Raw genomic sequence first — 57,671 nt, 5'->3', positions numbered from 1 at the left:
CGGACGGAGTCTCGTTTGCTCGCTCGCACCCGTCAGGCGAACATCGAGGCGACGTTCAAGGCAGCGGATCCGGATGTCGCGTTGAAGGCGTTCCGCGACGGTGTATGGCAGGATCCGTCGGCGACCATGCTAGGCTCTGCGCAGGAGAGCTGGCTGGCGCACTCCTTCAAGGTCAACGCTCGCGAGACCAACTGGCAGCTTGTCGGCATGGGAACAATCCTGGGACGGACGATCATGCCGCCTGACGCAGTCAGCTGGCTGCGACCGGATCTCACCGATAAGAAGGTCGCTAGTTTTCGCAACGACGTTCGGGCGGCGGCGCTCGGCGTGCCGATGTGGATGGACCGGTGGGACGGCTATCCCGCAGCTCGCAGTCGACTGCTCGGGGCGGCGCAGCGCGCGGAGGCGGACTTGGTGATGCTCTCCGGCGATAGCCATAACGCCTGGGCGTACGCCTTGAGCGAGGATGGTCGCCCTGCGGGCGTCGAGTTCGCCGGCCACAGCGTCACCTCCGGGGGCATGGAGGGCAGCTGCGCGGCGGATCCGAAGGTTGTCGCTCGCGGGTTTGTCGCGGCCAACGAGGAGCTGCAATGGGCCGACACCAGCCAGCGCGGCTATATGATGGTCGAAGTCAGGCCGGAACAGGTGTCTGGCGAGTGGCGGTTCATGCGCGAGGTGAGAACTCGGTCGACGGCGCTTGCGGGGACGCATCGCATGACCGTGCGTCGAGGCCGGCATCGCTTCGACGCATGACCGTGTCACAAGATATCGACCGGAGCCGAGGTGGGATGATCAGGCGCTTCACCCTGCTGGTCCTGCTCTCCCTTACGAGCTCTGCCTCTGCGCAGCCAACCAGACTCGCCCACAGCGTTCCGCCACCCCTGCATCAGAACGGAGGCACATGGGACTCCGGCCACGTGCAGGGCATCGCGATCGACCTACGGGGAGGCTACATCTACTATTCGTTCACGAACCTGCTCGCGAGATATGACTTTAAGGGCAATCTCGTCGGGACGTTGGTGGGCTGGCACGGTCATCTTGGCGACCTCGACTTCGATCCAGCCGACGGCAAGGTCTATGGATCGCTTGAGTATAAGAAGGAGGCAAGCTTCTACGTCGCCATCATCGACGTCGGCAGGATCGATCGCGTCGGAATGGAGGCCGGCGACACCGACCTCTTCCGCACCGTCTACCTGCCCGAGGTCGCGGCCGACTATGGCGCTGATCTCGACGGCGACGGCGAGGTTCGAGATGACTCGACGTCGCTCGATCACCGCTACGGCTGCTCGGGGATCGACGGCGTCGCGTTCGGTCCGGCCTTCGGCCGCACCGGCAGCAAGCGCTACCTCACCGTCGCCTATGGGATCTACGGCAACACCGCGCGTTCGGACAACGATCACCAGGTGCTGCTGCAGTACGACATCAGCGACTGGCAACGATATGCCAGACCGCTCATCGAAGGAGCGCCTCACCATCGAGGGCCTGCAACAATAGCAGGCAAGTACTTCGTTCGCACCGGCAACACTCGGTACGGTGTTCAAAACCTTGCGTACGATGACACCTCGCGTCGTTGGTTCATGGGCGTCTATCAAGGATCAAAGCCCGAGTTCCCCAATTATCTCCTCTTCGCGATTGACGGGCGCGCTCGGCCGAAGCTTGGCGATCTGGTTGGAGTGCCACATCCACGAGCTTCGGGCTGGGCGCAAGGCAAGCTGATCGCGCTCGCCGACGAAGGCATGAGGGATATGAAGACCGGTATCAGGGGGTGGATGCAGAAGGCCGATGTTGGTTTACAGCCCATCGGAGCCGGCCAGTTCTATCTCGCGACGAACTCCGGTACGAGGCACAGGCAAACCGCCGACGTCGAGCTCGTGCGGTGGACCGCGAACGTCGAAGCAGCATTCGAGGCAGTACGCCGGTAGGCGGCTCCTGGTCGAACCAGGCGCCTGTCAGGCCATCGGCGCAGCAATCGAGACCCAGAGCCGAACATCCGACGCGGCATCTGCTCTCCTCGAAAGCGGTCGTCCGTTCAGCCGCAGTCTGAGCCACTCCCGCCGCTGCCGGTATCTACTTCGCGCTCAGTAAAATCACTTGCCGGCGTTCAATCGCGACGCATTTGGCTTCAACAATGGGTGCAGAGTTCGACAAGCCCAGCACTTCGACGCGCATAGCGGGAGTAAGTGATGGAGAAGCTACAATGCTTGAGGCACGCCGCTACGCTTCTAAGCCCAGCGTAAGTCGCGCCCACAACGGATCACCGCCCTGAGCATAGTCGAGTTCGAAGATACTGCTCGCGAAGGCAGCCTTCTCGTCCGCGATATCGCCGTCCCCTTTGATGATGCGGTTCGCTGTTTTCGTCTTCAGCCGCGTGAAGAGCTTGTCGTAAGGCATCGCCCAGCCGTCCGGATTACTACTCGTCTTCTGCTCGCGGGCGACCGCTTCGACCACCGGGATCATGGCGACGAGATCCATGCTGGTCATCAACTCCAGCCCCTGGTCCCGCACCGTCGCATTGTGGCTGCCGTGATGACCAACCTTATAGAACACCACGCGCGACAGGATGTCGGTCGCGCTGACCGCGTTCTCTCCGGGCGTGCTCGGGCCAACACGACCGTCTGCGTCAGGTTTGCCGGTCGCCGAGGGATACTTTTGATCGTGCCACGAGAGCCAGTTGCCGACTTGCGCATCCGCCGGAAACAGCAGCACGCGGCGATCTGGCACCTCGATCGCGAGCGCGAGCGAGGTGTTGTTGACGTCGCCGTCGATCTTGAGTGCGAGCATCTCGGCCGATCCCAGCCATTCGCCGTCGATGCGCCGCGCTTCCGACGCGGGATCGTGCTCGTAGTAGCGCTGCGCGAGGAGATCGAGTGGTTCGGAGATCGGGGGCTGCCAGCGCTCGACTTCATCCTGCATCGGCTGCTCGCCGCCCGGGCCGCCGCTGGTCGGCGGCTCCTGCCAGCGATCGAACAGATCGCCGAAAGGCAGGTTGAGCTCGGGTCGCCGCCCCTCGGGTCCTCGCTCCAGCGGCTGGCACGCGCCGGTGCCAGCGGTGGCGGACTTCGAGAGACCGCCGTCCGCTGCGAGCAGCGAGGAGACGTCGGCGGCAAGCGGCAGGTACTTGTCCACGTCTGCGGGGGCGAGATAGACTTCGCTCGCGTTGGCGTCGGGATCGAGCTGGAGCAGCCGGGTTCGCGTTTTCGGCGGCCCGAGAGTGATCGCGCGCAGGCGGCCCTTGATGCCGAAGTCGATCTGCTGACCCGGTTCGAGATATCTCACCTGCGCGTCGCCCGCCTTCTTCTTAAGCCAGTAGAACACGTCGGCGCAGCTGCGGGGTGGGAGCTTGGGCGCGCGCGGCTTGACCGTTTCTCGGCTGGTCGCGAACGGGCTGGCGGGCGGAGGCAGGGCGTCGATCTCGCCGTAGAACTGCAGCAAGTCACTGATGCGGGTGATGCGGTCCTGCGCCGCCTTGCTTTCGAGCCGCAGGCCGAAGCGGCTCTTGGCCGCACCCGCCGCGGCTTCGGCGACGAGCGCATTGAGCGCGGTGAGTCCTTTCGAACGCTTGTTACGGATGGCAGTAGCGAGGTCGTCCTTGTCGTTCTCGGTCCACGCGAGCCACACCGCCTTGATCGTGAACGTGTCGAAAACGTCGTGGTGGAGGATGAACCCGCTCAGGTGGTCGTAATGCTCGTGTGTGGCGATCACCAGGTCGAGCGTGCGCCCGGTGGCCCCGGCGAGGTCGTTCACGACAGCTTCCATGTGGCCGACCGCGGCCTTGGTCGCGACCTTGGTGCTGCCTATGCACTGCAGCACGCCACAGTCGATAAGAGCGCGGTACACCTCACTGCCTATGACGTGAGTGAGCAGGAAACAGTCGCCGAGCAGGCCACGGTACATCCGCACCGATATCGTCTCCCGCTGATCTGCGGCGGCGGCGGGCGAAGATTGAACGGGTGCCTGCGCCATGTCTCCCTCCCCTCAATAGCGGTGCAGCAGTGCGAACGGCTCGGCCTGCTGGCCGTGCTGGTCGTAGACCATGCCCATCCCTGCGGGCCGGAGCAGGAAGTCCCGTTGTGAGGCCAGCCGGGCATCGTCGCTGATGCTTTTGCTGATCACGTAGCGCAGCGCACGGGTGCGCAGGTCGATAATCAAGGTCGCGCCGCCGCGCAGATGGAAGTCGTACGGCCGCTCCTCCTCGCCTGCCACGGGCTCACGGGCGTCTTCCGCATGCTGCTCGTCGGCGTCGAGATATCCCCGGCGCCGCTGGGTGATCTCAACGATCAGCTGCCGCGCGTCCTGGCCGTCCGGCCCGGCGCGCCGGGTGGAGCGAACGCTCGAGACCTCCACCGAGGGATTTCCGCGCGTGGTTCCTAACGTGTAGAGCTTCGGGTCGTCGGGGTGCTCGAAATAGATTCCCAGCGACCTCTCCCAGGCCCTGTCGACATCACGCCGGCGACGAACTCTCAAGGCCCTTCCGCTCGCGATCAGATCGATGATCGCGAGCCAGCGCTGGAAATGCGTGTCCTTGTACGCGAGATCAGCTTCGAGCTTAGACAGGTCATCGGCGGTGAGCCCGATCCACAGCAGGTCGGCCCTGATCCCATTGATCAGGCTCTCCGCCGCGCCATTGGCAAGGTCCTCGCGCAACCTGGCAAGCAGCTTAGCGAGACGATCCTTGTCAGATTCGCTAGCGACGCCGTGTTCGGGCACGTACTCGAGCTCAGGCTGGACTAGCCAGTACCAGATCCGGCGCCGGTTGGCCTCCGCGTTCTCGAGCACCTCACCGCGCTTGAAGCGGGGCATCAGATCGAGCCCGCCGCTTTCGACGTCGTCGACGCTCAGCGGCTGGCCATCGGGGCCGATCGGCGCCGCGCTCCACAAGAGGTTGTCGGGCGAGAGCGAGAGGCAGTTGTCGGGAAAGATGCCGCGCCGCCGGAACGCCTCGATGAACGCAAGGCGATAGTTGAGCGTATCGTCGGGAATCAGGTCCGCGTCGGCGGTGACGATCGCGCGCAGGAACTCCCCGAAGCGGACGTCGACCGGCGGAAGGTAATCCAGCGCGCGGATGCACATCCGCAGCACGTGATCGGCGCTTTTGCGGGCTTCGGACGCGAGCCGCGCGACGAGATCGGGATGCAGTCGCTGCGGCTGACCGGGCTGGACACCGCCGATGCGCATTAGGTCCGTGCTGCGCGCGGCGTAGATCGTGAGGAACGCGTCGAACACCGCGGCGACGAGGATCGCGCCGCGCTCGTGCGGCTCGGCGGTGCCGGCGAGCGCGTCCGGGTCGGGCGCCTTGTCGATGTAGTCGCGCAGCGCCTTGCGGTCCGAGGTGCCCGAGGCGAACTGCTGCGCCAAGCCCGAGAGCAGATTGCTTTGCTGGTCGAGCTTCCCGCCCTGCCGCGCGATGTGCTCGCTGACCGCCTCGGTCAGCTGGAAATGCGAGAACAGCGCCGATATGTCAGCGAAGGCCTCGTGGAAGGCAAGACTGTCGATGCTGGTCGCGTCCGAATAGCGGGGGTGCAGCCCGTCCAGAATCGCGTGGGTGGTTTCGTGGACGATGATGTCGTGCGATAGCGCGGTGAAGATCCAGCTCGCCCCGGCCTTGCGCTGCGAGGCCTTGAAGTAGCCAAACAGCAGCGCGCGCTTCTCGCGGCTGTAGTAGGCATTGGCCTCGCGCAGCGCGTGCGGGTAGACGCGCAGCCGATCGGTTGGCCGATAGGTCTCGTGGTTCTTGTCCCACGCAGGACGCCAGGTGACCTTGCGACCTAGCGCGCGCTCGAACTGCTTGATCGTCTTCATCGCCACCGCGAACACCATCTGCTGGTGGAACCGCGGATCGCCTTCGGAGGGCGGCAGGCCGTCCTGCGCGAGAACGTCGGGGTGATTGAGATCGATCGGCTCGTAGAACTGCTGGCTGACCGGATCGATGTCGACGACTTCGAGATAGTCGTTGATAGGGCCGGGCTGAAGCGGATCCTCGGTCGGGTCGTTCCAGGCCAATGTTATGATCGCCTGGCTGAACGTCGCCGATCCGCGCTCGATCGCCGCGCTGGGATCGAATGCGTAGACCCGCAGTCGGCGCCCCGTCGGCTGCGGCAGCGGCGCTGAGCGGTGCGCGGCGGGTCGCGGCTGGTCGGTCATGGTGCTGCCTGTGTGGCCTTCCCGAGTGCGGCCTTAGCGGGATCGAGCGGCTTACCGCTGACCGCATCGGTCGGACCAAAGATCTTCGCCGGCTCGCAACCAAGGCGCCCCGCCCACTCGACCACCGGGGCGGGGCGATACGTCGGATCGGCACGCCAGCGGTCAAACACGCTGCCGTCGATCGTCTCATTGACGGTTTCGCTCCAGCCCGGCTTCTTGTCGGCGTGAGTCGTCGTGGCGACGCGTCTGCTGCCGATCGTGCGGACGAAGGGCCTTGAGACGAACCTATAGAGCCCGAATGCGAAGGCGCCGTAGCTGTCCGTGATGGGACCGGAGATCGCGTTCGGCGCCGGCTCGGGAAACCTGGTCAGCCGCAGACCCAGCTCGTGCGCGTGCATGGCGAGCCAGCGCATCGGCAGCTCGGGCAGCGGGGTCGGGTTGCCCCCGCCGACGTCGGCGTGCGCACCGACGAACCAGCGCTGCTCGACCTTAGGCTCGCGCTCACCGCCGGGCGGCCGCGCATCGGGGACTCGCGGCACAAACCGGGTCCAGAGCGCCGGGCGGAACGCCTCGCGGTGTTCGTCAATCGCCAACGCATGGAAAGCGTTCTCGTAGATCGTGCTGAGCCGGGTGTGGTGGAACAGGAACCGCCGGCGGCTGAGCCCCGGAATGTTGCCGAACGGAATACCGAGCGCACCCACCGTGTCCCACACACCGATCATCTTGATCGGCACGCGCTTCGACGCGGTGAGCAGCGCCTTCTCGTCATCGCTCAGCGGGCCTCCTTGGCTCGCGACGTAATCGAGTTTCCAGCGCGGGCGGACCTCGGCATCGAGCTGATAGCGCTCGTAAAGCGCAACAGCGCTGAGTGCTGAGCCGCGGTGTAGAAGGCCGCATTTGGCGATAAGCCCGGCGAGGCTGCGCGCGGTAAACGCGCCGCGGCTGAACCCGAAGATGTAGATCTCGTCGCCGTCGTCGTACTTGCTCACCAGCCATTCGTAGGCGGCTAAGACGTTCTCGCTGAGACCATAGCCTAGTGCCCCGCCTCGCAGCCATTCGAACTGCTTGGTGCCGACTCCGGGCTCGTAATAGGCGCATTGCGCGTTGACGCCGTCGACTTGCGCGACGAGGCTGAAAAGCCGCTCGACGTTGGTATGCGTCTCGACCTTGTTCCAGGTACCGTCGAGAAACAGCGCGATCCGCTTCATGTCTGCACCTCCCCCCGGAGTCGCATCGATCATCGGTACTTACGGCTCAAAAGAGCGCTGCGTCAAATCGGACGGCGCGTGGTGCGACCTCACGACGCCTAATGAGGCGCTATATCGAAGGGCTGCGCGTAACCACCGTCACCCGTACGGGTCGATCGCGACTGTTCGACGGCGCGGATCCATATCAGCGAGCTGCACAGGAAGGACGCGCAGCCGGCGCTGGTTGATTGGCATCAGACTCCGAGCAGCATGCCCACCGACCTTCGGGCGGAAGCCTTTAGCCCGTGCCAGTTCGCACCACCCCTCGATGAGAGACGGGCTCATGCACAGGTTCAATACGAATGGCCAAAGCTGGAAGCGGCGGCATCATGGGTGGTGCGACGATTAACGTGTTCCGATGCAGGCCTTTGTGCCCGCAGCAGGAATCGACTTGCCGCGGGAGGAAACATTGAAAGCCTCGGGGTGGGCGCCGGGAAACTGGATCCAGGCTCCCCGGTGTAGGCCGCTCACGCGTTCCGCTTCCACTCCACGACCCGGAATTTGAAAAAGCTCTCGGCTTCAATCTGTTGGAATTTGACGACGTTTTCATAGAAGCGCTCGAATACGTCGCCAGGCGACTTCAACTCGCTCGCCGCGCGTCCGGCCTCCAGCGAGGCGATCCCATGGTTGTAATCTTGACGCAAGCGACCCAAGGTCATCTCGGCAGATCGGAAATGGCGCCATTCCTCGCCCCAGCGGAATTGGGTGTCAAGACCGGCGAGAACCGCGACAGCTATCGCGAAAACGGTTGACCAGGATCGTTCGGCAAAAGCGGTCAGTGCGGGCAGCGACGCGCTCCCGACGACCAGGCCTAGGCGCAAGAGAACGAAGAGCACCATCGACCGGTCGGCGAGAGTTTTCATCTTCTGCTGATCTCGTTCGACAGCCGCCAGGAAATCGCGATCGAACTCCGTTTCCGCCATGTCAGACCTTCCACCTCGGGCATGAGCCTCCGCAACAATAGATGCACAATCTTATACGGCACTTGCGCATCGGGCAGTAGTCCTTCGCAGAGATCGACGCGCGGGTTATGACATCGGGATGCGCCCCCCAAGCCGCCAAGCGGGCCGCCTCCGGAACGCCTTTGCAAACTTTGCGGCCAACCCCATCGGTATGATCTGCGAAGGAGTGGGCAGGGCGCAAGCGGGAGTATCGGCGATCCTTCGCCGGTTTCCGGGTTTAGGCCGCCTCATGGGCCGGGACGCGGGCACAATGGCTAATGGCCATGCCTATATCTCGCTGTCAGCAGCCGAGCATCAGCATCTCGGCGCTACAGCTAGAGGAACGGATCGCCTACACCCAGTTACTTCGCTGGCACCGCCCCGCCTGCTTGTTCTGATAGCGCGCGGTGGCTATTCGAACTTGACGCTGCCGCCGGCAGAATAATCATAACGAGTGCACGAACTTGAGGAAACTGGTCAAGCGAGATCTCTTCCTCAGGGCGCCCGCGTGCCGACCGGTCCCGGCGGACCACGCCCCTCGCAGATGCAGCGCCTAATCCCGTCCGTCTTCACAGGCAGATCAGCACAAGATGCGACAAACGCTCCGCTTCGTCACCTTGGAGCAGTCATTGTCCATCTCGGACGCCGGCTCCCCAAACACGATCGCTCGCCCATATCGTTCCGTCGCGGTATTCCACCGGCTCTGCCCGATCAGTCTGCAACGACACCGGCCCGTCCAGGTCCACAATGTCACAAAGTTGTCCGACGACGAAGGCGGGCGCCATCGCCCAGCTCGAGCCCACCATGTTTCCGACCATCACACCCAACCCACTCGCACGGGCGGCAGCGACCATGGCCAGTGCTTCGGTGAGCCCCCCGCACTTGTCCAGCTTGATGTTCACGACATCGAACCTGCCGACGAGGCCGGGGATGTCGGCCGCGCTCAACACGCTTTCGTCAGCCGCCAGCGGGATGGGCGATTGCAGGCTCTCCAGCTGTTCCTCAGCCCCGCGGGGCAGCGGCTGCTCGACAAGCTTGACGTTCAGGTCGACGAAGGTCGGCAGAACCGCCGCCAGGCCGGCAGCGTCATAGCCCTGGTTGGCATCCACCCCCATCCATGCCTCGGGCCGAGCGGCACGGACCGCTCTTACCCGCGAGACGTCCGCAACCGGATCGCCGGTCAGCTTGATCTTGATCGCCAGGGCGCCCGTGAACGCGACAGCGTCCCTCGCCATTTCCTCGGGCGTGCCGGCCCCGACGGTCAACGTCGTTATCAGCGGCTTCACCTGCTCCTGCCCGGCAAGCTGCCAGACCCGACGGCCGGTGCGAGCCGCTTCCAGATCCCAAAGCGCGCAATCGAGGGCGTTGCGCGCGCCCCCCGGCGGCAACATCTGCTGCAGTGCCGCCCGGGTAATGCCGCTCTCGACCACGGGGCGCACTCTTTCGATGGCGGCGACGATCGCCTGAGAATCGTCACCGAGATAATATACGCCGCAAGCCTCCCCTCGCCCGCGATAAGGCCCGTCCTCAAGCGTGGCAACCACGACCCTGGAGGAGGTGAATACGTGGCCGGTGATCGCAAAGGGACGCTTGAACGGCAGATCTTCTACGACAAGTTCTAGCTTCATAGAGGTTGGCATCCCTCTTCCAGTCGGTGGACGGGCGCGACACGGCAGGGTCGATGGTGCAGTCAGGCCGTCCGTTTGCGGGGTGCAGCATGCCCAGCCGACGTCCCCGCATCGGCTACCGCGCCACCTGAGTCCGCGTCGCCATGAGAGAGCAACCGCAAGGCAGTGGGATGCCCTTCATCGCGCGACAGGTCGGAGCGGAAATGCTCGGGGTGCGAATACACGCACAGCATCCGGGCCGGAGTGCCGTCCGCCGTCAGGTAGCGATGCTTCAGCGACGCATCGAAGTAGACGCTATCCCCCGGCGAGAGGACGACGGGCGCATAACCCTCGCAGAACAGCTCGACGCGGCCGTCGAGAACATAAGCGAACTCCTCGCCGCTATGCGCCTCCGCCGCTCCGGCATCGTCCACGGCGCTCACCTCCACCAGGCATGGAAAGTAGTGCTTGCTGGCGATCTCGGTCGCCAGGAAATGATGCAGGTTGTCGCGGTAGTCGACGGTCGGCGCGGTTCCCTTGCGGTCGATCACCCGGCGCCCGCCTTTGTGCACGGCCGGGGCCGGCGGGGAGAACAGTTCCTCGATCGGCACTTCCAGACCGGCGGCAAGCTGAGTGAGCTTGCCGTGGGTCAACGTGGTCTGTCCGTTCTCGACCTTCCACAACATGGAGGTTGATAGCCCGGCCCGACGTGCCGTCTCGGCAACGGACCAGCCCCGACGCGTGCGGAGCGCCCGCAGGCAAGCCGCCAACGGAGAATCCTTGGCTTCCCGATCAGCCATTACGGGGGCTCAGCGTGACCATGCCCTGAGGTGTAACGCGGCGCATCAGATTGTGCAATATCGGCTATTGCGATTGAATAAATTCAAAGATAGCGTCCATCCTGCAATTGAGGGACAATCAGGTCGAGCCATGGAGGTCGGATTGCCATCGCGATCTTCGGACACCCTTTTCGGTCACCCCCGTGGCCTGACCGTGCTGTTCCTGACCCAAATGTGGGCCGAGTTCTCGTTCTTCGGCCTGCAGGCGATGCTGGTCTACTACATGACCCAGCAGCTCGGCCTTTCTCAGGCCAAGTCGTCGCTCGCATACGGCGCCTATGGCGCCGCTGCCTTCTTCAGCCCCTTCTTCGGCGGCATGATCGCTGACCGCTGGCTTGGCCGCACCCGCAGCGTGGTCCTGGGTGGGATCCTGATGATGCTGGGCCACTTCGCAATGGCGTTCGCCCCACTGCTCTTCCCTGCCCTGGTCCTCGTCGCGGCAGGCAACGGCCTGTTCCTGCCGCCGCTCGCGGTCCAGGTGAGCCACCTCTACGCAGACGACGACCCGCGCAAGGCAACCGCGTTCAGCGCGTATTACATGGGCAGCAATCTCGGCGGCTTTCTGGCGCCTCTGATCTGCGGTTCGCTGGGCGAACTACTGGGTTGGCATTGGGGCTTCGCCGCCGCCGGGATCGGCATGCTCATAGGACTGATCATCTATCGGGCAGGACGACGCCTCCTGCCGCCCGAGCCGGCGCGTCCCGCCGGTTCGCACATGGCCACGGACGCGAAACTCACGCGGATGGATCGGCAGAACCTGCGGACGCTTTTCGTCGTAGTGGCGGCGGTGATCCTCTTCCGGATCGGATATGAGCAGAGCGGCAACGTCGTCGCTCTGTGGATCGAGAATCAGACCGACCGGTCCGTGTCCTTGTTCGGCCACCGGACCGAAGTGCCCGCGACCTGGTTTCAAGCCGTCAACTCGCTATTGATCATCGGCCTAACCCCTCTGCTGATGAAGTTCTGGAGGCGGCCCGCCGCGCATCCGGACAACCGCACCCTGCTACGTCGCATGAGTCTGGGCTGCGTCGTCGCAAGTCTGGGCATGATCGTGATGGTCGCCGCTGCCGCCGTGCAATCGGCCACTGCCGGACAGGTCGGCATGGGCTGGGTGATGGCCTACCTGATCCTTCTCACGCTTGGGGAGCTGCTGGTCATCCCGTTCGGGCTGACGCTGGTAGGGACATTGTCACCTGTCCAGATGGCCGGGATGGCCATGGGCGCCTGGTACATCGCCAAGTTCATAGGCAGCCTGCTTGCCGGCATTCTCGGCGCATTCTGGGAGTCCATTCCCGCCACCAGCTTCTTCGCGATCGGCGCGGCGGCCGTGCTGGCCGGTGCCGGCGTGCTCTACCTCCTCAGCGTTTGGGCAGGCGAACCGTCCGAGGCCGATGCGGGCAACATGCTGGCGCCATCGACCTGACCCGTGGTGACACGTCACGCGGCTGAGACGGGTGCGCAGAAGGAAATGGTCGAAGGGGATCACACGATGCGAATTGGGAGCAAGCTTGCCTACGTATCCTTGATTGGCGTCGCCAGCGTCATCGCCATCGCGCCTGCTACGGCACAGACCAGCCGGAAGAACGGGGCCGCACCCATGGCCGTCAACGACCGGAGCGACACCGCTCAGATCGATCCGGCCCTGGCCTCGACGACCAAGACCGGCACTGCCCAGCCCGGTCGAGCGCAGGATGATCCGACGCTGAACGGCGCCACCGCCACGGGCGGCGACATCGTGGTCACCGCCCAGAAGAGATCGGAGATCCTGCGCGACGTGCCAATCTCGATCAGCGTCGTGACGGGAGAAGCGCTGCAGCGTCAGGGGGCAAGCTCACTGGCCGATTACAGCGCCTATGTGCCAGGATTTCAGGTCACAAGCGGCGGATCGCCCGGGCAGGCGACAGTGACGCTGCGCGGCGTCGCGACCCTGACCGGGACGCAGACGGTGGGCATCTATGTGGACGATGCGCCGGTCGGGTCGAGCGGCATCTGGGCGCGATCCGGGCTCTTCTCGCTCGACCTCCTGCCTTACGATGTTCAGCAGATCGAGGTGCTCCGCGGTCCCCAGGGCACGCTCTACGGCGCGAGCTCGATCGGCGGCCTGCTGAAGTACACCACGACGACCCCCGACACGCACCGGTTCGGCGTTCGAGGCGGAGGGGAAGTCTTCGGAATAGATCGCGCCGGCCGGGCGGGGTGGGCCGGTCAGGCGATGGTCAACATCCCCCTGATCAGCGACCAGCTCGCGGCCACAGGCAGCTTCGCCTACCGCAGGACGCCAGGTTACATCGACGTCCCCGCCCTCGGACAGCGCGATCAGAACTCGTTCGACCAGTATGGCGGTCGCGTCAGTCTGGAATGGAAGCCGAACGACAGGTTCTCCGCACGCCTGAGCGGCATCTGGCAGGATGTTAACAGCGACGGCAACGCGATCATCGCGGCCAACCTCAACGGGCGAAGGATCGGCAACGGCTGGTCCAACAACAACTTCTACCCGGAGCCCTTCCGCAAAAGTTTCGACTTCTATTCGGCTTCACTGAATTACGATCTGGGCTTCGCGACGCTCACCTCGGTCACCTCGTACAGCAAGTCGCGCACCCGTCAGGTGCAGGATGCGACCAATGCGCTGGGCCTCATCATTCCGCAATACGGGTTGCCCCCCGCGGTCACCCCGTTCCGATTGGGTCTCGACCTCAAGAAGGTCACGCAGGAGGTTCGGCTGACCTCCTCCTCCAGCGATCGCTTCGAATGGGTGCTGGGCGGTTTCTACACTCACGAGAATAGCCGCAACACGCAGCTGGTAAACGCATACGACTTCGCCACGGGCAATTCCATTCCCGACGTCGATCCGCTGGCCGACATCTCGTTGCCGACCCGCTACCGGGAGTACGCGGCCTTCGCGAACGCAACGTTCCATTTCAACAGCATGTTCGCGCTGACAGGCGGGCTTCGCTGGGCCAAGAACACGCAGCGGTTCAACCCGACCGTGTCCGGGCCTCTGGCTGACGCAGAGGCCAACCCGGGCAACGTGAAGGAGGATGTAGTAACCTACAGCATCAGCCCGCAGATCCATCTGACCGATCAGGCGATGCTGTATGGACGAATCGCCACTGGATATCGACCCGGAGGACCGAACATCGTCTTTCCGCTGGTACCTCCATTCGTGAGATCGGACCGGTTGACCAATTACGAGATCGGCCTGAAGGCCGATCTGCTCGATCGATTGCTGTCGATCGACGTGGCCGGATTCTACATGGACTGGAAGGACATCCAGGTTAGCGGCAGCACCGGGACGTCCAGCTATGCCACTAATGCGGGCACCGCCGTCAGCAAGGGCGTCGAGGGATCGCTGTACGTGAGGCCGATAACCGGGCTGACCCTGGCCGCGACCGGCTCCTATACCGATGCGCGGCTCACCGCCGATACGCCGGCGCTTGTGGGCGGTCTCGATGGCGACCGCTTGCCGAACACGCCCAAGTTCAGCGGGTCGCTCGGGGTCGACTATCAGGCGCCAATCAGCGAAAGCGCGACCGGCAGCGCAGCGCTGGAGCTGCGCCGGACCGGCAAGCGCTATTCGCTAGTGGAAAGCGCGCCGGACGCTTTGCCGGTCAGCGGATACACCGCCCTGGATGCCAACGCGTCGGTCACCGTCGACGACCGCTGGACGGTCCGGCTCTACGCGCGCAATCTCACCAACCGGTACGGCGAGAACAACCGGCAGTACGTGCGCGACGACACCAACACGCGCGCCTTTATCGCGATCATTCCGATACAGCCCCGCACGATCGGTCTGGCCTTGGAAGCGCGCTACTGAGGGAAACGGCGGACGACCGGATGGGAGAGATGAACTTGGCTGACGATACGATCCGGGTCTCCGGGCCGCGCGGGGGCACGTCGACGCGCTTGCCGTCGCCCTATCTGCTGTTCCTCGGCGACACGACCGAACCGGCATACGCGAAGACCGCCTTCGGGCTGCGGGATTGGGCGCGTGATCGCTGCGTCGGACAGTTCAGTCTGCCTGGCGCGACGGTGACGACCGGACTGCCGGAACTGCGGCCCGAGCAGGCGGTGGCGGCAGGTGCGCTCGGCCTGCTGATCGGCGTCGCCAATATCGGCGGCGTGATCCCGCCCAGCTGGTTGCCCGCGCTGCTGAATGCACTCGGAGCGGGGCTGGACTTGGTAGCGGGCATGCACTCGCGGCTGACGGATGTACCCGAGCTTCAGAAGGCGGCGGAGCGATACGGGCGCCGGTTGTTCGACGTACGCGTGCCTCCCGCCGACATTCCTATCGCCTCGGGCCGACGCCGTTCGGGCAGGCGGATCCTGACTGTCGGCACTGATTGCGCGCTAGGCAAGAAGTACACGGCGCTGGCGGTGGCGCGAGGACTGCGGGCCCGCGGCATCGCCGCGGACTTCCGGGCGACGGGTCAGACAGGGATCATGATCGCGGGCGAGGGCATCCCGATCGACGCGGTCGTGTCCGACTTCGTCGCCGGAGCCGCCGAGTCGCTCAGCCCCGCCGCCGATCCCTCGCATGTTGATGTCATCGAGGGACAAGGATCGCTGTTCCATCCTTCGTATGCCGGCGTCAGCTTGGGCCTGCTTCATGGCAGCCAGCCCGATCTGTTCATCGCGTGCCACCAGCCGGGCCGACAGGACATCCTAGGCCACCCAGGCCTGCCCACCCCTTCGCTCGAGCTGCTGATCGAGCAGACCGTTGCGCTCGGCAGCCTCACCAGCCCGGCGATCCGTTGTGCCGGAGTCAGCCTCAACACCATGCACCTTGATCCCGCTGCCGCCGACGCAGCGATCGAGGAAGTCACACGCCGCCTGTCGGTCCCCGCGGCCGACCCGATCCGCGGCGGCCCCCGCCTCGAAGCCCTGCTCGATGCTTGCATGGCATGACGGCAACGACCGGTACGCTGGAGGACGCCAGCCTGTTCAAGCGGCTGATCCTGCCGGGCCTCGCGTTCAAGGCGGTGGTGATCGGTGGTGGCTATGCCACCGGCCGCGAGATCGCCGAGTTCTTCCTGCCCGCCGGCCCGTGGGGCGGCTTGGCTGCGCTGTGCCTCGCCACGCTGATCTGGAGCGTAGTGTGCGTGGTCACCTTCCTGTTCGCACGCGAGACAGGCACGCGTGACTATCGCGGCTTCTTCCAAGCTCTTCTCGGCCGCGGATGGATTGTCTTCGAATGCGCTTACGCGTGTTTCATCGTGCTCATCCTGGCGGTGTACGGCGCGGCAGCAGGGGCGATCCTGTACGCGGCGGTGGGGCTGGCCCCTGTCATCGGCACGCTGCTGCTGATGGTGGCGATCGCGGCCGTGTCGGCGTTCGGCAACAGCGGGGTGGAACGCCTGTTCGCCTATGTCTCAATCCTTCTGTACGGCGCCTACGCGCTATTCCTGGTGTTCGCGCTGACGAGCTTCGGCGATCGTATCTCCCTCGGCTTCAGGAGCGCGGTGGCCACGCCCTCCGACTGGCCCATCGGTGGGATCACTTATGCCGGATACAACATCATCGGCGCGGTCGTGATCCTGCCCGTGACCCGCCATTTCACCAGCAGCCGTGACGCGGTGATCGCCGGCATCGCTGCAGGTCCGCTCGCCATGCTGCCCGCCATCCTCTTCTTCATCTGCATGTGCGCGTTCCTGCCCGGTATCTCCCACGAGGTTCTGCCATCGGACTTCCTGCTCACCCGTCTGGACCGCCCGGCCTTCCACCTGTTGTTCCAGTTGACGATCTTCGCGGCACTGCTGGAAAGCGGAACGGGCGGAGTTCATGCGATCAACGAGCGCATCTCGGCTGCGTGGCTGACGCGCCGCGGGACCGCGCTGGGCAGGCAGGCCCGCGCGGTGATCGCGCTGGCGCTTTTAACGATGTGCATGCTGCTCGCGCAGCATTTCGGTCTCGTGGCGCTGATCGCGCGCGGATACCGGCTGCTCGCAGGCATTCTGATCCTGGTCTATGTCGCACCGCTGTTGACGCGGGGCGTTTACAGCATCTGGACGGGTGAGCACATCGCGTCGGGATCGCGCGACCGAAACAAGCCTAGGCAGTTGAGGGGATAACCATGCATCCGAAGTCGTGGAGCCGCGTCGGTGTCGGGCTTGCGTGCTCGCTCCTAGTAGGCATCGTCGGAACGGCGCCGACACAGGGTCGTCGTCTCGCCCTCCCCATTCCTGCTTCCCCATTCACCCGGCAGGAGGTGATGATCCCGATGCGCGATGGCACCCGGTTGCAGACGGTGATCCTGCGACCGGTGGGCCGGGCGGGGAATCTGCCGATGCTGCTTCGGCGCACGCCATATGGCGTTCCCGAAAAGACGGAATTGCCCGAGGGCTATGCCGAGCTTGCCAAGGACGGCTACATCCTGGTTTTTCAGAACTTGCGTGGCCGGTTCAAGTCCGAAGGGGAGTTCATCGTGTCGACCAAGGTCGATCTCGACGATCCGAAGGCGATCGACGAAGCGACCGACGCCTACGACACGATCGACTGGCTTGTGTCGCACGTTCCCGCAAACAGCGGCAAGGTCGGGATGATCGGGATCTCCTATTCCGGCCTGACCGCAGGATTGGCGCTACTGCGTCCGCACCCCGCGCTGAAGGCCGTAAGCGATCAGGCCGCGCCAACCGACCTGTTCCTGAACGACGACATCCACCGCTATGGCGCGCTCCGTCTAAGCTACGCCTTCGAATATGCGGTGCTCGAGCAATCGGAGAAGAACGCCAACGCACCCTTCGCCTTCGACAGCTACGACACCTACGAATGGTACCTGCGCCTGGGATCGGTCGCGAACGCGAAGAAGCGTCTGGGCGGGAACCTGCAGGCGTGGAACGACATCGTCGACCATCCGGATCGCGACGCTTACTGGAAGGCGCAAGCCTGGGCGGAGAAGCTGCCTGGCGCTCGCATACCGACCCTGACCGTGGCGGGCTTCTGGGATCAGGAGGACCCATGGGGTCCCTGGCAGGTCTATCGCGCCGGCGCACGACGCGATCCGGAAGGGATCAACCAGATGGTCGCAGGTCCCTGGACCCATGGCAGCTGGGCGCTGACGACGGGGGACAGGCTCGGCAACGTACCCTTGGGCCAGCAGCAGACCGGGGTGCAGTTCCGCCGCGACATCCAGGCGCCTTTCTTCCGCTTCTGGCTGTTCGGCAGAGGTGCGAAGCCGGCATGGCAGGCGAAGATCTACGAAACCGGCAGCAATGTCTGGCGTGAGTTTCCGCGCTGGCCGCCGGTCGAGGCGCAACCGACGCGGCTCTACTTCCATTCGGACGGCAGCCTTTCGTTCACGCCGCCCGGCGCGCTGGAAGGGCGCACCCCGCCGCGCTCCTTCGTGTCGGACCCGGCCAACCCCGTCCCGTATCGGCCGCGGCCGATCACACCGACGTTCAGTTCCGAAGGCTGGGCGACGTGGGAGACCTTGGACCAGCGCTTTGTGGATCACCGTCCCGACGTCCTCACCTATGTCAGCGCGCCGCTGGATCATGACGTGCGTGTCGACGGAGAGGTGAGCGCCACGCTGATCGCATCAACCAGCGGCAGCGACGGCGACCTCGTCCTCAAGCTCATCGACGTCTACCCGGAGAATGCGACACCCGAGGCGATGCGCGGCTACCAACTACCCATCGCGATGGAGGTGCGCCGGGGTCGTTACCTCACCGACTATGCGCGACCGCAACCCCTGACCCCAGATCGGCCAACGACCTGGCCGATACCGCTGCGCGATCGCGCTCACATGTTCCTGAAGGGGCATCGGATCATGGTGCAGGTCCAGGCGAGCTGGTTTCCGGTGATCGACCGCAACCCGCAGAAGTTCCTGCCGAACATCTACGCAGCCCGAGACAGCGATTTCGTGCCGGCGACCAACCGCATCTACGCCGAACCCGACAGATCATCGTTCGTGACGCTGCCGATAGTGCCGCAGCCTTAGCAACTCAGGTGACAGCCCCCAAGGAAGGTGGGTCGCGTGAAGGTGGCGTGCCCCCTTTCCGCCCCGGATCAGGACGAGCCTCACCACCTCCGGTCATGAGAAGAAGTGGCGTATCGGTCGCAGTAGCTTCTCGGGGCGAGGCATGCAGGCCCTCACCCTACTCTCCCCCGCCGACCAACTGGTTCTCATCATGCTGCGTACTCGGCAGACAGCGCACGCTCACTGACAACCTTGAAGTCCTCCCCGTCGACGAGCACCTGCGGGCTCAGCGGACGGCAGTTGTAGCTGGAGGCCATCGAGGCGCCGTAGGCACCGGTCGCATGGAAGACCGCCAGATCGCCTCGCGCAACCCGGTCGATCTCCTGGTTCAAGCCGAAGGTGTCGCCGGTCTCGCAGACCGGACCAGCCAGATTGGCGACCATCGTCTCGCCGGAGGGCTGAACGGCGGCGAAGCGGTGGTAGGCGCCGTACATCGCCGGCCGCGCCAGATCGTTCATCGCCGCATCGACGATCACGAACGGAGCCGCAGTACCCGGCTTCACCCAGATGACGCGCGTCATGAGGACGCCGGCAAGCCCGGCAATGATCCGTCCAGGCTCGAAGGTCAGTCCGACATTCCACTGCGCGGAGACGCGCGCGACCATGGCGGCATAGTCGGTCAGCGAAGGGATATGATCTTCCTCGCGGTACGGGATGCCGAGCCCTCCACCCAGATCGACGCGGGTGATGACATGCCCGCGCGCACGAAGCTCGAGGATGAGCTCGCCGACGCGGCGGTATGCCGCCTCGAGCGGAGCGAGGTCGCTGAGCTGGCTGCCGATGTGAAGCGCCAACCCCTGCAGATGCAGCCCGTCGAGCCGGCCCAGCCGGTCGTAGATGTCGGCGGCATCGGCGATGCTCACGCCGAACTTGTTCTCGCGGCGACCGGTCGAGATCTTGGCGTGGGTGCCCGCGTCGACGTCGGGGTTGACGCGCAGCACCGCCGGCGCGCGCCGACCCCGAGCGTACGCAAGACGCGAAAGCACCCGCCCCTCCTCCTCCAGCTCGAGGTTGAACTGGCCGATGTCGGCGTCGAGCGCATCGCTGAGCTCGCGGTCGGTCTTGCCGACGCCCGAGAAGACGATGCCGGCCGGCGCCATGCCTGCGTCGAGCGCACGGCGCAGCTCGCCACCCGAGACGATGTCGGCACCGAAGCCGCGCCCGGCGAGCAGGCGCAGCACCGCGCTGTTCGGATTGGCCTTCACGGCGAAGGCGAAGCGGGCCGCAGGCAGCGTCCGCAGCGCCGAGCGAAACGCGTCCGCTGCATGGCGCAGCGCTGCGGCCGAGTAGACGTGCACCGGCGTGCCGACCGCCTCCGCGATCGCTGCCAGCGTCACGTCCTCGGCGTGGAGGGTACCTTGCTTGTACGCAAAGAAGCTCATCGACGATCCGTCGCTCACAGGCCGAAGCCGTCGCTGTTCTGCCCACGCCGACGCACGCGTGCGGCATGGACCGCAGTCGCGGTATGATAGTGGCCGCGCCGCTCAGCGCGGAATACCTGCGCCACGCGCTTGCCGTGTACCATCAGCGGCAGGCCGAGCAGGGCGACGATGAAGAGCGGCACCATCAGCGGCGATCGGTCCAGCATCAGGCAGGCGGTGCAGGCGCCGGCGAACAGGGCAAAGCCGGTGGCCTTCCAGGCGAGGTCGCGATGGGTCACGCGAGCATACCTCCGATCGCCACGGCGGCCGGATCACCGATCACGCGCTCACCCGCGGCTGCGAGCAATCCGCTGAGACCCGCCCGATGATCGTCGCGCGCGGTGCCGTGCCAAAGCACGATGTCGGCCGGGAAGACCGCCTCCTGGGCAAGCGCCTGCGCCATGTCGGCCTGGTCAAAAGTGAGGCCGATCGCACCGTCACGCATCATGCCTGCAGCCGAGCGCGCGCGCGCGATCATCGCCGGCGAACCATCGATGCCGCGCGCCTCGATGGCGGTAAAGCCGAGCGCCCGTGCCTCTCGCGCCGCCTCGATCAGCAGCGCGCCGTTGCCGCAGTCGGCATCGACGATCCGGACGGAGCAGCGATGCCGCTGCCGCAGATCGGCGAGCGCCGCGACGAGCGGCAGCCAGCGCGGATCGGAGTGTACAGTGCGCGAGCCCGGCACCGCGAAGTCGCGTGCTGCGCGGGGACCGTTGGCCGTCGACAGGCCAGCCTTCTTCATTGTCGCTGTCATGATGACCTCCTTTAGGCCGCGCGCACGAGCGCGCGCTCGCCGGCAGGGACCGGACCGAACGGGATGAGGGGCTTGAGCGGCGTGACCGCCATCTTGAGGCTGGCGTGGTAGATCTCGCGCTCGGCGTGAGCGAAGCTCAGTGCGGCGCCGCGCGAAGTGAAGCGGCCCTCGAGCTTGCCCGCGCCGTCCTGGACGAGCCAGTGGCCGGCATGATCCTGACCGACGTAGATAACGGGGCCGCGTTCGTCGGGCTCCGGAAGAGGTTCAGACGACATGATCGTTGCTGATGCCTTCGATGAACGGGCATTACGTGCCCGCCCATCTCAGCTACGCGTGCGCCCATAGTCTTTCGAGATCGATTCCCTGGATCGGCATAGCGCCCGCATAATCAAGTCAACGGCTCGTCGCATTTCACAGCGTGCTCACAGCCAGCGAGCGCGACGGAACCGCCAATACAGCGCCGTGCAGATCGCAAGGATGACCACCAAAGTGGCGGGGTAGCCGTACCGGCTGTGCAGCTCGGGCATGTGCTCGAAGTTCATACCGTAGATGCCTGCGATGGCGGTCGGCACCGCCAGGATCGCGGCCCAGGCGGCGAGCTGACGCGCGATCGCGCCGGTGCGCTGCTGCTCGATGAGGTTGCTGAACTCGAACACCGAGGTGAGAAGCTCGCGCAACCCACTCGTCATCGCCTCGACACGGCGGACGTGGTCGAGCACGTCGCGAAAGTAGTGGCGCGCCTCAGCGTCGACACCCGGCAGTTCGTTCTTCGCGAGCTTGCGCGCGACTTCCTCCATCGGGACCAAGATCCGGTCGAAGCGCATGAGGTCACGGCGCAGCGCGAAGATGCGCGCGATCTCGGCCCGATCGAGGAAGGTGTCGAGCATGCGCTGCTCCATTGCCGCCACCTCCTCCTCCAGCGCAGTCACCAGCGGCAGATAGCCGTCGACGATGAAGTCGAGCACCGCATGGAGGACATAGTCTCCGCCCTTCCCGAGCAGGTCGGGCGCTGCCTCGAGATGGTCGCGCAGCGGCCGGTGGGAGCGGGTCGAGCCCTGCCGCACGGTGATGATGTGGCTGTGCCCGAGGAAGGCGGCGGTCTGGCCGTAGACGATGCGACCGTCGCACAGGTAGGCGGTGCGGCCGATAACGAACAGCTGATCGCCGTAGACGTCGACCTTAGGCAGCTGACCGTCCTTGAGCGAGTCCTCTACCGCGAGCGGATGCAGGCCGTAGAGCCGCTGCAACGTCTCGATCTCGTCGACACACGGGTCGCTGAGCCCGATCCAGACGAACTCGGAGCGGTCACTCGGGCAGCTGACCTGCTCCTCGATCGCGATCTCGCGAACACGCCGGCCATGACGGTACAGATACGCGGCGATGACCGGCACGAGCGAGAGCGCCTCAGCGGTGCCGGTGAGCGAGGCTCGCCGTCTGCCGCACCTTAACCGATCGGGCACGGGCAACCGCGATGACGTGGCGCGCCTGCATCAACGAGGCGGAGCGCCGCGTGTCGAACGCCCGACCTGCAGGTGAGATCGGGCGCATGAGTCGCTCCTGCAGCGAGGTCGCCGGCATCGGGCCCTCTCGAGGTGCGGACTCGAGCAACTTTCGTCCGTGTACAAGGAGGAGGATGCCGCACGTCGCCAGCAGGAAGCTGACCAGTCCCAGAGCGAACTCGGCAGGGTGTGCCGGTCCCCCCGCGACCGTCTCGTACACGGCCCGGTGAAGCAGAGATGTGCCAGTCGCGGCGGCGAGTAGCAGGGCGCCGAGCAGGCGAGCGGGGATCTTACGCACCTATCGCCGCCTTCGATTCGACGATCCGCAGGCTAAGCCGTCCATCAATCCTAGGCGCTGTACCCGCAGACGACGCGATCGCGACCTGAGGCTGGCCTGCCCTCTCCGCCTGCGCGAAACGCCGCGCCGCTTCGGCCGAGGCGAAGCGTCCGAGCAGCATCCCAGCGCTCTCGCGCACGGTCCAGCTGCCATCGGCATCACGTCCGACGACGAGCAGCGCAGGCTCCTTGATGTAGTCCACCGAGAGTTGCTCCATTGAAGAAGAGACGTTCACGCGCGAGCGGTGTCGCCACCGCGCGCTCACCTCCACCTCGTCGAACAGGCGCCTACCGAGCGTCAGCAGCAGGCCGCCTGCGCTCGCCGCCACGAAGCCGAGAGCGGCGAGGGCGAAGGAGGTCAGGCCTGCCTTCATCGGGGGCACATGCATGGATGCCAGACGCGCCACCGCCATGTACGCGAGCGCGCATAGAGACAGACCACCGGCGCGAAGCGCGAGGTCACCGGATCTCGATCGATGCCACCGAACCATGCCACCATCCACGTTGAGGTGGCGATCCAGCTATTCCGCACGACGTAGCAATTCGAGATCGAAAAGCGGAATCGCCGTAGCCGCGGCATAGTGATGCGACGAACCGTCGATTCCCCGCCTCGCTACGCCTCTCCCTTGAGGCGATAGCCGACGCCGAGCTCGTTCGAGATCACGCTACCCACAGGCCCCGGTGCCTCGAGCTTCTGCCGCAGATTTCGAATGACTATGCGAAGGTACTCGACCCTTGGCTCCTCCTCCGCACCCCAGCATGCCGCGAGCAGTCGCTCGTGCGTCACGACTCGACCCATGTGGCGTGCCAGCACGCCGAGGACGTCATGCTCCTTGCGGGTAAGATGGATCTCCTCGTCGCCACGCTCAACGATCCGGCGGTCGAGATCGATCGAGATCTCGCCACGCCGCACGACCTTCGGCGTCGTTTCCGATAGGTTCTGGTGCCTGAGGGCGACGCGCAGCCGAGCGAGCAGCTCGTCGGTGTCGAACGGCTTGGTCACGTAATCGTCGGCTCCGAGGTCAAGCGCCGTGACCTTCTCGTCTACCGCGTCGCGCGCCGAAATTACCAAGATCACCGCGTTTCCGGTTCCGCGCAGTAGTGGGATGATGCTGAGTCCGTCCCGGTCAGGCAAGCCAAGGTCGAGAAGAACGGCGCTCGGCTGCTCGGCCGAGGCCTGGCGAAGTGCTGCGCGTGCGTCCTCCGCTTCGACCACAGCATACCCCGCGCGCAGCAAGGTGTTCCTGAGCAGGCGCCGGATGGCGACCTCGTCATCGACGACGAGCACTTTGGCAGGCATCTAGGTCCGATCCTTGGTGGGAAGGTCCCGCACGATCAGCGCGGGTGGGACGATGAGCGCGAAAGCGGCGCCGAGGCCGTCCTCGCGGCTGGTCGCTTCGACGATCATGCCCATCGCCTCGGCGAACGCCTTCACGATCGCGAGTCCGAGGCCTGTGCCCCCGATTGCCCGGTCCGAGCCCGCGAGCCGCCGAAAGGTCTCGAACACCTCGCTCTCCCTGCCTGGCGGTAGACCGGGGCCGTGGTCGAGCACGGCGAGACGGATCTCGCCGTATCGGTTCTTACCTTCGATCACGATCTCGCTCCCAGGATCTCCGTAGCGCCCGGCGTTGTCGAGCAGGTTCAGCAGGCAATGGTGGAGGAGCTGCGGGTCGGCGCGCACCAGCGGCAGGTCGGGCGGGACGTCGAGCCGCACCGGATGACCCTCGAGCGCCCGACGGGCGTCATGCGCGGCGCTGGTGACGGCATCGCTCAGATCGACCGCTTCGACCTTCAATCGTAGAGCGCCTGCCTCCACGCGCGCCATGTCGAGCAGGTTGGCGACGAACCGGTTCAGTCGCGCCGCCTCGGCCTCGATCGTACCGATCAGCTCAGGCGTGGCGCCATGGTGAAGCTGGGCCGCCGCTGCGATGACGGCAGTCAGCGGCGTGCGCAGGTCGTGGCTCACGGAGGAGAGAAGGGCGGCGCGGAGCCGATCGCGCGTGCGGACCGCATCGACATCGCGCATCTCCACCTGGAGCCGCAGCCGCTCGAGCACGAGGGCGGATTGATCGATAAGGCTGCTGAGCAGTGGTAGCTGGTCTGCGCGGACGGGCGTGCCGGCGCGTTCACTGCTCACCCCCATCACACCCAGGATGCGGTCACCGGCACGCAGCGGCTGGAACAGCCACTCCGACGCTGCCAGCGTGCCGGATCCCTTTCCCGTCGGCGCACCGTTGTCGAACGCCCAGGTCGCGGCGGCATGGTCCATCGCCTCCAGGCTATAGCTCGCGTCGCTTGCAGCCAGCACGTCGAGGTTGCGCCCCTGCGATGACGGTGCGAGCAGGACCACCTGCACCGAGAGTAGCCGATGAACGTCGTCGCAGATCATCTGCGCGGCGAGGTCGAGGTCATTCACGCTGCTGATCTGGCGCAGGAAACCGGCGAGGGTGGCGTTCGTGCGTGCGCTGGCCGAGGCGAGGTCCGCCTGTGCGCGCACCCGAGAGGTTAGCTGGCTGGTCGCGATCGCGATCCCGAGCAGCACGAACACCGAGATGAGGTTCTCGGGGTTGTTGATGCTCAAGGTGCCGACCGGCGGCAGGAAGAAGAAGTTATAGGCAAGCGTCGATGCCACCCCGGCATAAAGGCCGGTGCGCAGCCCGAAAAGGCTGGCCGCCGCCATCACCGGCAGGAGGTACAGCAGCGCGACGTTGCCGAGGTCGAGGATGTGCTTCAGACCGCCGGCCGCTGCTGTCACTGCCGCGACCATGGCAGACGTGACGACGTACCCCGTTGGTGTGCCCCAGTTGGCCGGTCGGCGCCGGGCGCGCTCGCGCGTCCGTTCGCCCGGGGGCACGGGTAGGACGTGCACGGTAACGTCGGGGGTGTCGCGGATCAGGCGGTCGACCACCGAGCCGTGTCTTAGCTCAAACCATCTCGACCGCAGCGACTTGCCCATGACAAGCTGCGTGGCGCGCGCATCGACGAGGAAGCTCTGGATACCCTCCACGACGTTGCTCGCCGGCACTGTTGCGACAGCTCCTCCAAGCTGCGTTGCAAGCGTCATGGTGGCGGCGACACGCTGGTGCTGTTCGTCGGAGAAGTGAGCCGCCCGCGGCGTCTCGATGAACACCGCGGTCCAAGGGCCGCGAAGTCCGTCGGCGACACGCTTCGCAGCGCGCACCAGCAGGTCGGCGCCGGGCAGCTCGTTGATGGCGACCACGATGCGGTCGCTGCCGGCCCAGGTGCCGCCGAGACCGAGGGCGCGCACGTCCTCGAGCATGCGGGCATCGACCGCCTGAGCGGCGCGGCGTAGCGCGAGCTCACGCAGCGCGGAGAGATTGGACTTGGAGAAGAAGTGCCCCAGCGCCCGGGTGGCTTCCTGCGGCAGGTAGACCTTACCCGCCTTCAGCCGCTCGATCAGCTCGTCCGGCGGTATGTCGACAACCTCGATCTCGGCGATCTCGAGCACGCTGTCGGGCACCGTCTCACGCACGCGCACCCGCGTGAAGCTCGCGACCACGTCGTTGAGGCTTTCGACGTGCTGGATGTTGACGGTGGAATAGACGTCGATACCGGCGGCGAGCAGCTCCTCGACGTCCTGATAGCGTTTGGGGTGTCGACTGCCCGGAGCGTTGGTGTGCGCCAGTTCGTCGACGAGCACCAACCGCGGTGCGCGGGCGAGGATGGCGTCGAGGTCCATCTCACGAAGCATGCGCCCCTCGTACGAGATGTCACGGCGCGCCACGATCTCGTGCCCGCGGGTGAGCGCTTCAGTCTCCGCGCGACCGTGGGTTTCCACGACGCCGACGACCACGTCTACGCCATCGCGGCGCCGCGCCGCGCCTTCTGACAGCATCTCATATGTCTTGCCGACACCGGGCGCAGCACCGAGGAAGATCTTGAGGCGTCCCCTGCCCTCCTGCGCTGCCTGGCGCAGGAGGGCCTCGGGATCCGGTCGCTCGCCCGTTCCGGCTGGCATCAGCGCGTCGACGTGTCCGGCGCGGCACTCCGCGGCAGCGCGTCGAGCGCACGGTTAAGCGCGAGCACGTTCACGTGATCCTCCCCGAGGAGCGAACCTTCTGACTGTTTTGCGACGAGGTTACGCACCTGCTCGACCGCAAGGCCGCGCACCCGCGCGATGCGCGGCGCCTGTGCCAAGGCGTTGGCGGGCGAGACATCAGGGTCGAGGCCTGAGCCACTCGCTGTCACAAGGTCGGCTGGCAGCGGGCCAGACACGCCTTCCTCCCGCCGCTTCGCAACGTCAGGCTTCACCCGATCGACAAGTGCCTGGCTGGTCGGCCCAAGATTGGATCCCGACGACGAGAGCCCGTCGTAGCCCTTGCCCGCGGCCGAGGGACGGGTCTGGAAATAGCGGTCGCCCGTGAACGCCTGGCCCACGACGGTCGAGCCGACCACCTTCCCTTGCGCGTCGCGCACCAGGCTGCCGTTAGCCTGGCTCGGGAAGATCGCTTGGCCGATGCCCGTCATGGCGAGCGGGTAGACGATTCCAAGAAGGGCTGCGAACAGGACGGTCATGACGATCGCCGGACGCAGTGCGGAAGAGAAATCCTTGCCCATCTTCTATCTCCTTAGGCGAGGCCGAGGCCACCGACGACGAGGTCGATCAGCTTGATGCCGACGAACGGCGCGAGCAGGCCGCCGAGCCCGTATACCGCGAGGTTTCGCGCCAGCAGCGGCCCGGCCGCCATCGGCCGATAGGCCACGCCTTTGAGCGCCAGGGGCACCAGCAGCGGGATGATCAGGGCGTTGAAGATGATCGCGCTGAGGATCGCCGACTGCGGCGTCGCCAGCCCCATCACATTGAGCACACCCAGCCCCGGATAGAGCGCGACGAACATGGCCGGGATGATCGCGAAATATTTCGCCACGTCGTTCGCCACCGAGAAGGTGGTGAGCGCGCCGCGCGTCATCAGCAGCTGCTTGCCGAGCCCCACCACCTCGATCAGCTTGGTCGGGTCGCTGTCGAGGTCGACCATGTTGCCCGCCTCGCGCGCCGCCTGCGTGCCGGTGTTCATCGCCACCCCGACGTCGGCCTGCGCCAGCGCGGGCGCGTCGTTGGTGCCGTCACCGCACATCGCCACGAGCTTGCCGCCGGTCTGCTCCTGCCGGATCAGCGCGAGCTTGTCCTCGGGCGTCGCCTGGGCGAGGAAGTCGTCCACCCCGGCCTCGGCCGCGATCGCCGCGGCGGTGAGCGGGTTGTCGCCGGTGATCATCACGGTGCGGATGCCCATGGTACGCAGCTCGCCGAAGCGCTCGCGGATCCCGGCCTTGACCACGTCCTTGAGGAAGATCGCGCCGAGCAGGCGCCCGTTCTTGGCGACCGCGAGCGGTGTACCACCCGCGCGCGCGATCTCGTCGGTGATGCGGCGCAGCTCGGTCGCCGCGGCGGTCTCGCCTGCTCCGGCATTCGCCTTGAGGATCGAGTCGACCGCGCCCTTCTGGATCAGCGTGTCACCCGTCTTGATCCCGGATACGCGCGTCTGCGCGGTGAAGGGGATGATCTCGGCACCCTGTGGCATCGGTCGCTGCAAGTCGAACTTGTCGCGCGCGAGCACCACGATCGATCGGCCCTCCGGTGTCTCGTCGGCGAGGCTGGCGAGCAGCGCCGCCTCGGCGAGCTCGGCATCACTCACGCCGCCGACCGAGCGGAACTCGCTTGCCTGGCGGTCGCCGATCGTGATGGTGCCGGTCTTGTCGAGCAGCAGCACGTCGACGTCGCCCGCCGCCTCGACCGCGCGGCCAGACTTGGCGAGCACGTTGAAGCGCACCAGCCGGTCCATGCCCGCGATCCCGATCGCCGAGAGCAGCGCCGCGATCGTCGTCGGGATCAGCGTGATCAGCAGCGCGGCGAGGATCGCCACCGGGATGCTGCCGCCGGTGTAGGCGGCGAAGCCGGGGATCGTCGCGACCGCGATCAGGAAGATGATCGTCAGCCCGACGAGCAGCACGGTCAGCGCCACCTCGTTGGGGGTCTTCTGTCGCTCGGCCCCCTCGACCAGCGCGATCATGCGATCGAGGAAGCCCTTGCCCGGCTCCACCGTCACCTTCACGCGGATCTCGTCGGAGATGACGCGCGTACCCGCGGTCACCGCCGAGCGGTCGCCGCCTGCCTCGCGGATCACCGGCGCGCTCTCGCCCGTGATCGCGGCCTCGTTGACCGAGGCGACGCCCGCGACGACGTCGCCGTCCGAGGGGATCAGGTCGCCCGTCTCCACCAGCACGACGTCGCCGACCTTTAGCTGGCTGGCAGCGACGCTCTCATACTGGCGGCCGTCACCCTTGAGCCGCTTGGCGATGAGCTCGGCCTTGGTGGCGCGCAGGCTCGCCGCCTGCGCCTTGCCGCGCCCCTCCGCCAGCGCCTCGGCGAAGGTGCCGAACAGCACCGTCAGCCACAGCCACACGACCAGCTGCGCCTTGAACGCGAGCGTCAGGCCGTCGCCGCCCATATTGATCGTGATCGTCAGCAGCGTCGCCACGCACGCGGTCACGAACATGACCGGGTTGCGGACCAGCTCCTTGGGATTGAGTTTGAGGAAGCTTGCCTTGATCGCGGGCACGACGAGGTCGGCCGTGAACAGGCTCTTGGTCTGGGTCTTCGCCATATTGGCCCCCGTTAGAACAGCTGGCCGCGGATCATCGCGAGATGATCGGCGATCGGACCGAGCGCGAGGCTCGGCAGGAAGGTGAGGCCGCCCAGGATCAGCACGATGCCGACGAGCAGCCCGACCCACAGGCCGCCGGTGGTCGGGAACGAGCCCGCGCTCTCCGGCGTGTATTTCTTGGCGGCGAGGCTGCCCGCGATGGCGAGCATCGGCACGATGATGAAGAAGCGGCCGACCCACATCGCGACGCCGAGCAGCCCGTTGTAATAGGGCGTGTTGGCGGTCAGCCCGGCGAAGGCCGAGCCGTTGTTCCCGACCGCGCTGGTGAAGGCGTAGAGGATCTCCGAGAAGCCGTGCGGCCCCTTGTTGAGCGGCCCCGCCAGCCCCTGCTGCAGCACCGCCGACAGCGAGGAGAAGCCGAGGATCATCAGCGGCAGCACCGCGATCGCCAGCACCGCGAGCTTCACCTCACGGCTCTCGATCTTCTTGCCGACATATTCGGGCGTGCGCCCCACCATCAGCCCGGCGACGAACACCGCGAGGATGGCGAACAGCAGGAACCCGTAGATGCCAGCGCCGACGCCGCCGATCACCACCTCGCCGAGCTGGATGTTGAACAGCGGGATCATGCCGCCCAGCGCGGTGAAGCTGTCGTGCATGCTGTTTACCGCGCCGCACGACGCCGCGGTGGTGACGACCGAGAAGAGTGCCGAGGCGGCGATGCCGAAGCGTGCCTCCTTGCCCTCCATGTTGCCGCCCGCGACGCCGAGCTGGTGCAGCACCGGGTTGCCCACGGCCTCCTGCCAGTAGGTCACCGTCACGCCCGCGAGGAACAGGATCACCATCGCCGCCAGGATCGCCCAGCCCTGACGCGTGTTGCCCACTGCCTTGCCGAAGGTCCAGGTCAGCCCGAAGCCGATGAGGAAGATCGACAGCATCTCGACCAAGTTGGTCAGCGCGGTCGGGTTCTCGAACGGGTGCGCCGAGTTGGCGTTGAAGAAGCCGCCGCCATTGGTGCCGAGCATCTTGATCGCTTCCTGGCTGGCCACCGGGCCGAGCAGGATCGACTGGCGCGCGCCCTCGAGCGTCTGCACGTCGACGACGCCGGCGAGCGTCTGCGGCACGCCGCTGGCGATCAGGAAGAGGGTGTAGAGAACACAGATCGGCAGCAGCAGGTAGAGCGTGACGCGGGTCACGTCGGCCCAGAAGTTGCCGATCGCCTTCGCCTCGCGCCGCGCGAAGCCGCGGAACAGCGCGAAGGCGAGCGCGATGCCCGTCGCCGCCGACAGGAAGTTGTGGATCGTCAGCCCCAGCATCTGGCTCAAGTTCGACATCGTCGCCTCGCCGCCGTAGCTCTGCCAGTTGGTGTTGGTGGTGAAACTCACCGCGGTGTTGAAGGCGAGATCGGGCGAGAGCCCGGCGAGCCCCTGCGGGTTGCCCGGCAGCAGGCCCTGCAGCCTGAGGACGGCGTAGGTGAAGACCAGCAGCGCCACGTTGAAGAGCAGCATGTGCAGCGCGTAGCGGCGCCATCCCTGCTCGGCGCTCGGGTCGACGCCGGCAAGCCGGTAGAAGCCGCGCTCGACCGGGCCGAGCACGACGTGGAGCGGCGTGCGCCGCCCCTCGTACAGCGCGTGGAGCCACAGCCCGACGGGCTTGGTGAGCGCCAGCAGGATGCCGACAAACAGGAGGATCAGGAACCAGCCCTGGAGTGTCATGGAACCGCCTCCTTCAGAAGCGTTCGGGGCGGATCAGCACCGCCACGAGATAGACGAGAAGGCCGAGCGCGGTCAGCGCCGCCAGCCAGAGGTCGAGCGTCATCGCGTCATCCCCTCACGCATGGTCACACAGGCGGACATAGGCGAGCGTCAGCGCGAACAGGCCGACGATGATCGCGACCCAGAGCAGGTCCTGCATCACATCATCTCCGCGTCAGAAGGCAGCCGTCAGCGAGACCACGACGGTGCTGCCGGCGATGTTACCGGTGCCGTCCTGGCCCTTGCTGAAGCTCGGCCGAAGGTAGCTCGCCGCACGATCCGAGATGTCGGTATCGATGTAGCTCACGTTAAAGGTCAGGTTCTTGTACGTGGCGTCCGCGCCGAGCGACCAGTCCCAGTACGCCCCGGTCGGCGCCACCGCGGTGGCGTTGGGGCCGAGCCCGTCCTGCCCCCAGCTATGGCCGATGTGCGCCCTGGCGGTGAGCGGCGTGCCGGCGAGCGCCAGCGCGCCGTCACCCCACAGGTAGAGGTTGTCGTCCCTGGCGCCGGGGTCGGTGTAGACGCCTGCCGCGGCGTCGGCGCCGGTGCGGTACCAGCGCCCGATCGCCTGCTGCTTCGGCGCATAGGCCGCACCGGCGGTCAGCGTCGCCGCGCCGGCGGTGCCGCTCAGCTTGACATAGGGCTCGGCGAAGTCGGTCTTGTCCGCACCGCCGGGGTACATGTACCAGGTCAGCCCGACGTCGAGCGTGGCGTTGTCGGCCAGCGTCGCCTTGTAGCCGCCGATCAGGTCGAGCTCCATGTTCGCGCCGCCGAACGTTCCCCAGCCCGCCAGGTTGGAGGCCCAGGTACCGACATACAGGCCGCTCTCGTGCGAGACGGTGATGCCGCCCTGCACCGCCATCTCCTGATCGGACTGCGACACGCCGCGGAAGCGGTAGTCGGACGAGATGGCGGCAGAACCGCTGACCGTGATCGGTGACGCAGGAGCGGCAGTCTCGGTCGGCTCAGTCTTGTCCTCGGCCGTGGACTGCGCATGCGCGGCGAGCGGCATGCCGAGAACGGCAGCGAGCGAGGCCGCGAAGACGAACTTCATTCTTGTTACCCCTTGAAGGGGCACCATCACGTGACGGTGCCTTCAAGGGTCGCCGATTAGGCGCACCGATCGTAGCAATTCTATATCGATTCAGGGAAATACCGTATTGCTGGCGTATAGCTGACGTTTTTTCTTGACCGTCGCCTGTTTGTTGAAAACGTTCAAACTGAGCCATTACGGCCGACCTACACGCATCCGATTTCGTAAGGCGTCCGCCTTGCCAGATGCAGCCGCGGAACGCCGGCAACGCATTGACGTGCTTTCCCGAAGCTCCACCAGCCGAAAGCGAAGTCCGGGTTCCTTGTCGTGCCCATAGCGGCCGTTTCGCACGAGCCGCGGGGCAGCACTAGCGGGCCTTAGCCCTCCTACGCCCCTAAGCGTACCGTTCCTCCCATGGCAGCGATGATAGCGTCGCGCTGGTCGCGAAGGGTTTGCGCGGCCCCTTCCTGCGCGCGCAACCCTTGCCATCCATAAGTTTCCCGTTGGACTGCCGGTTAGCGAACCCGGACTTTCGATGTCGTGCGCCCACGGCTCCACTCCGATATGCTGCCAGGAACATGCCGACCGCGAGCCATAGCTCGATCATGGATCGGCATCCGAAAGGATGCGAAATGCACTCTGATGCCCCCGACCAGCTCGACGCTTCAGGGAAAGCTGCCTCTTCAAACATAGAGGTTTCCCGCCGCGTCGCGTTGACTGCCGGCAGCGCGATTTTGGCGGCTGCGGCGCTGCCAACGCCAAGCAGCGCCCAAACGCCTGCGGCCGCTCGCGCCGTGTTCGGCCAAAGCTTCGCTCTCTCAACCAATGTCAACGGCGTTGATGTCGAAGCCGAGATCGACACGCGGACCTCGCTCCTCGATCTGCTGCGCGAGCGACTCGCCCTCACCGGAGCGAAGAAGGGCTGCGACCATGGCCAGTGCGGAGCCTGCGCGGTTCATGTCGACGGCCGCAGGGTCGCCTCGTGTCTGACACTCGCTGCGAAGGTTCATGACCGCAAGGTGCTCACGATCGAGGGCGTTTCGGACGGGGATCGCCTGCATCCGATGCAGCAGGCCTTCGTCGAGCATGACGCTCTCCAGTGCGGCTATTGCACGCCGGGTCAAATCATGTCGGCGATCGCCTGCGTGCGCGAGGGTAACGCGACCTCGAAAGAGCGCATCCGCGAATACATGAGCGGCAACATATGTCGGTGCGGCGCCTACAAGGGCATCGTGGCTGCGATCGAAGATGCGGCGGCGAAGATGGGACGGTCCTGATGCAACGCTTCAGCTACACCGGTTCGCGGACCATCGATGAGGCCCTGACTGCCTTTCGAGAAGCAGGTCTCGGAGCGCGATACATCGCTGGCGGCACGACGCTCTACGACCTGATGAAGCTCGGCATCGAAAGGCCGGAGCACCTGATCGACGTGACCTGCATCGGCGGCCTGGATCGCATCGAGACCGCAGGCGACACACTTCGCTTCGGCGCCAATGCTCGCATGGCGGACGTTGCGGCAGATCGGGTGGTGCTCCGAGACTATCCGGTGCTCGCCGAGGCCCTCTCGAAAGCCGCCTCGCAGCAGTTGCGCAACATGGCAACCGTCGGAGCCAACCTGCTACAGCGCACGCGCTGCCTCTACTTTCGCAACGGATCGGGTGCGGCCACGATTGGCGGCGGGCTCTACCCCTGCAACAAGCGCTCGCCCGGCAGCGGCTGTGCCGCAATCGGCGGCGTCGATCGTGCGCAGGCTGTGCTGGGGACAAGCGACGCCTGCACCGCAGTGTCGCCCGGAGACTGGCCCGTCGCGCTGCGTGCCATGGACGCGTCGGTCGAGTTGCTCGGGCCAGCGGGTCCACGGACGATTCCGATCGCCCAACTGTACCGGCTGCCAGGGGACACCCCCGACATCGAGTTCACGCTGTCGCGCGGCGAGATCGTCACGGCGATCACGGTACCGAAGACGGCCGCCGGCCGCCGGTCGACCTATCACAAGATCCGAGATCGCGAGTCCTACGCCTTTGCGCTGGCGTCTGCGGCCGTCGCCCTCGAGATGACCGGCGACACGATAACGCGAGCCCGCATCGCGCTCGGTGGCGTCGCCACGATCCCCTGGCGCGCGCCAGCCGCCGAGGCTGCTCTCGCCAACAAGCGGCTGACGCAGGAGGTAGCTCTGGCCGCCGGGCATGCAGCCATCGCGGGAGCTCGAGCAGGGCGACAGAATGGGTTCAAGGTCGAGCTCGCCGCGCGCACTGTGGCAGACGCGCTTGTCATTGCGGCGCAGAGGACAGTCTGATGCCGATCGGAGCACTTCCGGAAATCGCCCGGATCGACGCCCGCGACAAGGTGCGCGGCGCAACGCTCTATGCGGCCGACCATTGGTTCGATCGCCCGCTCTACGCCATGCTGGTCCCGGCACGGATCGCCAAGGGCACGCTGCTCGGCCTCGACACCGCCGCCGCCTTGGCTGTGCCAGGCGTCGTACGCATCGTGACGGAACAGGATCTCCCAGCACCACCAAAGCCGCTTACCGAGGCGAGCGAAGGTCCTCCGCCGGCCCCACCGACCTTTCGCAAGGAGATCGGCTTTCGGGGGCAGTCGATTGCGCTTGTGCTCGCGGAGACGCTCGAGGCCGCGATCGAAGGCGCAGATGCGGTAGTGGGACGCTATGCCGCGCAGCCGTTCGCCTCTAGAATCGACAGCGACGGCGCGAGGCGCGAGCCCGCGGAAGATAAGAAGGCTGGCGATGCCGGTGCGGCGCTGGCGCAGGCGTCGAACAAGATTGACCAGACCTACGTATCGCCAACGCAGCACCACAATCCCATCGAGTTGCTCGCCACTAGCGCGGTGTTCGAAGGCGGCCGGCTGACCATCTACGAGTGCACCCAGCACAGCGCTGGAGTGCGCGACGCAGTGGCAAGGTCGATCAGGATGGATCCCCGACAGATCGACGTGAAAAGCCCCTCCGTCGGTGGCGGGTTCGGTCAGAAAGGAACGCCTTACGGCCACAGCGCGATCGTCGCTCGGGCGGCCATGCTGACCGGTCGGCCGGTCAAGCTAGTCATTCCGCGGGGCCAGATCTTCCACGGCGCCAGCTTCCGGCCCGAAAGCCACCATAGAGTGCGACTTGGCGCCGATGCGTCTGGGAAGCTGACTGCGGCTGTCTACCACGCCGAGCACGAGCAGTCCCTGAATGGTCACTTTCCGCCGGCCGACTATCACGAGGCCACAAGTCGGCTCTACGACATTCGCGACTATCTCGGCACCTCCGCGGACATCAGGATTGACCGCCAGGACCCCGGCTACATGCGCTGCCCGCACCCGCAGCCTTCCTGCTTCGCATTCGAAAGCGCGGTCGACGAGCTGGCTGTGCAGCTCGGCCGCGACCCGGTCGAATTCCGGCTTGCGAACGATGGGCGGGTAGATCCGCTCACCGGAAAGCCATATTCCTCGCGCTTTCTCAGCGAATGCATCAGGGAAGGCGCGCGCCGGTTCGGCTGGTCTCAGCGGAAGCCGGAACCCGGATCGATGCGGTTGGACGATGGTACGCTGGTCGGCTGGGGTATGGCCGTCGGCGCCTACCCGTCGATGATGGTGCCGTCGCTCGCAACTTTGCGCATCGGCGCCGATGGCCGCTCGCGCTTCTCTGCTTCCGGGCACGAGATGGGTCAGGGCATCAAGACCTCGATCGCCAACGTTCTGCTTGAGGGTCTACGGATCGATCCGGATGGCTTGGAGATCGTGGTCGGCGACACCAGCGCGGCGCCCCAGCACATCACGGCGGGGTCGTGGGGCAGCGCCGGCGTAGTGCCCGCCGCCGCCAAGGCGGTTGATCAAATGCGGGCGGCACTTGGCGAACTGCTGTCGGACCGGATCCCGGTCGGCAACGTCCATCGACAACTCGCGGCGGTGAAACGGCCTTACGTCGAGGTACAGGTCAGCTCATGGGGCCCAGGTCAGGATGCCGGAGTTCTTCAGCGTTTGCGCCAAGGCGCCTACGCCGTCGCCGGACCGGAGTACGCCGGCTTCACGACGATGAGCTACATCGCCCACTTCGTCGAAGTGCAAATCGAACCACGTATGCGCCGCGTGCGGATGCCACGCGCCGTGAGCATCGCCGACTGCGGGCGCGTGATCAGTCCACGAACGGCAATGAGCCAGGTCTATGGTGGCGTCGTCTGGGGATTCAGCGCGACCCTGCGTGAGGCGACTGAGATCGACCGCCGCTACGGTGGTTACCTCAACTGCGACCTCGCCGACTATGTCGTTGCGGTCAACGCAGACATCGGGGAGATCGAGGTAGGCCTGATCAACCAGCCTGATCCCCTCGCCAACTCTATGGGGCTGAAGGGCCTCGGCGAGGTCGTCATGGCCGGCTGCTCGGCGGCGATCGTCAACGCCATCTATCATGCCACCGGCAAGCGCATTCGCCACATGCCCGTGCGGATCGAGGACCTTTTGTGACGAAGCCGGCATAACAGCGGGACGTTCCATGTCCGTCCTGCCGCAACGTCGTCGTGCCGCGAGCGACGCGAACCGCTTGTGGAAGGCTGCGCTCAGCGCCGGCAGGTTGAGCGTGGTCGCGGGCTCGTCTACGCCATCAAGCTTCTTTAAAGGGAAGCCGTTGCGCCTGCCGAGTCAGAGCGCCCGCAAGGCACACCTTCGTTCGCTTCGTTTCAGCGCCCGGTCATCGACACCGGTCTGATGGTCCCGTCGGCGTTGAACTCGAGCCGGTCGATCGCGAGCACACGGTGATCCCCTTTGTTCTCGCTCAAGGGACGGCGATGGTAGGCAATCCACCAACGGTCCGAGTTCGGTTCCTTGATCACGGAATGGTGACCCGCCCCCCTTGCGACTCTTTCGTCCTGCGAGAGTATCACCCCCTTCTTCGTGAATGGCCCGAGCGCAGTGGGCCCGGTCGCATAGGCGACCCTGTAGTCCGGCCCCGTCCAGCCGCCTTCCGACCACATAAGGTAGTAGACGCCTCCGCGCCGGAGGACGAAGGAACCTTCGACATAACCCGGAGGCGTGATCTCCCGGTACGTCGTGCCATCAGGAAAGCGCTCCACGCTCTTCAGATCGGGGGCGAGCCGGACGACGTTCAGATGCCCCCAGCCCCCGTAGTATAGATACAGCTGGCCGTCCTCGTCGCGGAAGGCGAACTGGTCGATCGGCTGCGCACCATTGTGGATGCCGCCGATCAGCGGCTTGCCGATCAGGTCGCGGAAGGGGCCTTGCGGGCGATCGGCGACGGCGACGCCGATCCCGCCCAGTTCGCCCTGGTGCACGTCGTTCGCGCCGAAGAAGAGGTAGAAGCGCCTTCCCACCTGGATCGCAGACGGCGCCCAGATGGCGTAGGCCGCCCAAGCGACGCCGCCCGTATCGAGGACGCGCGGGTGCTTCGTCCAATGCACCAGATCGGGCGACGAGAACGCGTCCAGGTACGTCTGCGTGAGGTAGGCCGGCCGGATGTCCGACTTAGAACGCAGCCTCCTCTGAAGAGACGAGAGCTTGGGCGCAGGCGCATCCGCCGGAGCTTCGGAGGTGGTCGGATAGATCCAGTAGCGACCCCCAAAGCGTCTGATCTCCGGGTCGGCATACCATCCCTCCACGATCGGATTGCGAGGCGAAGGCGTTGGCGTGGCTGCCGTAAGCGAAGCCAGCGCCGCTCCAAGAAGGATGGGACGGGTGAACAGACGTCGCATCATCGGATCAGCATGCTCCTTCAACCTTTCCTCTGCCGTCGCGCGCAAACAGCGGGCCGCGTCTGCGAGCGACGGCAGCCCTCCCACTTCTTCCCGAACCGTCGGCGCGGCGCCTGCCCGGCAGGTAGACCACGACCGATCAGCCGCCCAGGCCCCGGCCGGCAAGAGGCAGATCCCGCCATTTGGTCATTCGCGCATGATGGTCGACGATCTCACCGTCCACCGCAAAAACGCCGTCGCCGCGATGATGGAGCGTCCTCTGACTGTCCGCGTCGTCCGCGATCCACACCGCTTCGGCGGAGAGGATGAAGAGGGAATGGTCGTCGACCATGCGATCGTCCGCCACTCTGCACTCCACGTTGGCGACGCACTCGGCGATGAGCGGCGCCGATACATGCGACGCCTCGAGCGCGGTCAGGTCGAACCGCTCAAACTTGTCGACGTCGGCACCCGAGCAGTTCCCGATGTCGACGACCTTCTCCGCCATCGACGCAGGAGGGACGGAGATGACGCACTCGCCGGTGGCGCGAAGGGCCGAGAAGCTGTGATCCCAAGGCCCGAGCACGACAGCGACCAACGGTGGATCGTGGCTGACCATCATGTGAAAGCCGAGGGTCATCACGTTCATCTCGCCATCCATGCAGGTCGTGACGAGCACGATCGGACCCGGCTCGATAAGGCGGTAGCACTGCTCCGCAGCTATTCGGCGCATCACGTCGTTCCAAAAAGAAGGCGCCGGAAGGCGCCGGATCGCCAAAGCGATCCGGCGCGGCGATCTCAGGCGATCTGAACGCTGTAGCCGCCGTCCACCATGAAGATCGAGCCCACAACGAAGCTAGCGCGGTCGGAAGCCAGGAACGCGACCACCTCGGCGATCTCGCGCGGATCGGCGGATCTGCCGATCGGCGCCGCCTTTCCATGCTCGGTGAGGAACTCGCGACCGTCGTCGCGGAAGGTGTTGAGGAGGTTCGTGACGACGTCGCCGGAGCCGACCGCGTTGACGCGGATGCCGTGCTCGATCGCTTCCAGCGCGAGTGAGCGGGTGAGCTGGGCGACCGCTCCCTTCGACGCCGCGTAGGGCGCGATGTCCTTGAACGCGAAGAACGAGGCGTAGGAGGCGATGTTGACGATCGCGCCAGACTTGTTGGGGATCATCGCCTTGACGGCCGCGCGGGAGAACAGGAAGTACCCCGTCGAGTTGATCGCCATGACCTTCTCCCACTCCTCGAGAGAGGTGTCGACGACCGACTGGTAGTTGATGTAGCCCGCGTTGTTCACGAGGAGGTCGAGCTTCCCGAACCGGTCGATGGCGGTCTGAACGGCCTCGTCCGCCGTGGACTCCACCGTGACGTCGCCCTTCAATGCCACCAGCGACTCGGACGCGAGCTCGGACACCTTCTCGTCCCAGTCCACCGCGACGACCTTCGCGCCGCGCTCCACGAGCAGCTCGGCTATCGCTCGGCCGATCCCGCTCGCCGCACCCGTCACGACCGCAACCTTGCCGTCCACCTCGCTGACCATGTTCGGGTCCGCCATCACATACTCCCATCGTTGAAGATCCACTCGTGGAACCATCGCGGACGGGGCCGCGATCCAGATCGCAATGCTCCCGGCAGAGGGGACAAACGGTCTACGTCATAATCGGCGTCGGTCATTGCGGCTCCGACGCGCGCGACCTGAAGAACCTCGCCGCCTCTGGCGCGCGGAACCTGTCGCTGGCACTATCCGACTATCGCGTCGGCCTCGCGATTGTGGACTCGGATTGGGGGAGACGATGGACCGGAGCAGCGCATCACCGCAGCCGCACGAGCAGGGCGTCAGAGGCTTTTCGCCAAGCGGATGGCTGGTCATAGGTTCGGCCGCGCTCGCCATCGCGACGGCAGTGCTCGCGGGGATGCTGCTGAGCGGCGACAAGAACATGCAACTCGAGGCGTTGAAGGTCGTCATGCAGTTCCTGCTGGTGACGGTTATCGGCGGGATCATGCTGGCTCTTCTTCAAAGGCAGAGGGACGCCGACGCGCGCCGCCTCGAAGCGAGCCGTGAGAAGGAGCGGTACCGCAACGGCGTGGCCGAGGGGCTGCAGGCGCTCTTCGACGAAGTCGGCGACGCCTATCGAGCGCTCAAGGTCGTCAAGCGCAAGCTCCGGAGCCAGCTCCTGCTGGACGGGCGCAACTCGGACGGCAGCGCAGCACCACCCTACCGCATCCGAAGCGCCGTCTTCGAAGCCTCGATGGACGAGCTTCTCCGCGCGCAGGTCGCGGCCGAGGACGTGCGCCACCGCCTGTCGGTCCGCACCGACCTCCTCGACCTCAAGGGCATAGAGAAGGCTCGCATGGCGCTTCGGTACGGAGCGCGCTACTTCCACGACGTCTATCAGGACTTTGAGAGATGCGCGGTCGTCCGCGACGGCGAATACTACGTGGTGACGGACGCATGTCGCAACCTCTCGGACTTCCTGACCTCCCGATCACTGCCCTCCGACCTGCCGGAAGAGAGCCGTGCGCGCCTCCAGGCGTGCATACTCAAGCTGCGCACCTCGAACGACCTGGCGGAGCGCCACGCCACGCTGCTCGAGATCGAGGAACTGCGACGACTCGATCTACCGTTCAAGCGCCGCTACCGAGCCGTGGCGACGGAGGCCTTCGGCCTTGCCGGCGCCGAACTGGGAAGCGCGCTTCGATCGATCCGGAATATGGAGGGCGGCAGCGGCCCGGCGTCGTAGCCTCGCGCACGACCGACTCGCGCAGCCGCTCCTGGCTGTCGCAAGCTGCCGCCCGAGGGGGCGCGGCCGCTATCGTGCCGCCGCTGCCGTCATCCGGAGCCGCGGCCCTGCATCACGCCAGAGCCAGACGTCGCTTGAAGACCCCGAGGTAGGCCAGGGAGCCGAACAGCACGCAGAGCGACGTCATCTGCACGAGCTGAAGATAGACGTCCTGCAGACCGGCGTTCATCTGATTCGTGGCGACGAAGAGGCGCACGCCGACCGTGGACGGCAGCAGGTGCGACAGGAGCTGCACGGCCGCCGGCATCTGGTCGAGCGGCCAGGCGACTCCGGAAAGGAAGAAGATCGGCACGGACGTGGGAGCGAGGAGGGCGACCGCGCGTTCCGGGCGGTCCATGAAGGTGCCCGCAAGCATGCCCAAGGCAGCGACGGCGGCGGAGAAGGGAAGGACCGAGACGATCAGAAGCGCCGAAGCGGCCGAACGCGGGACGTCCTGCAGCCAGAACGCCATGCCGAAGAGGAACAGCGTCGCCAGGCAGCCGAGCGACGCGAGCGCGAGCCAGGCGCCCGCGAACGTCGCGGGCAGCCTCGTGCGGCCTTTTCTCCGCGGCAGCCCAGCGAACATGGTGGCGGTGCCGAACAGCAGCGTCTGCTGCGCGATGATCACGGCGACCGCGGGAAAGACGTAGCCCTTGTAGCTGGCGGAGCGGTTGAAGAGCGGCTCGGTCGTGACGGAGACGGGAGGTCCGCGTCGGGTGAGCGATGGGCGCATGCCGTCCTCGATCAGGGTCGGCTGGGCGGAGAGCACCTGCTGCACCGCGCCTCCGACCGTACTCGCGCGGAGCAGGTAGGTCCCGTTGAGCCAGACCGCGACGCCGCCGCCTTCCGCCCCGGTGCGAAGCGTCCGGTCGAGCCCGGACGAGAGGAGGATCATCCCGTCAGCGTCGCCGCGCCGCAGACGCGCCGCTCCGGCCGAGCGGCTGGCCTCGGTCGCCACTATGTCGACGGCGCGGGTCGCCTGGAGATCGCGCAGCACGCGTCTGGTCAGGGCGCTGTCGTCCTCGTCCACGGCGATTACCGGCAGGCGCTGCGCGACGCCGTGGGCATAGGGAGCGGGATAGTAGAAGGTGTAGAGCGCGACGGCCAGGAGCATGGTGCTCACGAGCGTCCTGTTCGTCAGGATCCTTCCCCACGTCGCCACGAACGCGTCCAGCACGATCATCTGCCGGTCGCCTTCGCGCCTTGGCGGCGCACAAGCAGAGTCGCGCCCAGGCCCGCGACCAGCACGTACGTGCAGAGAGCTCCGAAGGGCGCCAGCGCCGCTTCGGGCACGTACCCGCTGAACTGCCCCATCTGCAGCGACAGGTAGTGCGTGAGCGGCAGGACCTCGCTCCAGAAGCGCGCGAAGCCGCTCGCGCCGTATAGCGGGAGGGTCGCGCCCGAGTAGGCGAGCGCGGAGCCCGCGTAGACCGTGCTGACGGAAAGGGTGGTGGCGAGCTCCCGGCTGCCGGCGAAGAGGAGGCAGGTGATCGACGCCGTCGCCGCGTAGAACGTCGCCTGCCCGACGACGACGATGGCTGGGCTTCCAACGACGTGCCAGCCGCGAGCGAGCGTGAGGTAGAGGAGCCAGGCCACGCCCCAGGCGCTCATCGCCAGCACGTACGGAAGCATCTTGCCTGCCAGCGCGCAGGCCACTCCTCCGGTGCTCCGCGCCCACTCCCCCAGGCTCTCGCCGCGCAGTTCCCGGCCGAGCGCCATCGCGCATGCGCAGGCGGTCGCCAGGTGGAGGACGGCTGGAAAGATCAGCCCGCCCAGATACCATTCGAAGCTGCCCGGAGCGTTGCTGAGGACGATGACCTCGACCGGCGGAAGCGATCCGGGCATCGGCGGCGCCGATCGGTTCGGCAGCGCGGAAGACAGCAGCGCGGGCGCTTCGGCCCGGATGGCGGCGTCGACGGCACTGGCCGCCTGGGAGCCCGCCGAGAGATAGCTCGCCTGGTAGCGCACCCGCACCACGGGCGACCTCGACCGGAACAGCCCGGCCGACAGGTCGGCCGGAAGGTGCACGATGGCCCAAGCCTCGTTGCGCCGGACCATCGCCAGCGCGGCATCCTGGCTATGCACCACCGCGGCGACGTGGACCTTCGCGGAGGCGTCGATGGCGCGCTCTATCCGCCGAGCCGCCGGACCTGCGCCCTCGTCGAAGACGACGACGGGCAGGTCGCTCATGGCTCCGGGAGCCAGCATGGCCGCGACGACGGCCAGCAGGAGTCCGGGCACGACGAAGACGCCGAGCTGGTCCCAACGGCTCGCCCGCAGGTGGGCGACCTCGCGTCGGAAGGCTCGGAAGAAGGCCTTCATTGCGGCCAGTCGAACAGGACCGTCATGCCGGGACGGAGCCGATCGACCCTCGTCGTGGGCCGCATCCGCACCTCGAACGCCCGGATGTCGTAGCCCGCATCCTCCCGCGTGGCTCGCCACGTCGCGAAGTCGGCGCGCGGGGAGATCCGGTAGACGACGAAGTCGACCTGCCGGGCGATCGCGGGAATCCGGCCCCGCAGCACCCGCCCGATCGCGACGCCCGCGAACCGATCCTCGCGCACGTTGACCGACACCCAGGGGTGGTCGACGTCGGTGACCTGATAGGCAGGAACGACCGGGCCGACGACCTCGCCGGCCTCCACGAGCTTGCGCGACACCTCGCCGCCAATCGGCGAGGTGAGCCGGGTCTCCGCCGTCAGAGCGGTGGCGGTGCCGAGCGCCGCCCTCGCGATCCTGACCTGCGCGGCGGCAGCCGCCTTGTTCTGCGAGCGCGATCCCGAAAGCGCCTTCACGTACTGCTGCCTCGCCGCCTCCGCCTGGCGGGCGCTGCTCGACCGCGCGGCCGCGGCCTCGTCGCGCCGCTGCGCCGGGACGACGCCCTGCGCGTAGAGGCTTTCGATGCGCCTGCTCGTCGCCGCCGCAAGCTCGGCTCCGGCGAGCGCGGCCTGCCATGCCGCCCGCAGGGAGGCGACGTCCTCGCCGCGGGGCCCCGCATCGGTCTCCGACTGGATCGCGCGGGCGGCCTGCAGCGCGCCTTCGGCCTGTTCGCGACCGCCTACGATCTCCGGGCTGGAGAGCTCGGCGAGCGTCTGGCCAGCGCTCACGCGTTCACCCTCCGCCACGAGAAGCCGGTCGACGCGGGCCAGCGCCTTGGTCGCGACGTTGACCTCGTCCGCGTCGACCATGCCCTGCAGCTGCTCGTGTCGGGGCCGCGCCGCCAGCCAGAGGCCGAGGACGACCAGAAGAAGCAACCCGACCAGGGCGGCTGCGACCAGGAGGCGCTGCCGGGACCGAGCCGTCGTCGCGTCCGCGTCCGTCATCGCCTGGTCTCCACGTGGTGGTCCGCTGCGCGCAGATACCGTCCGAACTCGTCGATCCTGTGGCTCGCGGCCAGAAGGGAGACGAGCGCGAGATCGTATTCGAACGCCGCGGCCGCACGCTGCGCGCGGGCGTTCGCAAGCGTCGCCTCGGCCGAGACGAGATCGCCTGCCGGGCTTTCCCCTTCGACGAAGGAGGCGCGCTGCACGCGAAGGTTCTCCGCGGCGGCAGCGAGGCCGCTCTCCAGGAGCAGGAAGGAGCGGCGTGCCGCGTCCACGAGGTTCCAGGCCTTGACCACGTCGCCCGCGACGTCCTTCCTCGCCTGCGCCGCAGCGTCGGCGGCTCCCTTCTCCCTTTCCTGCGCGGCAAGGAGCGTCGCGCGACGATCCACGTTCGACAGGAGGGTCATCCGCGCGGTGACACCGACGATCCAGTCGGGTTCGGTCGCGAGCGCCTGATCGCGGTCCAGGTTGTACTCTCCGAACGCGAACACCTGCGGCAGGAACCGGGACTTGGCCAGATCGACGCCGGACCGGGAGAGCCGCCGCGCGGCGTCCGCCCCCTGCACGCGCGGCGTGCCGTCCACCGATTCGATGAAGGAGCCGACGGACGCCAAGGGAGCCGACTGTACGAAGAGCGGCGAGGAGGGCTCTACCCCGGCCGGCATGTCGAGCATCCTCGCGAGCGCGTCGCGCGCCGAAGCCTCCTCGCTCTCGGCCCTAAGCTGCGCCCGTGCGGCCGCGTCGCGCGCGACCTGCACCTCCAAGGTGCGCGCATGCGCGAGCATGCCCGCACGTTCCATCCTCGTCGCGTCGGCCAGATGCCGCTCGAAGCTCGCCAGCGTCTCGGCGGACGAGGAGGCGAGCTCGACGGCGAGCAGCTGGCCGAAGTAGGCGCGCACCAGGCCGACGCGGGCGAGATCGCGTCCTCCGCGGTCCTCGGCCTCGGCGATCTGGGTCGCGTGGTCGGCCCCCTTCTGGATCGCGCCGATGGCGCCGCCGGTGTAGAGCGGAAGGAGACCCTGCACCGTCGGTCGGAAGATCGCGTCCCGCGTGCGCAGGTTGTATTCGTCCGGTATCGACCCGATGAGCCCGGGCAGCGCAGCGCCCAGCCGCTGAATGACCTCCGCGGCGATCTGCGAGGAGCCGGGCGGGAAGTCCGAGGAGAGCCGACCGAGCAGATCGTCCGACGACCGGCTCAAGGTCGCACGCGGGCCGCTCAGATCGAGCGAGAGAGTCTTCTGGTACTCGATGACGCTCGCCGTCGCGGTGATCAGCGGACGCCTGAGCGCCTTAGTCGCCGCGGCGGTCGCCCGCGTCGCGCTCACCTCATGACCTCGGCCGCTCAGTCCAGGGGACGTCCCGTCGAGTCTCGTCGACGCCGCCTCGTAGCTCATCGCGGTTCCGGCGGGCGTCGTCTGGGCGAGCGCGCAGGCCGGTGCCATGAGCGAGAGAAGGCAGACTAGCTGACCGACGACGACGCGAGCGCGTGGATCTGGCGTGCCGCCGCGGGCCTTCATGGCGCAGGCCTAAGGATCCGAGCGCCGGAGCTGACCGCTCGCACGCCCGCAAAGAGCTCGCAGCCGAAGCGCACATGTTCGGAGGAGCTCTCGGCCTGAGCGATGAGAAACGCTCGCCGACGCCAGAACGGCGAGGCGACCGGCTGGCGCCACGTCGCTGCCTGCTTAGATGCCGTCCGGCTGGAACCGCGGCGTTCGCCCAGGCCGTGGACGGGCAACGATCTCGAAGGTGACGCTGCCCCGCCCACGACCCGTGCTCCTGCCTCTCAGCGGCTGGAGAGCCGGGGGAAGAGCGACGCGGCGCCCTTGTCGATGAGCGTCCTCGTCTCGGCGTCGAGCCCCTGAAAGGCGTCGAGGTTCTCCGTGAACTTCAGCGACACGGCCTCCGAGGCGTAGGGGAAGTCGGTGCCGAACACGATGTGGTCCGCCGGCGCGAAGGCGAGCAGGCTGGGCATGCCGGACGGCGCCACGAGCGCGGTGTCGAAGTAGAACTTGCGGAGCTCCGCCAGGATGTGATCGGCGCTGGTTCCCTTCGTGATCGAAGCGCCGAGCTCGGCGAAGCGGGTCGCGACGAAGGGCATGAAGCCGCCGCCGTGCGAAAGGACGATGCGGACCGACGGATAGCGGGTCATGTGCCCCTTCGTCACGAGGTCGAGGGAGACCTTCGTCGTGTCCGCGGGATAGTCCTCCATCGGGCTCGGCTGCCCCTCGAGCACCTTCACGCCGGCAGGCGTCGTGGGATGCAGGAAGATGGTTGCCTTGCGGGCCTCCAGCTCGCTCCAGAGCGGATCGTACAGCGGGTCGCCCAGATAGTTGCCGTCGTAGTTGCTGTGCAGGCAGACGCCGTCAACCGACAGCTCGTCGTAGCACCGCTTGAGCTCCGCCAACGAAGCTTCGATGTCCGGCAGCGGCAAGGTGCAGAGATAGCCGAACCGGTCCGGATCGGAGCGCACCAGCTCGGCACCGTAGTCGTTGACGCGCCGGGCGATGTCCGGCCGTTCGGCGCGGGACCAGCCCTCGATGCCCGGCGCCGTGAGGGAGAGGATGCTGCATGAGATCTCGGCCTTCTCCATGAAGGCGAGGACCGACTCCTTGGACCACGCGGGCTGCCCCCAGCCCGAAGGGTCGCCGCCGTGCGACTTCAGCTCCTCCGCCCAGAACTCCGGGACCAGATGGGTGTGAACGTCCACTCGAGCTTTCGACATGATGACGTGTCCTCGCTTCTTCAAAGCGGCAAGGCGCCGCACTGGAACCAGCGTCGCGGACCACCCGATCGGATCGGAGCGGCCGCGTCCTTCGACTTGTCTCGGAGGGCGAACATAGATGCGAGTGGAAGCGGACGTTCTTCCGATTTCAGGAATGCACACTTAGCTGTTCAAGCAAGCGTTTAGACCTGAGCGAGAGCCGACGAGAGGAGACCGAAGCTCTGCCGCGGTCGGTTCAGCCGACCGACTCCAGACCACTCCTCTCCAGGCACCTCGAAGGGTTGTTCGACCCGACATGTGCAGCGCAAGCAGGTACGCCACACCGCCCGACATCGTCGGACGACGTGCGTGACCGCTGCAGCGGATCGGAGCATCCGACATGGCGAGTCGTGTCCGAGGTTGTTCAGCCCGCGCCGAACCGACGGACCTCTCTCGCGTTTCCGCAAAGAAAAGTTCAGGGCAACGGCGAGGCCGTTCCCTTCGACCTTAGGCGTGCGACTGAGGCGACTACGCCGCTACACCGAGGCGGCGAGATCGGCAGCCCATCTGCTGATCGCCTCGCGACGCCGACAATGGTCTTCTCTGGCCGCCTCCCAGATCGCGGGAGCAACCTCGTCCCAATCTGCCGCGATCCTGACGGCGTGGAGCTCATCGGGCGTCATCGAGAAACTGGCGGGATAGATCGGTGTGGAGCGCCCCTTGTAATGCCGGTCCTTCCCACGACCGTCGCAATTGTTGCAAGCTTCGCAGACGTATCGCGGATCGAAGCGGATCAGGCCGAGTCGCCTGATCTCTGCGGCATGAAGCTGCCACACACGGCTGTGCGCGGGCCGCTTGTCAGCCGTCGTCAGCGCCTCAAGCAGCGCCTGCCTTGCGAAGTTCGCGAGGTGGTCGTGGTGCAGCACCAGTCGAGTCTCGCCCGACGTCTGCGAGCACGCCGCCCCTCCGCAACGCTCCGGCTTTAAACCGGCCCATTCTCGGTGAAGCGATCTCGCGGGTATTCGGCCCATGACACGTACTTCACCGATGCTCCTTAACAACTCGTTGCGGGGGCGGTGAAGGCAAGGGTCCCTTCCGCGGTCGGGTAGTAGAGCATCTCCGCAGAAGCTCGCATGATCCCGGATCATGACGCCCGCGGCAGCCCCGGTGAGCTATTCCTTCGCGCCGAGCGAGCGCCCGCTGTTCCTCGGCTCGCCTTACACTCCGCCCCACCCCCTCGGGCGCCGGGTCGCCTACGCGCTGATCGCGGTGCTGACCGGCATAACCTCGAACATCGTCAACTCTATGATCACGGTCAACCTGCCGAACCTAGCCGGCGCGATGGGCCTCTACATAACGCAGATCCTGTGGTTTCCAGCCGTCTACGTGGCGTTCAACGCCACGGCGAACCTCACCCTGGTGCGTGCGCGCATCCAGTTCGGCATCCCCGCGGTCATGCATGGACTGCTCGGCGTCTATGCGATCTCCATCGCCATCCAGCTGATCTGGCCGAGCTACGCCGCCGGGCTCGTCACCTGCGCCATGTCCGGCATGGCGATGGCCGCGCTCAGCTCGGTCACCCTCTACTACCTTCTGCAGATCTTCCCGCCGCAAAAGCGGCAGAAGGGCCTACTTCTCGGCATCAGCATCCCGCAGCTCGGTGTGCCGCTCGCACGCATGATTCCTGTAGAGGCGCTCGCCCTCGACGGCTGGCAGGGGCTGCACCTGATGCAGCTCGGGCTCGTGCTCGCCGTCATGGCCAGCACGATAGCGGTGCCCATACCGCCGACCGACCGCTCAAAGGCGTTCGAACCGCTCGACGCGCTGACGATCGGCCTCTCCGTCCCGGGCTTCCTGCTGCTGGCCGGCGTGCTCAGCGTAGGACGCTATCTCTGGTGGACGGACACGCCCTGGCTCGGCCCGGCGCTGGCGGCGTCGGCCGCGCTGATCGCGCTCGCCGTGCTGATCGAGCACTTCCGCTCTCGACCCCTGATCCAGACGCGGTGGATCGGGACGACCGAGATGATCAGGTTCGCCGTCGTCGCGTTCGTCGTGCGGGTGGCCTTGGCCGAGCAGAGCTACGGCTCGGTCGGCCTGCTGACGTTCGGTGGCCTCATCAACGACCAGCTCCACGTGCTCTTCGGCCTCGTGGCGCTGGCGATGGTCGCGGGCATGGTCGTGACCTTCCTGGTCTTCAAGCCGGAGCGCGGCACCCACCTGGTGCTCGCGGCCCTTCTGCTCATCGCCTTGGGCGCCGCGCTCGACACCCGCGTGACGAACCTGACGCGACCACCACAGCTGTACCTGAGCCAGTCTCTGATCGGGCTCGGCACCGTCCTCTTCATGGGGCCCGCCCTCGTGTTCGGGATCAGCCGGGTCACGCAGCGCGGCACTCAGTACCTCGTCAGCTGGGTCGTGCTGTTCAGCGCGACGCAGAACCTCGGCGGCCTCGCCGGCGCGGCCCTGCTCGGCTCGTGGCAGGTCGACCGCGTCCGCTATCATGCGACGGCGCTCTCGCAGCATCTCGACGCAGCGAACCCCATCGTGCCTGAGCGGCTTCAGGCAGGGGCGTCGGCGGTGAGCGGCGCGCTCATCGATCCGGCTCTGCGGGCGATCGAAGGGACAAGCCTGCTCGGACAGGCGCTTACGGGCGAAGCAAACATCCTGGCCTTCGCTGACGTCTTCCGACTCGGCTCGATGATCGCGCTTGCGAACGCTCTGCTGGTCGGCCTCATCATCCTCGTGCGCAGGCGCAGCCAGGCGACCGAGAAGGCGCGCTCATGACGGAAGCCGCCGCGTCGGCAGCGTCGCCGCCCCCACCGCCGCCGCCATCCGCTCCGTCCCAAGCGGAGGTCCGACCCTCAGGAGCATGGCGGCCGGTCCGGCATGGCCCTCTGGTGATCGGGGTCGTGGCTGCGCTGACGATCGCGGCCGTGCTGGCGATCCTCGCCGTATGGCGCGTTCCCCCGTTCGTCGGCGCCGACGCGAACACCGAAAACGCCTACGTACGCGGCCGAACCACCATCATTGCGCCGCAGGTCAGCGGCTACGTCGTCCAGGTCGCGGTGCGCGACTACCAGATGGTCCCGGCGGGCTCCGTGCTCGCCCGGATCGACGAACGGATCTACCGCGCCCGCGTGGCGCAGGCGCACGCGAGCGTGCGCAACGCCGAGGCGCAGCTCGCCAACGCGTCGCAGGCCCGGGCCGCGCGATCCGCGGAGCTCCAGAGCCAGCTCGCCAACGTCGCCAACGCCCAGGCGCAGCTTCGCCGCGCGCTGCTCGACATGCGGCGGGCGAGCGACCTGGTGGGCGACGGCTCGATCTCGGCGCGCGAGCGCGACCAGACGGGCGCGGCGCTCGCGCAGGCCGAGGCCGGGCTCCGGCAGGCCCGCGCCGCCGCCGCGGTCGCGCGGGAGAACGTCCTCACCGTCGACGTGGGCCGCGAAGGCCTGGCGGCGCAGGTCGAGGGAGCCAAGGCCGCCCTCCGCCTCGCGGAGATCGACCTTTCCAACACCGTGATCCGAGCGCCAGAGGGAGGGCAGCTCGGAGAGGTCGGCGTCCGGGTGGGACAGTACGTCACCAACGGTACCCAGCTCATGGCCCTTGTGCCCCCCGATCGCTGGGTCATCGCCAACTACAAGGAGCGTCAGACCCGCGGCATGGCGCCAGGCCAGCGCGCGACTGTCTCGGTGGACGCCCTCGGCGCGACTCTGCGCGGACGCGTGGAGCGCATCTCGCCTGCGACCGGCTCCGAGTTCGCGGTGCTCAAGCCCGACAACGCGACCGGCAACTTCATCAAGGTGCCGCAGCGCATCGGCGTGCGGATCCAGATCGACGCGGGCCAGCCGCTCGCGCGGCATCTTCGTCCAGGTATGTCCGTGGAGGCCCACGTGGACCGGGCGCCGCCGCCGTGAAGCCCGCGCTTCCGCTGCTGTCGGCGGCGCTGCTCTCAGGCTGCGCGGGGCCGCGCCCAGAGACGCCGCTTTCCGCCGCGGTCGTCGCGCCCGCGGCGTGGCGCGACGGAGCGGCAGCGGGAGGCAGGCTGGATCCGGCGTGGTGGAACCGCTTCGGCGAGCCCGCGCTCACAGCCATCGTCGCGCGGGCGCTCGACCGCAACCTGGACGTCGCGATCGCCGCCACCCGCGTGGAGGAGGCCCGTGCACAGTTCGCCGCGGCGCGCGGAGCGCAGCTTCCGAGCGCGTCCGCGAGCGCAAGCGGCGCACGCGAACGCACAGTCAACGCCTTCGGCGAAGGAGCCGACCAGACAGCCGGGCAGGTGCAGCTGTCCGTCTCCTACGACGCCGATCTCTTCGGTCGGCTGCGCAACGCAACCGCCGCCGCGCGGGCCGACCTGCTGGCGACCCGCGCCGGACGCGACGGCGTTCGCCTCGCCGTCGCTGCGTCCGCGGCAGGCGGCTACGTGGCGCTGCTCGCGCTCGACGCACGCCTGGAAGTTCTGCGCGCGACGCTCGACGCGCGCCGGGCATCGCTCCGCTTAGCGCAGCGCCGCACCGAAGCAGGCTATTCCGCCAGCCTGGAGCTGGCGCAGGCGGAGGGCGACTTCAGGGCGACCGAACAGCAGATTCCGATCACGGAACTGGCGATCCGTCGGCAGGAGAACGGCCTCAGCGTGCTGACCGGCGACGAGCCCGCGTCCGTCGCGCGAGGTCGCCCGCTCGGAGAGCTGGCGCTTCCCGTCGTCGAAGCGACCGTGCCGGCCGACCTGCTGCGCGCGCGCCCCGACGTCGTTCAGGCCGAGGAGCAGGTCGTTGCCGCCGACCAACGTCTGGACGCCGCACGCGCCGCCTTCCTGCCCTCGCTGCAGCTCGGCGCAACCGGAGGAATAGCGCTTTCCACACTGCTCCGAAGCCCCATCGACGTGTTCCAACTCGGCGGCAGCATCCTTGCGCCGCTGTTCCAGGGAGGGCGCCTGCGGGCGCAGTCCGACGCAGCTGCAGCCCGCCGCGACCAGGCGGCCTTCGCCTACCGCCGGACGGTCCTCGATGCCTTCCGCGAGGTCGAGGACGCCCTCGCGGAGCAGAAGCGCTACGCCGAGCAGGAGGCAGCGCTGACGAAGCAGCGTGCCGCCGTCGCGACCGCACTGCGGCACGCCATCAACCGCTTCGATGCCGGCTACTCACCCTACCTCGAACAGCTGGACGCGCAGCGTAGTCTGCTGTCCGCCGACCTCGCATTGGTGCAGGCGCGGTCTGACCGCCTGTCCGCCGCCGTGCGCCTGTTCCAGGCTCTAGGGGGGGGGCTGGGAGCCTGATGGTTCGACGGGCGAACGGGGCGTCAGGTCAAGAGATTAAAGCCGTTTATTCGAGTCAATCGTTGACCGGCGCCCGATACTTGCGTCTTGATCTCGACGACGGATACTCCAGAGGGCGATCGTTCCACCCGACCGCCTCCTCAAGCGCAACGACGCTGCACGAATCCCCTTAGCCACCCTGAAAGGGGCCCTCGATCGGTCATCCGAGGCCGCGTCTAACCTTGCAACCATGTTTCGGAGAAAACTCTTTCGAAGTTCCCTCCCAGCACCTTTTCGATCACGCGAGCGCGATATCCCCTGCTGGCAAGCGCCGCCGCGATGAGCTCCATGCGATCGGCCCGGTTCAGTTCGGTAACGAAAGGCGGCCGCCCTTCGCCGGGTGCTCCCACGCCGGCAGCTCGCCGTCGCGCGATATCAGCATCCCAGGCAGACATGCTGGCGGCTGAAGTGTCGAAGCGACCGATGGCGGCATCGCTTCCGACCCCGACATGGTCCTCCCCCGCTACGTTCAGTAGGTGATCCAGATGAGCCATGTAGTCGCTGAGGGACTGCTGATGGTCGTTGCCGGCTATGAAGGTCAGCTCATAGAGGCCGAAGACTCCTCCTCGCTCACTTAAGGCCCTGATCAGCCGATCGGACTTGTTGCGGGGATGAGCGTGGACAGCCGAGCTGCCGGCGTGGGTGACGAGGACGGGCTGGCGTGACGCCTCAATCGCCTGCAATCCAGTGCTCTCGTCGCTGTGACTGACGTCCACGGTCACGCCCAGAGCATTCATCCGAGCGACCGCCTCACGACCGAGCGACGTCAGGCCAATCGACCAGGGATCGAGAACCCCCGACCCGAACGGGGTGCGACGGTTGTAGCTGAGCCCCATGACGAGCACGCCGAGCGATCGGAACGCGTCGATGGCGTCGACCCTGCCCTCCAGCATGCTGCCGCCTTCGAAGGATGGGATGAGTCCGACGAGTCCGGAACGCTTGGCGCTAATGAGATCCGCCGTCTTGCCGATCCGCATGAACACGTCGCGGTTTACGTCGATGGTGCGTTCGAGCCGACGCAGTTGCGCAAGCGTCGTGGCCCGATCCATGCCGTCGCCTCCCAGCGTGACCTTCGCAGCCGTGAGGCCCGATGAGCGAATCTCCGCGACTTCCGCAAAGGTCAGTCGACGCTCCTCGAAGAAGGGGCCTCCGAGATTGCCGTTGATGACGATAGCGCGACCGTAAAGCCGCTTGATGGTGGGCTTCAACCCACCAGCCGCCAGCCCTGGCGCGGCTGCCAAGGCGAGACCTGTCCCAACCATCGATCGACGGCCAATCAACATCCAACCTCCGTCAAGCAGCAACTCGCTGATCCCTTCGCTATCGCAACGGCGTCGTTGTGCGATGAGTCGGGCGCCCCGCGCAACAATCGGGCGGCATCCTGGCAGGTCGATCCATGCGGCACATGATAACTATTACGAACAGAGCAGCCGGTGAGACGCCTCGACGGTCGACGTTCTCGGGCAACCCTGCCAAGTATCGACCTGCTGCCTTAGATGCAGAAGACACATCTCAGGTGGTTTGAAGGTCAGCGTAAAATCAAGAACTTACCTATAGACCTGGTTAAATCAACAGACTGTTAGGCACCACTGCCTCGCGTGCGCACCTGAAACGCTCCGATAACCGCGAAACGGCAAAACATGCCAGAGGGACTATAATTCCTTTTCCAGCGGCCTTCCTCGCCGGTCTAAGTACCAGCATGAATGCATCCTTCCATTACGGCGAAGGAGGGCTGCTGCAAAACGCAACGGTGCGGCGCTAACGAAGACAGTTCAGAACGGCGGCGCTTTCTCGCTCGCTCAGGTGCCGCATCAAGGGGCAACGCTGCCGTCGATGGGACGTAACGACAGGACCGACCTCCCACTCAGGCGTCGCCCCCTTAGATCGCCAAGAACCCTTCAGGAGTTCCCATGAAATCCGCCGCCCTTCTTTCCGCTCTCGCGCTCTCGCTCACGCCGTCGGCCCAGCCCGCATCGGCCCAGGTGCAGCGTCCGTCCACAGTCATGCTGCAGGGTGCCGACTTCTACCGCTTCCGCGTCGGCGCGGTGACGGTCACAGCCCTGTCCGATGGCACCGTGCCCCAAGACCTGCACACCTTGCTGCGGTCCACGACGGCGGGTCGGACCGATGCGCTGCTGCGTGCCGGCTTCCTGTCAAATCCGGTCGAAGCCTCGATCAACGCCTTCCTCGTGCAACTGCCGGACCGACTCGTGCTGGTCGACACCGGCTCCGGCGAACTCTTCGGACCGGGCAACGGCGGCAAGCTCGTCGCAAGCCTCGAAGCGGCCGGCTTCCGTCCCGAACAGATCACCGACATCCTCATCACCCATGTCCACACCGATCACAGCGGCGGACTGGTGGCGGGAGGCCGACGCGTCTTTGCGAACGCCACGCTGCACGTCGGCCAGCCCGATCTCGACTTCTTCCTCGACGCCGGCAACGCGGCTCGGAGCGGCTACGCCCCCAAGTACTTCGAGGAGGCGATCAAGACGGTGAAGCCCTACGTCGACGCCGGCAAGGTCGCGGGGTTCTCCGGGACGACTGAGGTGGTGCCCGGCATAACGGCCAGCCTCCATCCCGGACATACGCCCGGCAGCGCCTTCTACACGCTGGAGAGCGAGGGCGAGCGGATCATCTTCATCGGCGACATCGTGCACGTTGCCGCAGTGCAGATGCCGCGGCCGGAAGTCACGATCGTGTACGACGTCGATCCCGGCCAGGCAGCGGCGGTCCGAAAGAGCTCGTTCGCCGAGTTCGCCCGGGATCGCGCCCTCGTCGCGGCTCCGCATCTTCCGTTCCCGGGCGTCGGGCACGTTCGGACGGTGGGCACGGGCTACGAGTTCGTACCGGTCGACTACGGGAACCGCGACGCCCGATGATCCCGCGCGTCGCAGCCATGCTGGCGCTGCTGCTGGCCTCGCCGGCTGGCGCCAGAGATGAGCGGCCGCCGGCCCCAGCAGTCGCGAGCGAGGTTGCTCCCGCTCTTCTCGCCGAGCTGACGACGCGCTTCGGCGCGCGCCCCGCCGGGTCTCCGGCCGATCGCGCTGCGGCCGCATGGCTGGCAGGGCGACTGCGCGCCTTCGGCCTGTCCCACGTCGCCATCGAGAGTTTTCCGATACTCCGCTGGTCGCCCGGCGATGCAGCCGTCGACGTGATCGCGCCGGAGCGCAGGAGGCTCGTCGCGACCCCGCTCGGCGGGCTTGTCTCCGGTCCGACGGTCACCGCTCGCGTGGTGGCGTACGACACCTATGCCGCGTTCCTGGCCGCGCCCGCCGACAGCGTCCGGGGCCGCATCGTCGCCGTGCTCGAGGCCCTGCCGGGCACAGCCGACGGCGCCGGATACCTGCGGCTGGTCGTAATGCGGTCCGAAGGGCCAGCCGCGGCGGCCCGGAAAGGTGCCGCAGGCTTCGTACTGCGATCGCTCGCGACCCACCACGAAAGGCTCGCGAGCAGCGGCGCGACCAAGCCGCTGGCGCGGCCGTTCCCCGCCTTCGCGATCTCGCCGCCGGACGCGGAGGAGCTCGGCCGTCTCGCCACGAAGGGGCCGGTCACTCTGCGCCTGCGACCGGGCGCTGGTTGGTCAGGGCGGGCTGTCACCCAGAACGTCGTGGCGACCCTACCCGGTCGAGACCCGACGGCACCGGCCGTCCTCGTCTCCGCGCACCTGGACAGCTGGGAGCAGGGCACGGGCGCCTCCGACGACGGCTTCGGCATCGCCGCGGTGGTCGCCGCCGTGAAGGCGCTACACGACCGGCCGCACAGGCCGCTTCGCTCCATCCGGCTGGTCCTCTTCGGCGCCGAGGAGGTGACGCAGCCGGGATCGTACCCGAACTTCGCGGGCGCTCGCCGATACATCGAACTGCATCGCCGCGAGCTCGCTGGCATCGATCTGGCCGCCGAGAGCGACTGGGGGGGCGGACGGATCGTCGGCCTGCGCCTTCCCGATCTGGGCGATCCCGGGCTCGATCGCCGTCTTGCCGCCGGTCTGGCTTCCGAAAACGTCCTCGTACGCACGGACCGGAGCGCCAGCGGGCCGCCCGACGCCGACGTGCTCAAGGCGGCCGGCGTGCCGCTGCTGCGTCTAGATCAGGACGCGACCCTCCTGTTCGACACGCATCACAACGCCCGGGACACGCTCGACCAAGTCGACATGTCCGCCCTGCGGCAGAACGTGCGGGTCTGGACCACCGTCCTCCGGCTGCTAGCCGATCGACCGCTCACTCCTTCGCCGTCGCCCCGGCCGCTGCGAAGAGCAGGCCCCTGAACCATCGGTGACCCGCATCCTCCTGGACGCGCGGATGCCAGTAGGCGGCGAGTTCGGCGGGAGGCAGGTCCAGGGGCGGGTCGAACAGGTCCAAGACGTCGCGGAAGCGATGCAGGAAGCGGCTCGGCAGTGTGCAGAGCAGGTCGCTGGCGGCGACGATCGTCGGCGCGAGCGAGTAGGTCTGAACGGAAAGCGCCACTCGCCGCTCCAGTCCCAACGCGGCAAGCCTCGCGTCGACCTGCCCGAAGAACCCGCCGCCATCCGCAGATACGAGGACGTGCTCGGAGGCGGCGAACGCGTCCAGATCGAGCGCGCCGCCTCCGCGAGGGTGCCCCCTGCGCTGCGCGGTCACGAAGGCGTCCTTGAAGAGGCTGCGAGCCAGCCAGCCCTCGCGCGCCTGCTCGCCGGTGCCGACCACGACGTCGATCGAGCCCTGCTCGAGCCGTTCAGCGAGGCTCGCCGGGTCGGGGGCGATCATGGCAAGCCTCGCCAGCGGGGCCGAGGCGGCGAGAAGAGGTGCGAGCTCCGGCCCCAGCATCACGGCCGGAATCTCGTGAAGCGCCACCACGAACGTTCGCCGTGAGGTCGCAGGATCGAAGTCGGAAGCGGGCTCCACCATCGCGTCGAGCAGGCCGAGCACCTGGCTCAGCGTCGGGGCCAGATCGAGCGCACGAGGGGTGGGCGAAACGCCGCGCCCGTCGGCCGAGGGCACGAACAGGCGATCCGCGAAAATCGCGCGCAGGCGCGCCAGTCGCGCCGACAGCGCCGACTGCTGCACTCCGAGCCGCTGCGCCGCGCGTGTCACATTCGACTCCGCGAGCAGCGCGTCCAGCGTAAGTAGAAGGTCCGCGTCGAGGCGTCTGAGCACGTCGTTTCGCATCAGGTCTTATGTACCCTGCGGAGCGTCGTTCAAAGCTGAGAAGCAGAGCAGTGCGCGCTCCGATGCCGCCAGGGCTTCACCGCGCCAGACCCTCGGGTCAGCTCGGCGGCAGTGCGGCGGGACGGTAGTCCCGCACGGAGGCGCGGCGGGTAAAGGCGGACGGGTCGATCGAAGCGGACTGTTGAAGGGCGCGACGCTCTTCCACCGGAAGGTAGAACCCGCTATCGTGCTTCGCGCCCTCATGACGACGGGTCGATCGGGGCAGACGTTCCAGGAAACACCAGGCGCCCCCAAAGCGATCGGTGCAGCTGTCCCGCGGGATTCGGGGGAACGTAGGCAGCGCACGTCAACCATCGCAAACCCGCTCGCTATGAGTTTGGCATGGCAACGTTAGCCGCCGGTCGCGTCTGTGTTCGCCCAATTTCGGCCGCTCAGAACGTCTATGTCGCTTACCTAGACCTGCCGTCGTCTAATCGTGGGGTTTGCAAGCGCCTTTGTGCGGGGGACGTCATCTGCCGGGGCACGGTCGTCTTCGCGGTCGACATGAGCCGCCGCA

The 57,671-nt window shown here is 66.7% G+C and carries 46 protein-coding genes (1 of these 46 running past the window's edge); 16 read left to right on the top strand and 30 right to left on the bottom strand.

Annotation, left to right across the window (positions count from 1 at the left end):
• Both FHY05_RS18845 and FHY05_RS18840 read left to right on the top strand, forming a co-directional pair.
• Nucleotides 1-753, top strand: the final stretch of a protein-coding gene (locus FHY05_RS18845; RefSeq protein ID WP_183945978.1) for an alkaline phosphatase. It extends 861 nt beyond the left edge of the window; 753 of the gene's 1,614 nt are visible here — the last part of the coding sequence; the start codon falls outside the window, past its left edge; it ends in the stop codon at nucleotides 751-753.
• 164 nt (nucleotides 754-917) lie between these two features.
• Nucleotides 918-1,922 (top strand): hypothetical protein, encoded by a 1,005-nt coding sequence (locus FHY05_RS18840; protein ID WP_311732524.1) that lies wholly within the window; start codon nucleotides 918-920, stop codon nucleotides 1,920-1,922.
• Between the two features lie 292 nt (nucleotides 1,923-2,214).
• Here FHY05_RS18840 and FHY05_RS18835 read toward each other — a convergent pair whose 3' ends face one another.
• From FHY05_RS18835 to FHY05_RS18810, 6 genes are all read right to left on the bottom strand, one after another.
• On the bottom strand, nucleotides 2,215-3,963 hold the full coding sequence (locus FHY05_RS18835; protein WP_183945976.1) for a hypothetical protein: 1,749 nt from the start codon (nucleotides 3,961-3,963) through the stop codon (nucleotides 2,215-2,217).
• 12 nt (nucleotides 3,964-3,975) lie between these two features.
• The gene (locus FHY05_RS18830) at nucleotides 3,976-6,141 is read right to left on the bottom strand and encodes a hypothetical protein (RefSeq protein WP_183945975.1); all 2,166 of its coding nucleotides are present in this window, start codon (nucleotides 6,139-6,141) and stop codon (nucleotides 3,976-3,978) included.
• Nucleotides 6,138-7,349, bottom strand: a complete 1,212-nt coding sequence (locus FHY05_RS18825) for a DUF2235 domain-containing protein (RefSeq protein ID WP_183945974.1) — start codon at nucleotides 7,347-7,349, stop codon at nucleotides 6,138-6,140. Before FHY05_RS18825 ends, FHY05_RS18830 begins: the two co-directional genes overlap by 4 nt.
• Before the next feature lie 506 nt (nucleotides 7,350-7,855).
• Nucleotides 7,856-8,311 (bottom strand): DUF4231 domain-containing protein, encoded by a 456-nt coding sequence (locus FHY05_RS18820; protein ID WP_183945973.1) that lies wholly within the window; start codon nucleotides 8,309-8,311, stop codon nucleotides 7,856-7,858.
• A 644-nt stretch (nucleotides 8,312-8,955) separates the two neighbouring features.
• Nucleotides 8,956-9,957, bottom strand: a complete 1,002-nt coding sequence (locus tag FHY05_RS18815) for a dipeptide epimerase (protein WP_221191312.1) — start codon at nucleotides 9,955-9,957, stop codon at nucleotides 8,956-8,958.
• 62 nt (nucleotides 9,958-10,019) lie between these two features.
• Nucleotides 10,020-10,736, bottom strand: a complete 717-nt coding sequence (locus tag FHY05_RS18810) for a helix-turn-helix domain-containing protein (RefSeq protein WP_183945971.1) — start codon at nucleotides 10,734-10,736, stop codon at nucleotides 10,020-10,022.
• 130 nt (nucleotides 10,737-10,866) lie between these two features.
• Here FHY05_RS18810 and FHY05_RS18805 point away from each other — a divergent pair, with 130 nt between their 5' ends.
• The 5 genes from FHY05_RS18805 to FHY05_RS18785 all read left to right on the top strand — a co-directional run bounded on the left by FHY05_RS18805 (nucleotide 10,867) and on the right by FHY05_RS18785 (nucleotide 18,711).
• Nucleotides 10,867-12,198 carry a peptide MFS transporter gene (locus tag FHY05_RS18805; protein ID WP_183945970.1) on the top strand — a complete coding sequence of 444 codons (1,332 nt, stop codon included), beginning with the start codon at nucleotides 10,867-10,869 and terminating at the stop codon, nucleotides 12,196-12,198.
• A gap of 3 nt (nucleotides 12,199-12,201) precedes the next feature.
• Nucleotides 12,202-14,589 (top strand): TonB-dependent receptor, encoded by a 2,388-nt coding sequence (locus FHY05_RS18800; RefSeq protein ID WP_183945969.1) that lies wholly within the window; start codon nucleotides 12,202-12,204, stop codon nucleotides 14,587-14,589.
• 29 nt (nucleotides 14,590-14,618) lie between these two features.
• Nucleotides 14,619-15,680, top strand: coding sequence for a DUF1611 domain-containing protein (locus tag FHY05_RS18795; RefSeq protein ID WP_183945968.1), 1,062 nt, complete (start codon nucleotides 14,619-14,621; stop codon nucleotides 15,678-15,680).
• A complete protein-coding gene (locus FHY05_RS18790; protein WP_183945967.1) occupies nucleotides 15,677-16,843 on the top strand; it encodes a hypothetical protein in 1,167 nt (388 codons plus the stop codon). The genes FHY05_RS18795 and FHY05_RS18790 overlap by 4 nt, the downstream gene beginning before the upstream one ends.
• Before the next feature lie 149 nt (nucleotides 16,844-16,992).
• A complete protein-coding gene (locus FHY05_RS18785) occupies nucleotides 16,993-18,711 on the top strand; it encodes a CocE/NonD family hydrolase (protein WP_260181705.1) in 1,719 nt (572 codons plus the stop codon).
• A 188-nt stretch (nucleotides 18,712-18,899) separates the two neighbouring features.
• On the opposite strand, the gene lysA is transcribed toward FHY05_RS18785, so the two are convergent.
• The 13 genes from lysA to FHY05_RS18720 all read right to left on the bottom strand — a co-directional run bounded on the left by lysA (nucleotide 18,900) and on the right by FHY05_RS18720 (nucleotide 32,191).
• Nucleotides 18,900-20,132 (bottom strand): diaminopimelate decarboxylase, encoded by a 1,233-nt coding sequence (lysA, locus tag FHY05_RS18780; protein ID WP_183945965.1) that lies wholly within the window; start codon nucleotides 20,130-20,132, stop codon nucleotides 18,900-18,902.
• Nucleotides 20,133-20,146: 14 nt separating this feature from the next.
• Nucleotides 20,147-20,410, bottom strand: a complete 264-nt coding sequence (locus FHY05_RS18775; protein ID WP_183945964.1) for a hypothetical protein — start codon at nucleotides 20,408-20,410, stop codon at nucleotides 20,147-20,149.
• Complete coding sequence (locus FHY05_RS18770; protein WP_260181704.1) at nucleotides 20,407-20,913, bottom strand: class I SAM-dependent methyltransferase; 507 nt, start codon at nucleotides 20,911-20,913, stop codon at nucleotides 20,407-20,409. Before FHY05_RS18770 ends, FHY05_RS18775 begins: the two co-directional genes overlap by 4 nt.
• Before the next feature lie 23 nt (nucleotides 20,914-20,936).
• Nucleotides 20,937-21,200 (bottom strand): hypothetical protein, encoded by a 264-nt coding sequence (locus FHY05_RS18765; RefSeq protein ID WP_183945962.1) that lies wholly within the window; start codon nucleotides 21,198-21,200, stop codon nucleotides 20,937-20,939.
• Nucleotides 21,201-21,347: 147 nt separating this feature from the next.
• Nucleotides 21,348-22,316: a magnesium and cobalt transport protein CorA gene (locus tag FHY05_RS18760; RefSeq protein WP_183945961.1), complete on the bottom strand. Its 969-nt coding sequence runs from the start codon at nucleotides 22,314-22,316 to the stop codon at nucleotides 21,348-21,350.
• Between the two features lie 398 nt (nucleotides 22,317-22,714).
• The gene (locus FHY05_RS18755) at nucleotides 22,715-23,134 is read right to left on the bottom strand and encodes a hypothetical protein (protein ID WP_183945960.1); all 420 of its coding nucleotides are present in this window, start codon (nucleotides 23,132-23,134) and stop codon (nucleotides 22,715-22,717) included.
• Between the two features lie 239 nt (nucleotides 23,135-23,373).
• Nucleotides 23,374-24,060 carry a response regulator transcription factor gene (locus tag FHY05_RS18750; protein WP_183945959.1) on the bottom strand — a complete coding sequence of 229 codons (687 nt, stop codon included), beginning with the start codon at nucleotides 24,058-24,060 and terminating at the stop codon, nucleotides 23,374-23,376.
• Nucleotides 24,061-26,739, bottom strand: a complete 2,679-nt coding sequence (locus FHY05_RS18745) for a sensor histidine kinase KdpD (protein ID WP_183945958.1) — start codon at nucleotides 26,737-26,739, stop codon at nucleotides 24,061-24,063. It abuts the gene before it with no gap.
• Entirely contained in the window at nucleotides 26,739-27,338 is a 600-nt protein-coding gene (gene kdpC / locus FHY05_RS18740; RefSeq protein WP_183945957.1) for a potassium-transporting ATPase subunit KdpC, read from the bottom strand. Before kdpC ends, FHY05_RS18745 begins: the two co-directional genes overlap by 1 nt.
• A gap of 11 nt (nucleotides 27,339-27,349) precedes the next feature.
• A complete protein-coding gene (gene kdpB / locus FHY05_RS18735) occupies nucleotides 27,350-29,383 on the bottom strand; it encodes a potassium-transporting ATPase subunit KdpB (protein ID WP_183945956.1) in 2,034 nt (677 codons plus the stop codon).
• A gap of 11 nt (nucleotides 29,384-29,394) precedes the next feature.
• Nucleotides 29,395-31,098 (bottom strand): potassium-transporting ATPase subunit KdpA, encoded by a 1,704-nt coding sequence (kdpA, locus tag FHY05_RS18730; protein WP_183945955.1) that lies wholly within the window; start codon nucleotides 31,096-31,098, stop codon nucleotides 29,395-29,397.
• A gap of 13 nt (nucleotides 31,099-31,111) precedes the next feature.
• Nucleotides 31,112-31,201 (bottom strand): K(+)-transporting ATPase subunit F, encoded by a 90-nt coding sequence (kdpF, locus tag FHY05_RS18725; protein WP_037531783.1) that lies wholly within the window; start codon nucleotides 31,199-31,201, stop codon nucleotides 31,112-31,114.
• 111 nt (nucleotides 31,202-31,312) lie between these two features.
• Nucleotides 31,313-32,191 carry a TorF family putative porin gene (locus FHY05_RS18720; RefSeq protein ID WP_183945954.1) on the bottom strand — a complete coding sequence of 293 codons (879 nt, stop codon included), beginning with the start codon at nucleotides 32,189-32,191 and terminating at the stop codon, nucleotides 31,313-31,315.
• Between the two features lie 557 nt (nucleotides 32,192-32,748).
• On the opposite strand from FHY05_RS18720, the gene FHY05_RS18715 reads away from it, so the two are divergent.
• The 3 genes from FHY05_RS18715 to FHY05_RS18705 are packed head-to-tail and all read left to right on the top strand — an operon-like array spanning nucleotide 32,749 to nucleotide 36,634.
• Nucleotides 32,749-33,447 carry a (2Fe-2S)-binding protein gene (locus tag FHY05_RS18715; protein WP_260181703.1) on the top strand — a complete coding sequence of 233 codons (699 nt, stop codon included), beginning with the start codon at nucleotides 32,749-32,751 and terminating at the stop codon, nucleotides 33,445-33,447.
• Nucleotides 33,447-34,466, top strand: a complete 1,020-nt coding sequence (locus tag FHY05_RS18710) for a xanthine dehydrogenase family protein subunit M (RefSeq protein ID WP_183945953.1) — start codon at nucleotides 33,447-33,449, stop codon at nucleotides 34,464-34,466. Before FHY05_RS18715 ends, FHY05_RS18710 begins: the two co-directional genes overlap by 1 nt.
• On the top strand, nucleotides 34,466-36,634 hold the full coding sequence (locus FHY05_RS18705; RefSeq protein ID WP_183945952.1) for a xanthine dehydrogenase family protein molybdopterin-binding subunit: 2,169 nt from the start codon (nucleotides 34,466-34,468) through the stop codon (nucleotides 36,632-36,634). Before FHY05_RS18710 ends, FHY05_RS18705 begins: the two co-directional genes overlap by 1 nt.
• Before the next feature lie 212 nt (nucleotides 36,635-36,846).
• On the opposite strand, the gene FHY05_RS18700 is transcribed toward FHY05_RS18705, so the two are convergent.
• The 3 genes from FHY05_RS18700 to FHY05_RS18690 all read right to left on the bottom strand — a co-directional run bounded on the left by FHY05_RS18700 (nucleotide 36,847) and on the right by FHY05_RS18690 (nucleotide 39,411).
• Nucleotides 36,847-37,878 (bottom strand): glycoside hydrolase family 43 protein, encoded by a 1,032-nt coding sequence (locus FHY05_RS18700; protein ID WP_260181702.1) that lies wholly within the window; start codon nucleotides 37,876-37,878, stop codon nucleotides 36,847-36,849.
• Between the two features lie 136 nt (nucleotides 37,879-38,014).
• Nucleotides 38,015-38,533 (bottom strand): flavin reductase family protein, encoded by a 519-nt coding sequence (locus FHY05_RS18695; protein ID WP_221191310.1) that lies wholly within the window; start codon nucleotides 38,531-38,533, stop codon nucleotides 38,015-38,017.
• A 119-nt stretch (nucleotides 38,534-38,652) separates the two neighbouring features.
• Nucleotides 38,653-39,411: an SDR family NAD(P)-dependent oxidoreductase gene (locus tag FHY05_RS18690; RefSeq protein ID WP_183945951.1), complete on the bottom strand. Its 759-nt coding sequence runs from the start codon at nucleotides 39,409-39,411 to the stop codon at nucleotides 38,653-38,655.
• A gap of 238 nt (nucleotides 39,412-39,649) precedes the next feature.
• Here FHY05_RS18690 and FHY05_RS18685 point away from each other — a divergent pair, with 238 nt between their 5' ends.
• Entirely contained in the window at nucleotides 39,650-40,597 is a 948-nt protein-coding gene (locus FHY05_RS18685) for a hypothetical protein (RefSeq protein WP_183945950.1), read from the top strand.
• Nucleotides 40,598-40,709: 112 nt separating this feature from the next.
• Here FHY05_RS18685 and FHY05_RS18680 read toward each other — a convergent pair whose 3' ends face one another.
• From FHY05_RS18680 to FHY05_RS18655, 6 genes are all read right to left on the bottom strand, one after another.
• The gene (locus tag FHY05_RS18680) at nucleotides 40,710-41,819 is read right to left on the bottom strand and encodes an ABC transporter permease (RefSeq protein ID WP_183945949.1); all 1,110 of its coding nucleotides are present in this window, start codon (nucleotides 41,817-41,819) and stop codon (nucleotides 40,710-40,712) included.
• Nucleotides 41,816-42,958: an ABC transporter permease gene (locus FHY05_RS18675; protein ID WP_183945948.1), complete on the bottom strand. Its 1,143-nt coding sequence runs from the start codon at nucleotides 42,956-42,958 to the stop codon at nucleotides 41,816-41,818. The genes FHY05_RS18680 and FHY05_RS18675 overlap by 4 nt, the downstream gene beginning before the upstream one ends.
• Nucleotides 42,955-43,959, bottom strand: coding sequence for an HlyD family secretion protein (locus FHY05_RS18670; protein ID WP_183945947.1), 1,005 nt, complete (start codon nucleotides 43,957-43,959; stop codon nucleotides 42,955-42,957). Before FHY05_RS18670 ends, FHY05_RS18675 begins: the two co-directional genes overlap by 4 nt.
• Nucleotides 43,956-45,353, bottom strand: coding sequence for a TolC family protein (locus FHY05_RS18665; protein WP_260181701.1), 1,398 nt, complete (start codon nucleotides 45,351-45,353; stop codon nucleotides 43,956-43,958). The genes FHY05_RS18670 and FHY05_RS18665 overlap by 4 nt, the downstream gene beginning before the upstream one ends.
• A 389-nt stretch (nucleotides 45,354-45,742) precedes the next feature.
• Nucleotides 45,743-46,666 carry an amidohydrolase family protein gene (locus FHY05_RS18660; RefSeq protein WP_311732522.1) on the bottom strand — a complete coding sequence of 308 codons (924 nt, stop codon included), beginning with the start codon at nucleotides 46,664-46,666 and terminating at the stop codon, nucleotides 45,743-45,745.
• 530 nt (nucleotides 46,667-47,196) lie between these two features.
• Nucleotides 47,197-47,586, bottom strand: a complete 390-nt coding sequence (locus FHY05_RS18655; protein WP_183945945.1) for a hypothetical protein — start codon at nucleotides 47,584-47,586, stop codon at nucleotides 47,197-47,199.
• Between the two features lie 220 nt (nucleotides 47,587-47,806).
• Between FHY05_RS18655 and FHY05_RS18650 the strand changes: the two genes are divergently transcribed.
• The 3 genes from FHY05_RS18650 to FHY05_RS18640 all read left to right on the top strand — a co-directional run bounded on the left by FHY05_RS18650 (nucleotide 47,807) and on the right by FHY05_RS18640 (nucleotide 51,932).
• On the top strand, nucleotides 47,807-49,444 hold the full coding sequence (locus FHY05_RS18650) for an MFS transporter (protein WP_221191309.1): 1,638 nt from the start codon (nucleotides 47,807-47,809) through the stop codon (nucleotides 49,442-49,444).
• 113 nt (nucleotides 49,445-49,557) lie between these two features.
• Entirely contained in the window at nucleotides 49,558-50,574 is a 1,017-nt protein-coding gene (locus FHY05_RS18645) for an HlyD family secretion protein (RefSeq protein ID WP_311732521.1), read from the top strand.
• Complete coding sequence (locus tag FHY05_RS18640; RefSeq protein WP_183945943.1) at nucleotides 50,571-51,932, top strand: efflux transporter outer membrane subunit; 1,362 nt, start codon at nucleotides 50,571-50,573, stop codon at nucleotides 51,930-51,932. Before FHY05_RS18645 ends, FHY05_RS18640 begins: the two co-directional genes overlap by 4 nt.
• A 215-nt stretch (nucleotides 51,933-52,147) precedes the next feature.
• On the opposite strand, the gene FHY05_RS18635 is transcribed toward FHY05_RS18640, so the two are convergent.
• A complete protein-coding gene (locus FHY05_RS18635) occupies nucleotides 52,148-53,254 on the bottom strand; it encodes a dipeptidase (protein WP_183945942.1) in 1,107 nt (368 codons plus the stop codon).
• A gap of 627 nt (nucleotides 53,255-53,881) precedes the next feature.
• Between FHY05_RS18635 and FHY05_RS18630 the strand changes: the two genes are divergently transcribed.
• Together FHY05_RS18630 and FHY05_RS18625 are read left to right on the top strand one after the other, a co-directional pair.
• Nucleotides 53,882-54,850, top strand: coding sequence for an MBL fold metallo-hydrolase (locus tag FHY05_RS18630; protein WP_183945941.1), 969 nt, complete (start codon nucleotides 53,882-53,884; stop codon nucleotides 54,848-54,850).
• A gap of 17 nt (nucleotides 54,851-54,867) precedes the next feature.
• Nucleotides 54,868-56,235 carry a M20/M25/M40 family metallo-hydrolase gene (locus tag FHY05_RS18625; RefSeq protein ID WP_183945940.1) on the top strand — a complete coding sequence of 456 codons (1,368 nt, stop codon included), beginning with the start codon at nucleotides 54,868-54,870 and terminating at the stop codon, nucleotides 56,233-56,235.
• Here the strand turns inward: FHY05_RS18625 and FHY05_RS18620 are convergent.
• Nucleotides 56,189-57,115, bottom strand: a complete 927-nt coding sequence (locus FHY05_RS18620; RefSeq protein WP_183945939.1) for a LysR family transcriptional regulator — start codon at nucleotides 57,113-57,115, stop codon at nucleotides 56,189-56,191. The two genes, FHY05_RS18625 and FHY05_RS18620, sit on opposite strands and share 47 nt — an antisense overlap.
• Nucleotides 57,116-57,671 lie beyond the last annotated feature (556 nt).

The sequence above is a fragment of the Sphingomonas sp. BK580 genome, from assembly GCF_014194975.1.
In the GTDB taxonomy this organism is placed as follows: domain Bacteria; phylum Pseudomonadota; class Alphaproteobacteria; order Sphingomonadales; family Sphingomonadaceae; genus Sphingomonas.
The sequence above is the reverse complement of the archived record's forward strand: the minus strand, read 5'-3'. Positions and strand labels throughout refer to the sequence as shown.

Excerpts from the sequence above, each read along its gene's own strand:
- FHY05_RS18680 (WP_183945949.1), bottom strand. The coding sequence starts at position 41,819 with ATGATCGTGCTGGACGCGTTCGTGGCGACGTGGGGAAGGATCCTGACG.
- kdpF (WP_037531783.1), bottom strand. The coding sequence starts at position 31,201 with ATGACGCTCGACCTCTGGCTGGCGGCGCTGACCGCGCTCGGCCTTCTC.
- FHY05_RS18635 (WP_183945942.1), bottom strand. The coding sequence starts at position 53,254 with ATGTTGATTGGCCGTCGATCGATGGTTGGGACAGGTCTCGCCTTGGCA.
- FHY05_RS18815 (WP_221191312.1), bottom strand. The coding sequence starts at position 9,957 with ATGAAGCTAGAACTTGTCGTAGAAGATCTGCCGTTCAAGCGTCCCTTT.
- FHY05_RS18790 (WP_183945967.1), top strand. The coding sequence starts at position 15,677 with ATGACGGCAACGACCGGTACGCTGGAGGACGCCAGCCTGTTCAAGCGG.
- FHY05_RS18750 (WP_183945959.1), bottom strand. The coding sequence starts at position 24,060 with ATGCCTGCCAAAGTGCTCGTCGTCGATGACGAGGTCGCCATCCGGCGC.
- kdpB (WP_183945956.1), bottom strand. The coding sequence starts at position 29,383 with ATGGCGAAGACCCAGACCAAGAGCCTGTTCACGGCCGACCTCGTCGTG.
- FHY05_RS18785 (WP_260181705.1), top strand. The coding sequence starts at position 16,993 with ATGCGCGATGGCACCCGGTTGCAGACGGTGATCCTGCGACCGGTGGGC.
- FHY05_RS18700 (WP_260181702.1), bottom strand. The coding sequence starts at position 37,878 with ATGATGCGACGTCTGTTCACCCGTCCCATCCTTCTTGGAGCGGCGCTG.
- FHY05_RS18720 (WP_183945954.1), bottom strand. The coding sequence starts at position 32,191 with ATGAAGTTCGTCTTCGCGGCCTCGCTCGCTGCCGTTCTCGGCATGCCG.
- FHY05_RS18755 (WP_183945960.1), bottom strand. The coding sequence starts at position 23,134 with ATGAAGGCAGGCCTGACCTCCTTCGCCCTCGCCGCTCTCGGCTTCGTG.
- FHY05_RS18630 (WP_183945941.1), top strand. The coding sequence starts at position 53,882 with ATGAAATCCGCCGCCCTTCTTTCCGCTCTCGCGCTCTCGCTCACGCCG.
- FHY05_RS18710 (WP_183945953.1), top strand. The coding sequence starts at position 33,447 with ATGCAACGCTTCAGCTACACCGGTTCGCGGACCATCGATGAGGCCCTG.
- FHY05_RS18830 (WP_183945975.1), bottom strand. The coding sequence starts at position 6,141 with ATGACCGACCAGCCGCGACCCGCCGCGCACCGCTCAGCGCCGCTGCCG.
- kdpA (WP_183945955.1), bottom strand. The coding sequence starts at position 31,098 with ATGACACTCCAGGGCTGGTTCCTGATCCTCCTGTTTGTCGGCATCCTG.
- FHY05_RS18835 (WP_183945976.1), bottom strand. The coding sequence starts at position 3,963 with ATGGCGCAGGCACCCGTTCAATCTTCGCCCGCCGCCGCCGCAGATCAG.
- FHY05_RS18665 (WP_260181701.1), bottom strand. The coding sequence starts at position 45,353 with ATGAGCTACGAGGCGGCGTCGACGAGACTCGACGGGACGTCCCCTGGA.
- FHY05_RS18670 (WP_183945947.1), bottom strand. The coding sequence starts at position 43,959 with ATGACGGACGCGGACGCGACGACGGCTCGGTCCCGGCAGCGCCTCCTG.
- FHY05_RS18745 (WP_183945958.1), bottom strand. The coding sequence starts at position 26,739 with ATGCCAGCCGGAACGGGCGAGCGACCGGATCCCGAGGCCCTCCTGCGC.
- kdpC (WP_183945957.1), bottom strand. The coding sequence starts at position 27,338 with ATGGGCAAGGATTTCTCTTCCGCACTGCGTCCGGCGATCGTCATGACC.
- FHY05_RS18795 (WP_183945968.1), top strand. The coding sequence starts at position 14,619 with ATGAACTTGGCTGACGATACGATCCGGGTCTCCGGGCCGCGCGGGGGC.
- FHY05_RS18705 (WP_183945952.1), top strand. The coding sequence starts at position 34,466 with ATGCCGATCGGAGCACTTCCGGAAATCGCCCGGATCGACGCCCGCGAC.
- FHY05_RS18620 (WP_183945939.1), bottom strand. The coding sequence starts at position 57,115 with ATGCGAAACGACGTGCTCAGACGCCTCGACGCGGACCTTCTACTTACG.
- FHY05_RS18675 (WP_183945948.1), bottom strand. The coding sequence starts at position 42,958 with ATGAAGGCCTTCTTCCGAGCCTTCCGACGCGAGGTCGCCCACCTGCGG.
- FHY05_RS18715 (WP_260181703.1), top strand. The coding sequence starts at position 32,749 with ATGCCGACCGCGAGCCATAGCTCGATCATGGATCGGCATCCGAAAGGA.
- FHY05_RS18650 (WP_221191309.1), top strand. The coding sequence starts at position 47,807 with ATGACGCCCGCGGCAGCCCCGGTGAGCTATTCCTTCGCGCCGAGCGAG.
- FHY05_RS18820 (WP_183945973.1), bottom strand. The coding sequence starts at position 8,311 with ATGGCGGAAACGGAGTTCGATCGCGATTTCCTGGCGGCTGTCGAACGA.
- FHY05_RS18690 (WP_183945951.1), bottom strand. The coding sequence starts at position 39,411 with ATGGCGGACCCGAACATGGTCAGCGAGGTGGACGGCAAGGTTGCGGTC.
- lysA (WP_183945965.1), bottom strand. The coding sequence starts at position 20,132 with ATGAGCTTCTTTGCGTACAAGCAAGGTACCCTCCACGCCGAGGACGTG.
- FHY05_RS18765 (WP_183945962.1), bottom strand. The coding sequence starts at position 21,200 with ATGTCGTCTGAACCTCTTCCGGAGCCCGACGAACGCGGCCCCGTTATC.
- FHY05_RS18625 (WP_183945940.1), top strand. The coding sequence starts at position 54,868 with ATGCTGGCGCTGCTGCTGGCCTCGCCGGCTGGCGCCAGAGATGAGCGG.
- FHY05_RS18810 (WP_183945971.1), bottom strand. The coding sequence starts at position 10,736 with ATGGCTGATCGGGAAGCCAAGGATTCTCCGTTGGCGGCTTGCCTGCGG.
- FHY05_RS18770 (WP_260181704.1), bottom strand. The coding sequence starts at position 20,913 with ATGAAGAAGGCTGGCCTGTCGACGGCCAACGGTCCCCGCGCAGCACGC.
- FHY05_RS18825 (WP_183945974.1), bottom strand. The coding sequence starts at position 7,349 with ATGAAGCGGATCGCGCTGTTTCTCGACGGTACCTGGAACAAGGTCGAG.
- FHY05_RS18805 (WP_183945970.1), top strand. The coding sequence starts at position 10,867 with ATGGAGGTCGGATTGCCATCGCGATCTTCGGACACCCTTTTCGGTCAC.
- FHY05_RS18685 (WP_183945950.1), top strand. The coding sequence starts at position 39,650 with ATGGACCGGAGCAGCGCATCACCGCAGCCGCACGAGCAGGGCGTCAGA.